Below are 57,087 nucleotides of genomic sequence, written 5' to 3' on the forward strand. Positions count from 1 at the left end.
CAAATACGCTGTACAAAGAATTAATTCTAAACCCTACCGTTTTAGGCGCTCCAATCCCCCTTTTCTTTACTGCCTGCCACTCACCCTCACACAGCATCTTTGGCTTATCTTTGTCCAAAATTTCGCACCCGCATTCCGGGCAGATATACACCGCTGTCCTGGCCCGTTCATAAGGGGACATTGTTTTTCCCGGATCTTCGCAAAATTTTATCTGTCCAAATTCCAGTCTTATTTTTTCTCCACAATGCGGACACGGCACAAAGTATTCCCGTACCTCATCCGAACTATCATGGAGATACCATATATAATTTGTCTTTAATGTAGGTGTGGAGCAAGCATATACCTTACTCTGTGACTTAAATGTTTTTATTCGCTCCATCGCAAGGTTATAGGGGGACGCTTCCTTTTTTGAGGCTCCTCCCATCTTGTCAATTTCATCAAAGAACAGATATTTGATTGCTTTTGAAGCAAGCTTTGACGGAGAACCTGCGCCGCGAAGATAAATTGTCATGTCCTTAAATTTTAAACGTAATTCTTTTGAATTGTTCTCATAGAATTTTTTCTTGATTTTGGGTATCAGGCGAAAAGCTGGCTTTAGCTTGTCGTTGGATATGTCCTTTGCCAAATCATCAGATGGATATACAATCATTGTCGGCCCTGGTTCCTCGGAAATAATATACCCTAACATGTTAATCAGAACTTCCGTTCCTCCTAGCTGTGATCCCTTACAAAGATAAATTTCCCTAATATGTGGATCATTGAACGCGTCCATAATTCCCACCAGATATGGGGTAACTGAATTAGACCATTTCCCGGAAATATTGCTGCTTTCGTCTAAAACCCTGTACATCTCTGCCCACTGGCTTATTTTAATCTCATCCTGAACAATCAAGGTCTTTTGTAAAACACGTTTAAACAGTGCGCTTGTTTTTCTCCGATTCCGTTCTCTCTGTGTCACCCGCTGTCCCCTTCTTCCCCATCTTCATGTTCCTCAAGCTCGTCCATAGGCTCTGCCTTTTGGCCGTCAATCTCGTCAGGATCATACTTGGATAATTCTTCAAGCACTGCGATTAGCTCTTTTTTGATAATTTGAATAACTGTGTTTATATCTTCCTCTCCAGCAGTCTGCATTGCTAATTTATTCGGGACTGCCAATAGCCGATTTTTGAAACGAATCAGCATATCAGACAAAAACGCTTCTACATCCGCTGCCTCATGAAGCTCTCTTCTCAGTTTCCTAAGCTTAAGTAAAGATATCTGTTTCTTGACTTCCTCGTGTTCGGCTTGCACTTCCTCTTTTGAGATAGACGCCCGCCTTCCCGTTTCCGCATTTATCTTATACTCTATATATTCCTGAATACTCTTTTCGAGATTATATCCTCGCCCTTCTTGGCTTATTTTAAAAAGCCCATCTTCCCTTAACTGCCGGACTCTTCTGGAACTTATCCCCAGACATTGAGATAATTCTTTTTGATTCACTATCACAGCCGCTTTACCTCCTGCTCCAATACCCCCAAAAAAGGAAGGAAATACCCTATTTTTTCAGCCTGGAAAGTGAAAAATACCGCGCTCATTTTTGACCCGCACATAGCCCCCCTCACCCGGTAGTACCTTATGAAAAACCATCCCATCACTCCCCCGCATACTTGCATAATGAAAGGCACCCGCAATGTACGAATGCCTTTGTTTTACTGCTTATTCTGTTCTTCAATGAACTTCTTCATCATCTCTGTAATCTGACTGGCTTGGCTTACTCCGGTCTTCCTACAGGCATCTTCAAATTGTTCAACAACCTCTCGTTTCAATTTAAATCCCTTAGTCATGTAACCTGCTTTTTTCTGATACTTATTAGTCGCAACGGTTTGCGGATTAGGATTACCTTTTGTCATCTCTTTTCCTCCATATGCGATATACAACAACGGCAAATTTTCCTAAAGCTAATGCAATAAAAATAATACCTAATAATCTCAAATTTTCCGCCATATTGATTTTATACAGATGAGTGTGTTATAATAGGTTCAAGAGAAGGGCTTTTGCCCCTCTCTGCTACTCAAGTAGCTTTGATAACAGTAGCAGGATGATTCCTATGATTAAGTCCGTTAGTGCTCCGACTGCCCAAGTCTTTAAGTTGCTATCGGGCTTTTTCTTTCTACTCTGTCCTCTCATCTGTATCTCACCTCCTTATGTATATATTATATCATAGGGTTAACCCTATGTCAATGTTTTATAATATTTTTTTACAGCAAAGGAGGACCCGGTCGCCCTAAGTTTCAGACGCCGGGAAATCAGTAAGGAAAAAGGCCACCGCCTCCGGTAAGCCCAATTCTTATGTTATTAATATACCATATTGACTTGTCCCGTGAGTACGGTTTTTTTTTAAAAATTTTTTCTTTGGCTCAGAAGCCAATAAAACTTGCGGCGTCTATCATAGTACACATCTTTACAACATGGAATACGCATAATCATCTTTAAATACCGATATGTAACATCCTCGCTCGTCACAGCTTTAAGCAGGTACTGATAAAGATCCTGGTCTGCATCTAATGCTGTCCGCTCAATCAATTCACAGTTCTTAGCTAACTGCACCCGCCTGATTGCCAGCTGTTGTGTGGCATCACCCCCATTATGTGCCACAGGCATGTCTGTGATTTCTATGGATTTAACCGTATCTGTCTTGTATTTAAGCTCATCCTTCCACTCATCATACTGAAGACACCAATAATACAGCTCCTTAAAACGGTTCTTTCCGATTCCGTACTTACTATGATTCAGGGGTCTTATTTTCCCCACCGACCTCACCTCCCATTACCTCATATCAATCTCGATACCGCACTCATCCTTCAGCACTGCCCGGATATCCTCCAGCGTATACAGGCCCTTATCAAACTGACGGTAAAACTCCAGGCAGTAATCCACAAAACGCTGCTCACGGCTCTTCCCTTTCACCTCCCGGCGCATCAGCTGCCCAAAATGATCCTTAAACGTTAATACCGGTATCCCCAGCATCAAAAGGAAAGCGGTCTGCGCCGCCTCGCGTGCGGCTTCCTGCTTCATCCCCTTAAGCTGCTCCCCCGACAGATTGTATGTAGGCTTTTTTTACGCTCCTCCTCTCCAGGCGGCGTCTCTCTGCACGGGTCATAGTATCTTCTCACCCCCTTTGGCGCTTCCCTCAATGCTAAATCCGGGCACAGGCTCGTGTACATATAGGCCGGTTCCGTCCGAATGCGCTTTTGGCATTAGCTTTTTTAACAGGGTAATTTTCTGCCACCTGCTGGCTAAAAGCGTCCGCATCAAACAGTTTCATAAGCCATCTTCCTTTCCAATCGTTCAGTTTTGTGGATTATGTAGCACCAGTTCTGTATCCTTGTAATGTCTCTGCTGACCATTGCTATGCTCCACCCAATATGTCCCGTCTCCACATACCTCAACTACTAAGCCTGTGATGTACTCATGCGGATTCAGATACCATCTAACGACATCTCCATCCTTGAATTTCTCCATTTTCATACCTCCTCTAAATGTCAGTTTTAGTGATTATCCATGTCTGTAGTCTGTTATCATATTCCGCGTCAGTCCGTCTGTTCCGCGGCTTAAGTTCCTATGCACAATATACTTTTTTCCTCCGACCAATAGACAACAATGTGGATGTGTGCTCCCCTTGAATATGGGTACTTCTTTACAGTCTGGGTGCTCACAGGTATACGCCTTAAAATACTCTAACCACTTGCTATGCTCACATTCGGAACATTTTATCTTTTTCTTATTTACTATTGCCCATTTCTCCTACATTCTAATTTTCTGTTTCGAGCCACTCCCGGATAATATCCCTACCTGCATCACGTGTACATGATCTGAGACATCCAGAAGCAAAATCCGGGCACCTTTCTGCGCAATCAAATGATGCTTCGTGAAGAAATTCAACCAATTCATTTATGTCCATATTTCGTATGCGTTCTATATTTTTCATCTTATCCTCCAAAATCTTAACCTAACTTAGCACCACAGTATGGACAATAGGCGATCCCATCTGCTGTATTTCCCTGTTTATTGCTCCACCTTACCCAGTACCAGTGTAAATCGCTGAGCCGCTGGACAGCAATTTGCTGCTTTTTCAAACCATTATTATACTTATCCAGTACATCGCATTCATGGCTCTCTATGACTTCCATATGCTTACTCATATTCATCCTTCCTCCGGTTCTCCCGGAAACCTTAGCTTTATTATAACAACTTATCCACATAACTCAGGATGCATCCATACTTTTCCACCAGCTTTCGGGATACGTTACTTCCTCTCGCGGCCTCGCTTTTTTCCCTCTGGATTTGTTCCTCAAGCCATTTACGCATTTCCCACACCCGGACTTCATCCGGCCAGGAAGCCCTCGCCCACTTAAGCATTTTACGTATCTGGCTCTTTCTCGCTCCCCGGAAGAATGTCTCTGCATTTATCTCCATCCTTCCGTTTGGGATGTTGAATTTAATTACCATCCTTGATCCTCCTGATTCTCGCTTTCAGCGATTCCATTACCCAGTTCTGCACATCATCCTTACGCCGCAGGGCCTGCATCACATCCTCATCGCGGGTTCCGGCACAGACCAGATGGTGGATGATGACCTTCTCCTGCTGGCCCTGGCGGTGCAGCCTCTTGTTGGCTTGGGTGTATAATTCATAGTTCCATGTAAGGCCGAACCAGATGACGTGATTCCCGCCCTGCTGGAGGTTCAGGCCGTAGGCGCTGCTGGCCGGATGGGTCAGGAGAACGTCTATCTCTCTGGCGTTCCAGTCATCCTCATCCTGTGGTGTCTTAAGCTCCCTCACCCTTAATCCTGTTTTCTCCAGGGCCTTAAGGATTCTTGTCCGGTCGTGCTGGTAATTGTAGAACACCAGCGCCGGTTTCCCCTGAAGGGATTCTATCAGCTCCATAAACGCCTCCAGTTTGCAGCCGTGAACCTCATGAACTTGACGATCCTCGCCGTAAATGGCCCCGTTGGCCAGCTGCAGCAGCTTGTTACTCAGGGCCGCCGCACTGGTTACACTAATGTCCTCCCCGTCCTCAGGCAGCTGCAGCACCATCTCACGTTCCAGCTCACAGTAGGATTTAAGGGCCTTTGCGTCCAGTTCCACCGGTATCTCATGGTACGTGATATCCGGAAGCTGCAGGTAATCATCGGCCTTCATGCTGATGCAGATGTCAGATATCTTCTCCAGGATACCTTCCTCACTCCCAGGCTTGGCCTCGTAACTGTACACCATGCCATCCGCCCCGCGCTTGTCTGGCTGGAAATACCGTTCCCTGAAATGGGTGTACCGTTTCCCCAGGCGTTCTCCACCGTCCAGCAGGAATACCTGGGCCCACAGGTCATCCAGACCGTTGGGGGACGGGGTACCTGTCAGCTCCACCATCCTTTCGATGCGCTCTCCTACGCTGGCCAAAGCCTTGAAGCGTTTCGCGCTGTGGCTCTTAAAACTGCTGCTCTCATCCACCACCACCATGTCAAAGGGCCATGCGTTCCGGTAATAATCCACCAGCCACACCACGTTCTCGCGGTTGGTGATGTAGATGTCAGCCGGCGTGTTTAATGCCTTTATCCGCTTGGCCTGGCTTCCCAGTACAGGTGATACCCGCAGCATTTTTGTGTGATCCCATTTGGCTGCCTCTTTCGTCCAGGTTCCTTCCGCCACCTTCTTAGGGGCTATCACTAGTACCCGGCGTACCTGGAACCGGTTATACTTAAGCTCCTTAATGGCCGTCAGCGTGGTGACCGTCTTGCCAAGGCCCATATCTTGCCAGATGCCTACCTTTTTCATTTCTAAAATCTTCTGGATACAAAACTTTTGATACCCATGGGGTACGAACCTCATTTTTCAATCACCTCCTTTATGTTCCTTTTGTGCTTATTTTCCATCGGACTGGACCTCTTTCTCGAACTGCCGTAATTTCAGTCCACATCCGCAATCCTCCAGGAACTGCTCCGCTTCCCGGATTCCTTTCAGTACCCTTACGTCCTGCCCCATGTCCAGGAGGCGTTTTATCTGCACCTTCTGCAAAGCGCTCAGCTTCCCGCTTTCGGCCTTAAGCTCCACGAACACCGGGCGTATACCGGGCAGTATCACGATCCGGTCCGGCACCCCATCGTTGCCAGGGCTTACCCACTTATAGGCCCGGCCCCCCAGTTTCCTTACCTCTGTCACCAGAACCTTTTCGATATCCTTTTCCCTCATGTGTTTCCCCCAAACATGGCTCTGCTTTTCTCCGCCCACACTATTTCCGGGCTTCTTTCGTCTGCCCATCTCCGACAATAGCCGCCCTCAAAAGACTGAGACTCAACGCCTAACCGTTTTCTTGCTTCTTTGATTTCGGCCTTGCGGGTTTGTGGGCTGTATATCTTGGCAAAGCACATGACTTCTTTGACAGGGCGCCACTGCCTTTTCCCAATCTCCGTAAAATACCTTGCCAACACCATCTCTGCACAACGCACTCCATTTTCATCTAGCGTCACGATATGCCTCCTGTCTACAAAACCCTCTTATCACGTGATGTGTTATTATAAATAGGCGTATTAGGCGGTATATATATATACCTATCCTATCTATTTTTATACTTATATAGATAATTGGTAGTCATAGTAGTTAGATACTGGAAAACCTTGTGTTTTCAATGCTTTTCTTGTCTACGTTATCAGGCTACTACGTTGACTACTGACTACTTACAGCGTGACTACCAGCTACTCTCTGGCTATTTTCAAACTACTGTGCTAAGTAGTTACGCGCTCGAATCCTTTTTGGTTTCCATAGGGTCCAAATCTTCTAGGGGTTTTTATCCTCTTCCACCCTTTCGTACTTAGTAAAATATTGTTGATTTCAGTGCTATCACTTCGCTTCATGTACCGCTTTTCACCTCCGTAGCATTCCTCCCAAATCTCTACTGCACACACTTTATTTCTCTTAACGAGCTCCACGCTCTCGTCATGCTGAAGGAATCCATTTAAAAACTGTCTCCGCTGACCGATAGCCAGCTGATCCCAATTTGACGGTATCGGCTTTTCCAGGAAATCCTGTATGATTCCCTCCTTCCCTGACAGCTCCCTGTGGCTCTCCTGCTGTTCCACGGCCATAGCCTCTATCTCTTTAGGCAGATACAGCGGCTCTCCCAATGCCCAGTACGTGTACGCCTCAGCCCATATCTGATCCACCTCACCCGGCATATCGGTCCAGATGGATTTCTGCGCCGGATGCAGTCCTGCATCGATCGGCCAGAACCGGCGGTTGCCCGTCGCATCCTTTAGGAACTCATTGTCGTTGCTGGTCCCAAAAAACACGCAGCGCCTTGGGTGCTTCTCTGTCTGCCTGCCGTAGGCCGCCCTATAGATGTCATGGCACTTGCTTAAAAACTGTTTGATGGCGGATGTCTCCTGTTTCGTAAAGGCCGTAAGTTCCCCAACTTCATTAATCCAGGTTCCCTGTATCAGCTCCGCAGCATCCTTGCCCTCAAATGATGTAAGGCTGTCTGAAAACCATGCTTTTCCCAGATTCGAGAGGAAGGTACTCTTACCAATTCCCTGCGGCCCTGTAATGATGGGCATATTATCATATTTCACACCGCCCACAACAGCCCTTGCCACGGCCGCGCACAGAGACTTACGCATGACCGCCCTTGTATAAGGCGTGTCATCGGCTCCCAGGTAGACGCTTAACAGGGTATCCGCCCGTTTTACACCGTCCCATGCAAGGCTCTGAAGGTACTGCTTGACCTCGTTAATCTTGTTCTGCTCCCCTACGATTGCCAGGGCGTCCGTCATGTTGTTCCGGGCCGTGATGCCATAGTAGGTCTCCATGTACCAGTAGAAACCCGAAATGTCCGTATCTGTCCACAGTCGTTTCTCAGTCTCCTTGTTCCACGGCACCGCGCCTAAGACCAGCCCCCTTCCTGCAAATTCATCCGTGACAATCCTGCCTTTTAGCAGGGGGTCATTTTGGAGCACCAGGATGATGTTGTTCACAGTCTTTTTGTAATTCCCGTTTCCATCCACCGCCAGCTGTCCCAGCCAGTCCAGGCTTTCAGGGGCCGTCACCGTGGTTTCTCCCGCGGAGGCGAACGCCGCCGCAGCCTCGTCGTGTTTCTCCCGCGCCATCCGGTCGGCCACAGCCTTGTCAGACACTGCAAGCCTGCTCATGGCCACGAAGGACGGAAGCTTATTGGCTGGCGTCCCTTCTTTGGCCGCGGCGTCCTTATCGCCGTACATATGCAGCCGGACCAGGTCGAACGCGTTGACCAGCTGGCCGCAGCAGGGGTCATGGGAATGGTGGGAGTACAGGAACAGGCCGCCGTCATATACGATGGCGCCGCCGGTTGTCTCTCCTCCGGTGTATGTGTAGCGCCCCGTTGTGGCCGTCTCCTCATACATCCCCGGGATAAACCGCTCCATCGCCTCAACGATGCCGTACGTACGGCAGAAAGCGCCTATGACGCCCCGTTTTGTTGTGGGATCCTCCTGCTTGGCCAGCCGGCGCCGTTCAATGGCATCCGCTCCCGGCACCTGGGGCCATTGGGTGACGTCCTTCCAGTCCCCGTACATCCCCAGCAGCCCGTCCAAGCTGCAGAATGGGCTGTCGTATACCTGATATACATACTGGCTGTCGCTGCAGCAGCTTGGCCAGTACATGAGCCTGTGCGGCTCAAACGTAGTCGGGTCGCAAAATTCAATCCCCAAAAGGGACGCCAGTTTCCTAGCCGCCGGCTCATACTCATCTGCTGTTGCCGTCCTGTCCACCGGTACGATGACGCGCAGCCTCGGGGCGTACCCGCTGTGTTTCCGGGTGCTGTACACGGCCGCGGCGCACCCCAGCCCTCCCACGCGCCTCAGGATGCCGTCCGTCTGCCCCGCAGGGATATTGTCCAGATCCAGTGTGAGCAGATCCCTGCCCTCCACATGGTCCTGCTTCCTGCGGTTCCCCTTAAAGGTGCCGCCCACGAATCCGCCTATGTCCTTAAGTTCATCCTGCTGCGCTTTCGGGAAAGCAAGGTACTGATCCAGTGTCTCGCCGCCCCTTACCGGGATGCTGAGCTTTTCTGTAAACTCAGACCACATGATGGCGCTTCCCGGCCACTGTATTGCCTTCCGGCTTCCTGCTGTGCTTATATGCAGCATCCTGTTATTCTGCACTCTGCCCCCTCCTAGTCCTTCATGTAGTAGCCGCTCTCAAACCCGGCGCCCTTAAGTACCAGCCCCGGCGCCCAGGGTATCGGTTCGGCCATCAGGCCGCATATTTCGTCCACTGTCGTTTCCATGGGCGCGTCGATGATAACCTCGTCATGCACATGGAACACCACCTGCAGGCCTCTGGCCGCGATCCGTTCCAGCGTAACTGCCAGACAGTCTCTGGCGATGGCCTGGACAATGTTTTCGGTCATCTTACCCCCATAGGTCGATGTTACCTCCCACTTTCGGGTCTGCTGCCCCATCGTGTGGTAATGAACGGCTGTTTTCTCGAATTGGTTCTCCTTTAGGAATGGCCTGCAGTAGTACAGCTTACGTCCACTCGGCAGACGTACCGTGAGAAAGGACTGGCCATAGATGAGATCCCCTTCCAGCGCGAATATGAGCCCGTTGATACCCTGCGGCTGTGCTGTCTCCATGACGGTAATCGCTGCGTTCTCTACGGCGTACCACAGGCCGCATATCTGCCGGTTCGCCTGACGCCACCGCTGTACAATGTCCGGAAGTTCCTCTTCGGTCAGGCCCATCCTTAGTGCACCCATACTGACCAGGGAATGGGTGCCTCCCTGGTAACCCAGGGCCAATGTGGCCACCTTTCCCTTCTGCCTTAGGGCGTACTCAGGGTTTCCCTTTGAAATCCGCTCCACCGGCACCCCGAACATCTGGGAAGCCGTGGCCTCGTAAATCTTCCCGTGGGTGGCAAACACCTCGTTCACCCACTGTTCCCCTGCCAGCCAGGCAATCACGCGGGCCTCAATGGCGGAAAAGTCCGCCACTACGAACTTATGCCCTTCCGACGGGATAAACGCTGTCCGGATCAGCTGTGAGAGCGTGTCAGGCACATTTCCGTAGACCAGCTTAATCCCGTCATAGTTCTTAGCCTTCACCAGCTTCCGGGCATAGTCCAAAGTCTTGATATAATTTCTGGGAAGGTTCTGCAACTGTACCAGCCGTCCGGCATACCTCCCGGTACGGTTGGCTCCGTAGTACTGTGTTAATCCGCGTACCCTGTCGCCCTCTCCGCGAGCCGTGTCCATGGCCACGTATTTCTTGATGGAGGTCTTACCCAGCTGTTGCCGGATTTCAAGCATCCGGCAGACATCCTCCGGAAGATTCTCCTTATCCTTCAGTAGGTCCGCCACCGTGGTTTTCTGTAGGTCACCCAGCAGGTCAGGGTCATCCGGATGCTTTTTTGAGTGGTTGTTGATCCATGGTACCAGCTGCGGCTGGCTGTTCGGGTTTGGCAGTCCCGTAAGCTTCATGGCCTCGTCCGTCAGCTTCTGGGCGCTAATTCCATCTATGTACAGAGCCCCTTCAATCAGTCCTGTGTCCACCCGGACGCCATAAGCATTCATCAGGACGTCCATCTGCCAGAGTTTTTCTTCTTCCTCCGGCATCGGGAACAGGTTCAGGCGCTTCAGTATCTCATGTTCCGTGACCACATCCTGTCTGCAGTATCCCTTAAAAAGGTTCCACTTGTCCGTATCATGCCAGGGCTGGTTCCACATACGCCCGCCATTGGTTTTTGTCGGCTTGCAGGGTACACAGAAGTACCGGATCAGCGCCTTGCCGACCGCGAGCTTCTGCTTGTCCTGCGGCAGCCCGATGGCCCTTCCTGTGGCATCCAAACCGGCAGTATAACCACAGTACAGGCCATGGGCCATAGTACACCGCCACTGATCAATCGGAGTCTCATAACCGGCACGGTTTAAGCAGTACCATTCAAATGCCGCACCATAGGCGTGTTTGATAACAACCGGATCGTCAAGGGCCTGCGTAAGCCAGCAGGAAAGCTCCTCCCCATTTTTAAGATCGATTATCTTAACCGGGTCATCGTCCCACTGGTACGCGAACAGGAGGATCTCAAAATCCGGAGACTGTGCGTATTTGTAAGCGCCAGCCTTCCCTATATCCTCGCTGCTGCGCGTCTCTATATCAACGCTGAGATGATGGTTTTCCATCTGTGTTCCTCCCTGTCAGACTGAAGGGCTTTCCGTCCCCTCCTAAAATCAATACGGCATCCCAGTGATTGGATTGATGGCTGCCTGCTGCGGGGCGGCGTATCCTGCCTGCTGACCGTACTGCGCCTGCTGCGGCACCGGTGTCCCGAAAGCCTGTGCTGCACTTGGCGCGCTGCCTCCCAGGGAATCTCCGTCTCTCAGCTTCTGTACCGGCCCCAGGCCGCAGCCAATCCCCTTCTTGCTGCCAAAGGCATAAGGGTAGAACGATACATTCACACGCCCATACATGCCGCTGTATACCTCGGACTGGTTGATAATGGGGTTCCCCGTCTTGTCCACGATCTCGGGTGGGTAATCCGCCTTAGCGCTGGCCGTGAACACCCAATGCCCCTTGCACTCAGGCCCGAAGGCCATGCCATCAGACGGCCTCACGCCATCCCCGTCATAGACCGGCACCGGGACGATTGGCGGGCACTGTCCGTTCCACTTCTCGCTGATGCCCCGCTGCTTCGCGGCCTCAATGGCCGCGTTAATCCTCCCCATGGTGTCCGTGTCCGTTTTCGGCACCAGCACAGTTACCTGGTACTTCTCCTCCTGTCCTGGCTGATAAGCGTAGGGTTTAAACAGGTGCACATAGGACAGCCTTACTTCTCCAGTTGTTACATTCGTTAATTCATTCATGTTATTCTTCCTCCTTGAACGCCTCCGCGGCGCTTACTTTATTTGTGATTGCTGGCCGGTTATCCGTTTCTTCTGCTAATGCCGGCTTCCCCGGCTTCTTGATGATCAATCCGCCTACAAGTTCCTGAAAATTCTTCTTTCCGACCACCTTCTCGACCTGAGCCAGCGAGAGCGGCTTACGCTCCCATAGGATGGCGTCTGATATTCCGTTCGATGTAAGGACACCGAACGCCTTATCCATGTCAGTCCAGTCCCTGGAGCCGCGTCCCTCCACGGCCTTCCACCCTGGTACCTCCTTACCGGCCAAGCACTCCGACAAGGCCGCGTCCTGGGCGTCGCTGAGCCACCTGGCCGCGTCCCTGCCCTTAAGCAGATACCGGCCCAGTTCCTCATTTGTGAGGAGGTTCGGATCCGTCCCCGCCAGGAAGGCCAGTTCTACGTTCTTCTCCGCCCGGGCTTTGCATCTTCCCCTGGCCCTGCAGTACCTGCATGTCTTAGGGGCCGGCGCAAACTCACCTTCCCCCTTAATGGCCAGGGCCGCCCGTTCTTTTACGAACTCACCAAACTGCAGAAGCTCATTCAGGGAACACTCCCACTCTGAGATCCCGTCCGGGAGCCGTGGCTGCACGATGGACAGCCTCACCGTCTTAAACGTATAAAGAATCCTATACGCCTCATAGGCCCCCAGGGCATACAGCAGCATCTGTGGGTTCCATTCGGCATTCACGCGGCCGTCCGGGCTCTTGCCATACTTGAAGTCAATGACATGTAGGATGCCGCCCCCTATCAGGATGCAGTCCGCCGTCCCTCCGGCCTCATCCTCATCAGGGAGATGCGGTATGTAGGCATCCAGATTTAAATATGATTCCAGCTTTACCGTGGGGCTGGACTTGAACTTCATGGCAACGGACTTAACATAGTCCAGGTAATCATCCGTATAGCCCATCATCTCGTCATCCCACAGTTCCTCTTTCTTTAGCTTGTTGATGGCCGCCGTCAGCTTCCGTTTCCCAAAATCCACCGTGTAGAAGTAATTCCTTGCTTTAAGCTCCGCCAGTTCATGGGCCAGCGTCCCTTCTGCGGCGGATGTGCCGGCCTTATCCGGGAACTGCCTCCCCAGCAGGGCGCTGGGGGTGCAGGCCATCCACTGATGGGCATTGGACGGGCTTAACAGCGAATGCTTCCTTCCGGCATGTCCCCCCGTCATATCTGTGCCCCCAACCCCCGGAGCGCGGTCGCGAACGCGCCATACTGCTCCGGCCGCAGAGATGGCAGCGCCTCCACCCCGAAGCTCTGGATAAGCTGCAGCAATTCCGGCTGCTTGCCAGAGTCCATCAGCGGAATGGCTGCCTTCGTCAAATCATCCAGAGTATAGCTGGGTGCGGTCGTGGGTACCGGCGCCGGAGCCGTGTGAATTATCTGGGGGACAGAGTCAGCTGGTTCTATGGGCGCCTGCTGTACCTGCGCGTTCCGGGATTGTACCGGGACTGTCATTTGCATCGCGTCCCCTGCCAGCTTCTTTGCGAAACCCATCATTTCCTCGTAGTCATTAAATGTAACTGTAATCATCCTTCGATTCCTCCTAATCCTTCTTTTGATGTGGCTAATTTTTCAATCAGCCGTGTAATACCCTTAGCCATTTCCAGCCGCGATTCCATCCGCAAAGATCCTGCTTTGCCTTATGGCCGCCCCTCTCATCCACTTCTGGGTCATACGTCAACGCCTGCAATACCGCGTACTGCTCTGATAACTCATACAAGCCTTCTTTGATCCTTGATTTTCCTCCGCTTTCTGTGTTATATTATTGATAGTGGTATTTTTCATCTGGCCGATTGGAGTTTGTGCCTCCCTCGGCCTTTTTCTTGCCTTTCCGTTTCCTCATCCGTATACATTAAGCCCCAGGGCTGCCGCCGCCCGGTTCGTCCCGTTCCTTCGCCTGCTCATCCCGCGCCTCCTTCATAGGTTGATATATCCGCCCCAGGTCAATGCCAGAAGCGTTGTGCTGACCGCTGAGGTAAGCAGCAGGGCCGTTCTCCATTTCAGGGCCTCCCGGCAGTCCCTTCTGGCCTCCTTAAGCCTCCCCTTAAGCCAGGCACAGGTTTCCTTAAGCTCTTCGTAGGTTGGTTCCTTTGCTGTGGGGATAATCTGTATCATTGTCTGGCCCCCCCTGTCTGTTCATTTTTATGGGCGGTTAATTCAAACCGGCAGCTTCCTACATCCGGCACCAGCAGCTTGATTCGGGGGTAGTCTTTAAAATCCCTTGCGGCAGAGCCGTCATACATCTCTCCTACCTGGGAGTTGCCATGCATCCTTCCTACCTGGGCGCTGTCATGCATCTTTCCTACCTGGGAGTTGCCATGCATCCTTCCTACCTGGGCGCTGTCATGCATCTTTTCTACCCGGGAGCTGCCACACATCACTCCTACCTGGGAGTTGTCCCACATCTCTCTTACCTGGGTGCTGTTATACATCTCTCTTACCCGGGAGCTGTCATGCATCTCTCTTACCCGGGAGCTGTCATGCATCTCTCTTACCTGGGTGCTGTTATACATCTCTCCTACCTGAGAGCTGTCCCACATCTCTCCTACCTGAGAGCTGTCCCACATCTCTCCTACCTGAGAGTTGTCCCACATCTCTCCTACCTGGGCGCTGTTATACATCTTTCCTACCTGGGCGCTGCCATACATCACTCCTACCTGGGCGCAGTTATACATCTTTCCTACCTGGGAGTTGTTCAACAGAACCACAGCATCACCGCACAGTTTCTCCACTTCGCAGTCCTTTAGCATATAGTACCCAGTACGCAGCGTATCAATCTTTTTACCAGCCAGCACATGGCCGCTCCACCATTCCTTCACCGCTGCCCGGAACCTGGATATGTGGCCCTCCCTGTCCTCCTCAAACCAGTCCGGCACAATATCCTGGTCAATCACAAACTCCCACCCATCCGGGTTTGTCCACCACTCATCTTTCTCAGGTATCAGCTCCGCCCGTACAAACACCCTGGCGGCGTTTTCGTATGTATCGCTTATGTTAAGCTCCTCCAGCATGTCTTGGTGGCTGTCATTGTCCTTCCGGGCGATTACCACCCTGTCTTTTAATAGAATTCCGCTTCGGAATCTGCACATGTCTTTTTCCTCCTTTTCTTCCCCTCATCCTATACTGCTGGCCGCAGACACACAGGATGGCTTCAATGATAACATTGGATTACCCCGCACACCTGAACCATTGAACTGGTCAATTCCGGCAGGTCAACATCTGCTGCGCTTTTTGATTTTTCCGCTAACAGTTCCAGCTGCTGGCGGAGAATCTCCTTTTCTGTCATCTCGCAAATTTTCTTTTCCACCTCGCTCACCCTCCTTTCTCCCCTATGGGGGCTGCTTGTCCAACAGGGCCGCCATTAGGCGGTTTTGCTTTTCTTTTGAAATCCAGATCGATTCATTATGCTATCTTGAATCGCATACGCAATTCGTTTTAGTTCCTCTATATCAAGAGAATCCATGCAAACATCCTGTCCAGATATTTCTATTTTGTTTATTACCTCATACTTTACCAATTATCACCCCCCCCCCCTCTCTGATGGAATATATGCTGCTATGGTTGTACCTCTTACGTTGTCCGACTTGTCTTTTCCTTCCCCTCATCCTATACTGTACTTGCAGGTGTTGCAGCGCCGAGTATAAAAGAAAGGAGACGAACATATATGGATGATAACTATATTTCAGGTGGAACATTGCAAGTATGCCCTCATTCTCATGAGCTTGTAATTGTCACTTTTTTTGACCATCCAGAAGTTTTTGACCTATCGCAATGTCCTTATCATTCAGAATGCTCCGAAAGTACCTGTCCTCTCTGTAATTATTTAAGAGAATAATACAGGCTTTTTTACTGGGTTTCCTTGGAGGCTCCGTATTCCATTTGCGAACGCTTCACAATGAAATACCCGTACCCTTTATCGTACTCAATAGTAACCCTCTGGCTTTTTTCCGCTCCAAACCCTGCCATGTTTCGTGTCAGTTTGACTATGTCTTCTTCCTTCCCAATGAGAAAGTCAACACCCTTGAGATTTCCAGATTCCACATCTTTTTTATCCTGCTCCATCCCATAATGTTGATATACTTCAAGAGTTGTTTTTTCCATTGCTATTCTCCTCCCTGTTCATGTTGCACACACTCTTGTTCAAAGATAATCCAGAAGAAATTACAAAAATCGAAAAGGCTTTAGACATTTTCAAGTCTTTACGCCCTGAATTTCAGGATTATGCTTTAGAGCAAATTAAAAAGTTAGCCGAACTTCAAAATAAAGCCTAATCACAACAAAGTTTTTTCTAAATAATTTCAAAATCCCCTTGACTATTATGCGCATAATGCGTATAATATAATTGTAAGGAGGTTACTGAATGAGATTCCGGGAAATAGAGAAAATTATCTTAGCAGACGGATGGCAATTTAAGAAAGCTAAAGGTTCTCACTATTCTTACATCCATCCGACAAAACCTGGCAAGGTTTCCATTCCAAATCATCCCGGAGACCTTGACCCCCGTACAATCAAATCTATTTTGAAGCAGGCCGGGCTATAAAGCCCGGTACTGCAACACCATAAAGGAGGATTCTTCTATGAAATTAACTTATCCCGCTTGCTTCTATCCTTGTGAAGAAAAAAAAGGAGGGTTCACTGTCGAAGTTCCAGACCTTCCCGGCTGTGTCAGTGAAGGGGCTTCTCTGGCGGAAGCTATCCTTATGGGTACAGACGCCGCTTCCGGCTGGGTTCTTGATGAATTAGAAGACGGAAAAACCGCCCCCAAAGCAAGTCCCATCGAAAGCATTACCCCAGAACCCGGCGGATTTGTAAGTATGCTGGTTCTGGATATGGATGCTTATGCCGAAAAGTACGGCGAAAAGGCAGTAAGAAAAAATCTTACCATTCCTGCATGGCTCAACACATTTGCTGAAAATAATCACATCAACTTTTCACAAGTCCTTCAGGATTCCTTAACTGCACTCTACCAGCAAAAACAGCACGCCTAAACAATTTGCCCCGGTTCACTGGCGAATCGGGCAATATTCTTTTCTTTGCAGGAGACACCGGGCTGGAACAGTGCCAGCAACTCCATTTCTCATTTATGCGTCCTCCTTTTCTTCTTTACTTGTCTTTTCCTCTCCCTCGTCTTATACTGTATTTAGGCCCCGGCAGGGCTGAGTATGTATGAAGGAGGAAATGCATGGCATTATTACGTTATTATATTGATTTACGTTCCTATTCTGATAATGACAGGGAAGCACTTGCCAACAAATTAGAATCCCATGCCTTTTTATTTACATCTTTTCTTGATAAATTTGGAGTGTATGAAGTATATTGGGATTCTCCAGAGTCTATATCGCAATCGTTAGGCATTCCGAAACGGTTTATATTTACAACTATCCCTCAATCTTAATATCTACCACTGGGCGTTCAGGATTATAGTCAATTGTAATTCTGAACGCCTTTCCAATTTGTACGGGTTTCAATGTTTGTTGTCCTGCGATAATAAGCTTTTCAACATCTGACTTTCTTACGCGTATATGTTTTTTCAGTTCCATTTCACTCACCACCTCATTCATTTTATGCACCCTCCTTTTCTTCTCTACTTGTATTTTCCTCTCCCTCGTCTTATACTGTATTTAGGCCCCCGCCAGGGCTGAAATACGAAAAGGAGGTAACTTAATGGTACTCTACTCTCTCTTTTTTGATGAAGATGTCCCTCAGCAGAAACGACATGAAATTGCTACTCTTTTTGAGGCGATAGGCTGGGAAGTGAACAAGCAATGGAAAGCACCTAATCCTTTTCTGGGGAATCTCGATATCACATCACTTGATATCACATGCTGGGATCCCTCCCCACCCCGGCTTCCCGAACTTCCGCTATGCTGTCATCTGAAAAACTCGGAGAATCATAACTGGAAGGTTCGCGTCATAATCAATGATGATGCGGACTTTCTTCTCTTTCCGTCCCATCATAATCCGCTCAATACCAAACACTTTCCTGTTATTCTTATTATTTTTTATTTCTGTGAATGAACGTCCTCCCAAATCCAATATCCTGATTCCGAAGTGCTCCAGGATTTTCTTAATCTTTCTTTGTTCTTCATGCATCCTCTCACCTCGCTTCCATTAGAAAATATTCAACTTTACTTACTGGTATCTACCTCATCCAGCTTCCGTCCTATATGCCTCTCCAGTTTGTACCGATAGATGTTATACTCACACTTTTCCTTATTGCCAAGCTTGCCCTTAGGAATTACTTCTCCCAAATCCCAAAGGCCACGCTTCATGCGCTCCCGGACTTTCTGAGCGCCACATCCTATATAATGAGCTGCTTCCTTGGCATTAAAAATCTCTTTCATGTGTTCCCCTCTTTCTCGTCCTCTGCGAACAGATAATCAATTGATAAATCTGTTCTCAAAATCCGTTTGATTCTGACGCATTCTTTCAATGACAAATTACTTTTTCCATTCAACTTAAGCGATAATGTTGTTGGAGTGATACCAAGCTCTCTTGCCAAATGTGCCTGTGTAATTTTAACCCTTGCCATCTCAGCATCAAGATTTCTATACAAGTTTTATCACCACCTTTATCGATTTTTCGTGATTGTAAGTTTAGTATATACGATTTTTCGAGATTGTCAATGCTTTTTTTCGAATTTTCGTGATTTATTTTATTTTTTTTTATATGTTATATTGATTTTTCGAGATTTTAATGATATGATGAAATTACTTAATAAAAGGAGATGAGCTTAATGAATGAGGTAGAGGCAACGCTTAAAGACATCATAATAGAACGATATGGAAGTTTAAAAAAATTTTGTGTTATTATTAATATGCCTTGGACAACACTGGATAGCATCTTAAAGCGAGGTGTGTCCAATTCTAACATTAGTAATGTACTTAAAATCACAAAAGCACTTGGAATCAGTGCAGAAAAATTAGCTGATGGAGAAATTGTCACAAATACTGAATTTATTTCAGATGGTGGCTCGGCTCACACCATGGCCGCTCACTTTGATGGAGATGAATTTACCGAAGATGAACTTGATGATATCCGCGCATATGCAGAATTCGTGAAAAACAGACGCAATAGGAGTTGATTAATTGACACCAAAAGAAGAACTTGAACAGGAAGCTTATGATTGTGGTGTTCCTGTAGATTATATAAATTTCAAAAGTGACCAATTATGTGGCTTGTATATAGATGGCTCAATCGCACTAAAAAGTGGAATGTCAACTGCACAGGCGACTGACACTCTTGCCGAAGAACTGGAGCATCATTACACCACAGTCGGAAATATTCTCAACCAGAATTCCGTTGTAAACCGTAAGCAAGAACGTATTGCTCGGCTTCGAGCTTATGATCGGCGGATTGGCCTATCAGGTATTATTCAGGGTTATCGGCGACATTGTCTTAATCGCTATGAGCTTGCTGAATACCTCGGAGTGACTGAAGGATTTTTACAAGAAGCTATTGATTGTTATAAAGAAAAATACGGAACATTCGCTGAATTAGATGGATATATTATATTTTTTGATCCATCGTTTGGTGTAATGGAAAAGTTTTAAGATTAAAATAGCCTGTGGCTTTTTAATAAATGTGGATATAAAGACCAGATGCGGAATAGACTAAAAATATACTCATTGACAAAGCTGTAAAAAGCTGATACACTTAGGATACAATTAGGAAATGACTGCTGTGCGGTCACGATAAGGGTCTTAAGGCATCCGCTTTAAGGCCCTTATCGTTTATGGAGATAATCTACAATGGCAAATTCTCAAGCATTTACTACCATAGATGAACAAATCGAACTATTAAAACGCCGCCATTTAGAATTTAATGATGTTTGCACTGCCAAGCCATTATTAGATAACTATGGGTACTATAATATCATCAATGGCTATAAAGACCCTTACGTCTATACAAAAGACGGGCAGGAATTCTATAAAGACGGAATTACTTTTGAGCAAATATATTCTTTGTTTCATTTGGATCATGCAATTAGTCATCAAATCATGACTACCCTACTGGATCTGGAGGATCATTTAAAAGCTGTAACCGCCTATGTCATCAGCGAAGCTTTTGGCTCAGAACAAAAAGACTATCTGAGATTTAATAATTACCAAAACAGGCGCTCATCAGCCAAACAGTTTACGCTCTCAGCTATTTTGGAATCACTGAATAAAACATCAATGTCAAACAAAAATCCAATCAAGCACCATAGAGAAGTATATGGAAACGTTCCACCGTGGGTACTATTTAAAGGTGTTTATCTTAGCACAATTATTAACTTTATAAAGTTGCAAAAGCCAAAGCAGAAAGAAGCTATTATCCGACATTTTTATTCGATCAGTGAAGAACAGATGAATCCGTACATACGAGATATTTTTATGGATACTTTATTTATCAGTTTGGAGTATCGCAATCTTGCAGCACACGGTGGAAGAATTTATAATTATGTTCCAGACTCAACAGTAAGAATAACTGATAAATCAAAAGAAGCGCTTGGAGATATAATTACAAACTATTCTTCTATAGAATCCGCACACTCGCTAGGAACATTAGTGCTTCTATATGATTTGTTTAAGAAAAAATCATATAGAGATGATTTAAGAAAAATCATCCACAGCAATGTTACTGCCCATTGCCGTAAATATCCGGATGATATGGAATATTTAATGAAAAGTATTGGCATCGACCACATAGCACATCCCGTTCACAAATGAAAAACCGCCCAGTATTGGCGTACCGAACGGCTTTACATAGATTTATTGCCGAAAATTCTGATTTAAACATCAAAGTTAGATAATACTATTATTTTGCCCCTGTCCCTCCAGCAGGCCGCGGGGGCCACCACCTTGACAACATAATATCCTTACCCAGGGAACCGATGGGGCGCTATTCTAGCCACCTACTCTTAAGAGAAAGGGGCTGGTGCTTATGTACGTTACTTTTAATGACTTATTTACATTTGTTATCATGCTCGTAGCAGTCATAACTCTTGTTAAGCATAAAAAATAACGCCCTCACCCGGAAAGTGTAGCGTTATTTTTTAATACATATTACCGAGGTGGCTAGATACCAGCTAGTCATCGGTTCTCTTGTTAAGTATATTATACATCAGGCTTAGAAATTTTTCAACAATAAATTTAACCGTCCCTGCGCTAACAGGAACGGATTTTATAAATACTATTGCCGGAATACTCCTGGCTATAATATTGGTCTGAGCACCTATATTATACCATCAAAAAGCACCCCCGGTCAATAGGTGCTCTTTTTATGTTCAAAAATAAGGATGGTGATTAATTATGGCAAAGAGAAAGAGAAGGAAATACCCCAAACTTCCTAATGGATACGGTTCCATACGCTATCTTGGTGCAAACCGTAACAATCCGTTTGGCGTATATCCTCCAACTCAAGAATTTGACAAAGATGGGATTCCAGTACCTGTGCAAGCGTTGGCATATGTAGATAACTGGTACTATGGTTTTTCCATTCTAACAGCATACAAAGCAGGTACGTTTGTACCGGGTGTATATCCTCCAAAGCCGGATGTAGGCAAAGACGAGAAGGATATGAGCGTATTGGTCAAAAAACTTCTGGCGGATTACAACCAGGTATGCAATATTGTATCCGGCAAGGAGACAAACCATCCCGGCGATAACCCAACATTTAAGGATGTATATGAACAATTTTATGATTGGAAATATACTGATAAGGACGGGAATGTAAAGAAAAAGAAATACTCTAAGAGTACCATGTATGCCTCTCAAGCAGCTTTTAAGAACTGCTCAACACTTCATGATAAAGTATTCAAGGATTTGCGCCACAAGGATTTGCAGGCTGTTGTGGATGCCTGCGAACTAAAATATGCCAGTTTGGAGCATGTTATAAATCTATATCACCAGATGTATGATTTTGCTGATATGCAGGGTCTGTGTGAAAAAGATTACTCTGATAAAGTAAAAATCAATATTGAAGATGATGATGAACAGGGAATTCCTTTTGATGAGGGCGACTTAAAAATACTCTGGCAGCACAAGAATGACCCAACGGTAGAGTTTATATTAATTATGTGCTATAGTGGATATAGGATTGTCGCCTACGAATCAATCACTGTAAATTTGGAAGAAAATTACTTTCAGGGAGGAGTTAAAACTAAGTCCAGTAAAAATCGTATTGTCCCAATCCATCCCGGCATCCAGCCTTTGGTAAGGAACCGACTAGATAGGGATGGGAGGTTACTGGTTAGCGCAAATAAATTCCGAGCTGACATGTATGCTAAATTGCAAGATTTGGGAATTAATAGACATACTCCGCATGATTGCAGGCATACATTCTCAAAATTGTGCGAACACTATGAAGTTAATGAAAATGACCGGAAAAGAATGCTTGGTCATTCATTTGGACAAGATATAACAAATAAAAAATATAGTCACAGAGACCTTAAAGATTTGATGAATGAAATTTGCAAGATAAAAATCTGTTATTAATTTGTTACTAACCTGCAAGAAATTTCTCGAAACAATACATTATTTAAAATAACTACTCAATCTTGAATATTCCCTTATTTTACGTGGGTTCTAAGATAAATGTCGTAATATCGATGATTTTGATTTTCGGCGCAACTTTAATAAATGCTTAATAAAATGTCCCTAATCCCCTCTCTCCCTATTTCCCTAGGGGTAGTAGCCAGACAGTGATCCATAAGCGTGTTATGGATCATATTCGGAAGCTGATTAACGTATTTTTCAAGTCCTATGTTAAGCTCTCTAATGGAAGAGGGCATATTCATACTGCGCATTAGCATTTCTATCATTTCTTTCAGTGCAGCTACAGCCTTCTCTGGAGCCTCCTCCTTTCCCGCCACATGGACATTATAAGCTAATGCTGCATACCTGCGCATAATAGAATGGTTTGCGCAGTTATAATCAATCACCTTATTCAAAAGCATAGCATTGGCCAGTCCGTGGGGAACATGAAAGGTGCCTCCCAGCTGATGCGCAATGCTGTGGTTGACGCCCAGCCCTGCTGTGTTAAAGGCCATCCCTGCCAAGGTCGAGGCCTCGTGCATCGCGGTTCTGGCCTCCAGGTTCTTTCCGTCCTTATAGCAATTTAAAAGCTCTTTAAAAAGAAGCTCTACTGACTTTTCAGATAAAGCATCTGAAAACACATTGGCTTTTGTGGCTACATATGCTTCCAGGGCATGGGTCAGCACATCCATTCCTGTATTTGCCGTGACGGAGGGGGAGACTGTCAGCGTCAGTCTTGAATCTAAAATTGCCACATCCGCCAGAATATCCTCTGATGAAACCAAATGTTTGCACTTGCTCTCTGAATCGGTGATTACCGCAACAGACGTCACCTCCGAGCCAGTTCCGCTGGTGGTTGGAATGGTAATAAAAAGAGGACTTGGAATCAGCTTCTTCACGCCTGCAAAATACAGGATTCCCTTTGCAGTGTCAATGGCGGAGCCACCGCCAAAGCCTATTACCACATTCGGCGGCTCTTTGCAGATTACCCTTAAGCCTTTGCCCACCACTTCAATAGTAGGATCTGGAATCGCCTCATCAAATAGCTTAATTCGATTGCTGGAATCCAGAAGATCCATTATGTAATTTATGGCTCCGCCTTCTGAAAGAAATTTATCGCAGACAATCATAATCTGTTTGTTTCGTATTGTCCTCAGATATTCCATCCCATAATGCCCGCTGAGGATTTTTGTTTTTATGTATACATTTGACATGTTCTTTCCCCTTCACAATAGGACCTATTCAGGCTCCATACAGAATCATCGGATGCTAAAAACGTCTGCCATGACGCATCTGCGCTTTCTGCAAAAGCTTCTGGCTGATGTAAGCCCCTCGCCTGTTGGTCCGGCGATTGTAAAAGTAGTAAAGCCTTCTCCCCCAACTCCGATACCTGCATAGGAGGGAGCATTCTTAACAAAGATCGTGGTTTCCATGACCTTTGCCATTTTACTTAGCTTTTCTATATTTTTGGAATGCATCATGGCAGTATGCCTGTTTCCATGCTCTGCTTCATGGGCATACTCAATGGCCGTGTCTACATCAGACACACGCACAATCGGAAGAATCGGCATCATCAGCTCCTCCTGAACCAGAAGGTGATCCTTCGGCACTTCCATAATAATTACCTTCACACTGTTATCAACAGTGATTCCCAGCCGCTTCAGAATATACTCCGCGCTCTTCCCTACAAAGGAGGTTTCAGGCCCTCCCTTTTCCGTTGTCACCAGAGCAATCAGCTTCTGGATAAGAGCCTCATCCCTCATCTCATAAGCGCCGTTTCTCTTCATATAATGAATCAGATGATCGCAGATAGAATCTACCGCAAACACTTCCTTCTCGGCAATACAGGGGACATTATTGTCAAAGCTGCAGCCTGCTACAATATCCATCGCCGCTTTCTCAATATCCGCAGTCTCATCCACAACCACCGGAGGATTTCCCGCCCCTGCTCCAACTGCCTTTTTGCCGCAGGACAGCACCTTCTTAACGATCGATGGCCCACCCGTTGCTACCAAAAGCCGTATCTTAGGATTTTCAATCAGCTTATTGGTATTCTCAATGGAAGGCTCTTCCACCATGGTAATCAGATTGGCCGGCGCTCCTGCATCCATTAATTCTTTATTTAATAGTTTAACCAGAGTCTGGGATACCCGTTTTGCCCTTGGATGAGGACTGAAAACAACCGTATTTCCACCTGCAATCATAGAAATGGAATTATTGATAATGGTTTCTGTGGGATTGGTGGTTGGAGTGATCGCTCCGATTACGCCAAATGGGCAATATTCCACCAGAGTCAGCCCTCTATCCCCCGTGACAGCCTCCGTAGCCAGATCCTCGGTTCCAGGAGTTCTTTCAGCCGCCAGGCGGTTTTTAATTAATTTATGCTCATAGCAGCCCATCTCTGTCTCATCCACTGAAAGCCGGGATATTAACTCCAAATTTTCCCTTTTAAGGACAGCAGATCGAATGGCCTCCACATACCTCTGACGGTGATCCAGCTTTGAATGCAGAAGCTTTTTTTGCGCCTCCTCAGATGCATCAATGGCCTCATCCATAGTTTCAAATATACCGTAATTCTCTGGCCTGGACAGGGAGAACCTCTGCGTCTGTTCTGTTTTCAGCTCCTTTAATGCCTGCTCCACCATCTGCTCTATCACTTTTATATCCATATCCAAGCGTATCACACCTTCTTTCATTGTTATGTGGGATTTTAGCCGGCATTCCAGGCAATGCCAAGGGGAGTAACAAACAGCGCATGATTGGTTTTCACTGTTTTTATTCCTAATTCCTTCTCAAAGGTGCCCTCAAACGCTTGAAAGCAGGAGGCTCCGCCTACCACATAGACGCAATCTACCTCAAACCCAGTAAGGAATCCCTTCACAATAGCTGCCATTTTCTGTACTACCGGCTTTATAATAGGGAACACCTCCGCCTCCCTGGAGCTGTCTTTTTTAATCGTCTCCGCCTCCTGAACCGAAATACCATAATATCCAGCCAGAGCCAATGTCATATGTATACCTCCCGTAGGCTCATCCGCAGTAAAAATGACCTTTCCGTCTTTCAATATACTGCTCCCTGTCGTACCGCCTCCTACATCCACCACAGCTCCGTCTGTAATATTCAGGACAGAAGCCGCTGCTGTCGGTTCGTCAATCACGTTGATCACCTCAAATCCGGCCCCTTCCACTACATTGGCAATGCAGCGCGCATTCCCCTCCATAATCCCAGGAGGAATTGCCGTAGCCGCCGTTTCCAGTGTTACTCCCAGCCTATCCTCCAACTGGGCCTTTAGACGTCCAAGCTCCTGCATCGCTCCTACAAAATCCACCACAATTCCATCCCTTACTACCTTGGAGGCTGCGGTGGCTCCTGCAACCGGGCGGTTTTCTTCATCTGCAACAGCGATTACAAGATTGGCAGTTCCCAAATCCACCCCCGTCTTCAAAGAGCCGGAAAATGGGTTACACCTTTCTTCCTCGATCAGACGGGCAAATTCAGACAACACTTCTTTGGTTATAAGCATGCAATCCCTCTTTTCTGTTTCTATCAAAAGCCAGCTCAGCGGCGGATCATCACATAATCCTGATTGCTGAGGGCGCAGGCATTCGCCTCGTCTACATCTACATGCATTTCCAGGGAAAACTGCGGTGACACTCTCACCAAAACATCCCCCAATATCCCATGCCTTTCCCCGAAGGTTTCCACCTCTACTACCGCCTTATCCCATACTCCCATGACCTTTGCCTGCCGGGGCGTCATATGAATATGGCGCAGGGCAATGATTGCTCCCTCAGAAAGCAGAATCACTCCCTTGGGTCCGATTATCTCCAGGCCCGGCGTTCCTGACAGGCATCCTGATTCCCTGATAGGAGGCGTAATTCCCAAACGAAAGCTGTCGGTTTTGGAAATCTCCACCTGGCTCTGCATTCTTACTGGCCCCAGTATTCTCACCCGTTCAAGCTCTCCCTTTGGCCCACGTATGGTTACGGTTTCCTCGCAGGCATATTGCCCCGGCTGTTTCAAATCACTTTTCTTTGTCAGATTATATCCCTTTCCGAACAAGGCTTCCAAATCCTTCTGTGATACATGAATATGCCTGTTTGAAACGCCTATGGGAATTTTATAGGTATGATAGGCTTTCACCTTTTCTATTACCCGCTGGGTTACCAGTTTGATTAGCTCCTCATCCACCACCAGTTCCACCTCCTTTCACCAATAACGTGCGCCTGCCTGCATCCGGTACACGTTCTACTTAAACAGTCTTTTTGGGCTGGTTATATGCCAGATTCTATTCTGTGGTCTTTGGCAGAATTTTCTCCACATCTGTGTGAGGTCTTGGAATTACATGCTGGGATACCACCTGGCCTACATTGGCCGCTGCGGCCGCTCCCGCGTCCACAGAAGCCTTAACAGCTCCTACGTCCCCTCTGACCATAACAGTTACCAAACCAGAACCGATTTTTTCATATCCTACTAACGCCACATTAGCAGCCTTTGTCATTGCGTCCGCTGCCTCAATTGCACCTACCAGCCCTTTGGTCTCAACCATTCCTAAAGCTTCATTTGACATATTGTTTTCCTCCTGATTTTAATAAATTTTATTCTCTTTAATATGCTAGCTGCTTCAATATCCACGCCTTGTCTGTCTCTTCCCATCGAAAGCCCTGATTGATTCTTCCGAAATGTCCGTAAGCCGCGGTCTTCAGATACTGTGGTCTTCTCAGATCCAATTCCGATATGATGTCTGCCACACCAAAGGAAAATACGTTTTTAATGATTTCCTCTATGTGGCTGTCCGGTATCGTTCCGGTACCGAAGGTGTTGATGGCAATAGCCTCCGGCTCTATCCGGCCTATAACAAAGGCAAGGGACAGTTCACATCGCTTCGCCAGCCCTGATGCCACCACATTTTTTGCCACGTAACGGGCCATATAGGCAGCCGATCGATCCACCTTGGTAGGATCTTTTCCTGAAAACGCTCCGCCTCCATGCTTTCCGACGGTGCCATAGGTATCCACCATAATCTTTCTTCCGGTCACCCCGGTATCTGCTGCCGGCCCTCCGATTACAAAGCGTCCTGTGGGATTCACATAAATTCTTGTTTCCGGGGTGAGCCATTTGGAACTCACAATCGGGTCTATAACCGTACATCGGATGAATGCTTCCAGAATTTTATGGGAAATCTCTTCACTGTGCTGAGCAGACACTACAATGCTGTGTATGGAAACAGGCTCTCCAGCCTCATTGTATTTCATTGTAACCTGAGTTTTCCCGTCAGGGTACAGAAAATCCACCTTCTGCGCCTTTCTCACATAAGCCAGCTGTTCCGAAAGCCGGTTAGCCAAATAGCAGGGAAGGGGCATCAGGCATTCCGTTTCGTCTACCGCATAGCCGTACATAATTCCCTGATCTCCGCCTCCTAAGGCCTCCCTCCCTCCCTGTTCCCCTCTGGTCACTCCTATGGAAATGTCAGGGGATTGATCGTGTATATTCGTAAATATCATGCAGCTCTCAGCATCAAAGCCTTTTCCCCTCTCCACATATCCTATCCTCCTGATAATTTCTCTGGCTTTCTTAGCAGGATCTACCTGTGCCTTAGAGGTTATTTCTCCTGCAATCATCACGGTGTCTTGGGAAGCCATAACCTCCACTGCAACACGGGATGAGGAATCCGCTTCAAGATAAGCGTCCAGAATACCGTCTGCAATCTGGTCGCACAGCTTATCAGGATGGCCTTCTGTTACAGATTCTGAAGTAACGTAATAAGCGCCTTTCTTTTGACCTTCCATTATTCCATCCACCTGCTTTCCTGAATCAACGAATGGAAAAGCCGCTTGTAAGCGTACATCTTCTTCGCCGCGCAAAATGCCTGGCTGTCGTCGTCCCCTCTCCTGTGGCCGTAGCGATGGTAAAGCTTGTATGGCCTTCCTTATCAAAACCAATTCCCAAAAGAGAGGCCCCATTTTTTACAAATACGGAGGTCTGCATTTTTTTTGCCGCCCTGTTCAGCCGTTCTATGGATTCAGAATGAATGGTTGCTGTATGCTTATAGCCCTGCTCCAATTCCAAAGCGATTTCTAGTGCCTCATCAAAATTCTCTGCTTTGATCAGAGGAACAAGGGGCATCAAAAGCTCCAAGGCCGCAAAGGGGTGAATCCGCTCTGTTTCCGCTACAATCAGCCGGACGGAGCTGGAGCAGGCAATTCCGGCAGCCTTCAGAATCTCATCGGCGCTTTTTCCCTCCAGCTTTTTATTTATTACAAAATCCTCCGTAACTGCTACACTTAGAAGACTCTGTAGCTCCCCTTCATCCTTGACATAATACACTCCATTTTTCAGAAGCTCATAGATAAAGGGAGCCGCTGCCGCCTCCACCACTACAATGCCTTTCTCCGACGTACACATTAGATTATTGTCAAAGGAGGCTCCCTGAACAATATCCCTTGCTGACTTAGCCAGATCTGCCGTCTCATCCACTATGGCAACCGGATTGGCAGGCCCGGCTCCGATTACCTTTTTACCGGATAGCATAGCCTGGCGCAGGGAACTGCTGCCGCCGGTGCAGACCACCAGATCCACATCTGGATGGCTCATAACCTCTGCGGTCAATCCCATAAGGCTTTCGTGCAGTGTAACCACCAGATTATCGATACCGCACACAGTTCGGATTGCGTTGCTTATAATTGCTGTTAAAAACTGTGAAACCTTAACTGCTCTCGGATGCGGACAATGAATGATCGCATTTCCAGCAGCCAGCATGCCAATGGTGTTGCTAATTAAGGTAGCGCAGGGATTGGTACAGGGCTGCACTGCACAGACAATTCCAAAGGAAGACAGCTCGTATAGCGTCATACCGTGATCTCCGGTATTGACTTCCGTAATCAAATCCTCTACTCCCGGCGTCATTTCAATGGAAAGCCTTATCTTCTGAGCCTTATCCTTTACATTTCCCATCCCTGTTTCTTCCACTGCCATAGCGGCCAGTTTATTTGCCATAGGCCGCAGAGCGTTTTTTATATGCTCCAGTATTTCCTTCCTCTCATTCAGGGTAAGCTCAGTATATCTGCCGTAGGCTCCCTTCGCGGCAGCTACAGCATCTGTTACGCTGGAATAAACACTGCTTTCCATATCAAACATTACCTCCTTCCCTGCCTTTTTACATATCCATTGTATCAACGATTCCTATAATTGCCATATCAATGGCGGCCTCTCGCCTCCTATTATCTACCCGGACCGCAGAACCCTGGCCTATCAGAACCGTTTCTCCCACTCCGGCTCCTACGTAATCCACAGCCACTTCCTCCGAATCAATGTAATCTCCCAAGCTGTTAATCCGTCTGATAATCATCAGCTTGTAGCCTACCAGAGATTCGTCCTTCCTCGTAGCTACAACCGTTCCTATGATTTTAGCCAATTTCATACTGCTCACTTTCCTTTCCTGGAGAGCTGGCTGCCTGAACCCTACGGGGAGGTTGAGACTCCCTTATGTTTACGTCCTGTGCCTGCGTCTTTCTTTGAAGCAGCGGTGCCTTTAGCAGACGTTCCTTTCTTCGGCGTTTTTTGCTCTGCCGCCTCTGTCTCTGGCTCCCGCTTTGCCGAACCTGTCTCTGATGCCTCTGGCTTCTGGCCTGTCAGCTCTGTTTCTTCCGTCTCCGGCTTCTTAACAGCTTCTGCTGTTTTAGGCGCCTTCATTCCATCACACTCAGCATTTATCTTATTTTCCTGCTCCAGCTTTGCAGCTCCAGCCTCCGGCGGAGTTGGATCACAAAAGGTATGTTCCACAAAACCGGTCGGTCTCGGAATAACCTTCCAGGAAACCAGCTTTTGATTTGCAGCTCCAAGTTGCCTTCCAGAGCTTACAGCAGCATTCACAGCGCCTACATCTCCGGCTATTTTTATAGTCATATATCCCAAACCTTTTGTATTTTCAATCTCTAGAAGCTGGATGTTGGCTGCTTTTACCATGGTATCTGCCACTACAACCGCAGTGGACAGTCCCTGGATTTCAACCAACCCCAATGCCTGTTTCATCCGATCACCTCACAATCCTGCTTATTTAAAGATAATATTCAGGTACTTTGCCCTTTCCTTTGCCATATCTGTGACAATATCCTCTGGCTGCAGCTGCAAAACACCTTCAAAAGCCAGGGATTCAACATTGGAGGCTGTTATGACCCGCTTCCTTCCCCTGTTAGACGCTGCCGGCTTAAGAGGAAGAAAACCCGTCTTTACAGCTTGCCTGGCAGGCACCTTCTCCTTCTCCGCTTCCCGCTCAGCCAATTCATCCTTTCCGCAGATTTCAATTCCGTATTCCAGCACCTGCCTGTAATAGCCCATAATACGATTCACATAGGCAGGCTTTTCCTTTCCTGAAAATCTCGCCAGCCCTGAACGCAAAAGCAGAATTCTGCTTCCTCTTTCGATACAGTCTGCAATCCATGAGGTTTCAAATGTATCACTGATGCACAACGCCGTCTTTACAAGCATATCTCTGGATACAACAGGAAACAGGCTGATGGCATCACCCAGATCCTCCGGCCTCTGGCGGCAGCGGTATACAATGCCTGCACAGGCTTTACAGCCCTTCAATCTTCCCTCATACCCCAGCTTTTTCCATGAAGCAGGTATGACCGGATATATTTCATATGAATTAGACGTTTCCATCTCATTTAGAAATTCTTCATATTTTTCATTCCAGGCACAAGCGCATATCATATAAAGCTTTCTCCGGCTTCTTAAACCGGTCATTATTTTTCTTTCAGCCTCCAGCGCGTACAGCGCACGCAGCACCAGTTCCTTTAGCCGTTCTTCACTGATCTCCAATAGCTCTCACCTCGTTTCAAAGGAATCCCCTTCCCAAGGGATAAGGGTATTCCCTGACTGCGCCCTGCCTGCTGGCATTGCTCTTATTCAAGATGCAAAAGGAGCTTTTCAACATCTGTATGAGGACGCGGAATCACATGGGTGGAAACCACCTCTCCCACCGCTGACGCAGAAGCTGCGCCTGCGTCTGTAGCTGCCTTAACGGCGCCTACGTCTCCTCTTACCATAACAGTAACAAGACCTGAGCCTATTTTCTCATACCCTACCAGGGAAACATTGGCTGCCTTCACCATGGCGTCTGCTGCCTCGATAGCGCCAACTAATCCTCTCGTCTCAACCATACCTAATGCGTCTGCGTTCATATAGAGCCTCCTTAACTGATTTACTTATCTCTACGTATACCTTACAATTAAATATACGGAGTTGTTGTAGACTTAGGTTCATCTCCCAGTGCCCCTAACATCTTCTTGCCTGCGTCAATCGCTGCTCTTACCGCCTGCCTGACTGCTCCGGAATCACCGGTAAAGGTAAGAAGCACCTCATTGGAATAGCTGGTGCCTCCAGCAGGCGAGCAATAGCCTACTACCTCTACATTGGCTGCCTTTACTGCAATATCTGCCAAAACAGTTCCGATTGCAGCAGGTCCAGCGCAGGTCATTCCAAAGGCTCTGCCTATGGGAGCTCCCAATGCCTTCTCCAGGCAGTAGCTGGCTCTTGCAGTGTACTGAAACTCCAGATGGCCCGCATCATTTACATACACATCTCCAAAGTATTTTGGCAACGCCTGAAGGGCAATCTCCACAGCTCTCCTTGCATCAGACACATCCTCTGCTCCAATATAGATTAAGCTTCCATGTCCTGCGCCGCCCTTTGTATCTCTTGGCAGCTCCACAGAAATAATCTCTGTATTTGTCGCCTTTACAGCCTCATCAACCGCCCAAATCTGAGGGCCTGCCCCGACTCTTCCGCCTATAATTCCAATGGAACGATATTTACCCAGCTTCATCACATCCACCAGCAGCGGATCTACGCTTGCGATTACAAGGCCAATGGTATCTCCTATCGCCGTTCCCACAAATTCCGTAAGGCCAATACCTCCGCATCGTTCAGACCTGCTGTCCGTCTGCTGTATTCCCAACTCATCAGAAACCTGCTGCATTACTTTCTCAATTAACTGTTGATCCATTCTTCTTCCTCCATTCTCAAATCCTGTCTACCCGCCGATTACACAGCAAAAGCCATAGCTTTCAACCGCGGCCTTACATTCCTCCAATTCCTCCGGCTGCAGCGGCTTTGCATGCTTCATAAGATAAGCCCTGCCCATTAATTCGTACTTATTTGCTCCGAAGGAATGATAGGGGAGCAAATGTATGGTTCTTATATTTGTCAGTGTCCTTGCGTATTCCGCTATTTTCTTAATTGCCTCTATAGAAAAATTAAAACCTGGAATTACCGGAACACGGATTACCGTATTGGAAATCCGGCTTATCCTGGGAGCGTTTTTTAAAACCAGCTTATTGTCAGCTCCTGTGTGCTTTTTATGCTGGGCTTCGTCCATATGCTTTATATCCAGAAGCACTGTATCTGTATAGGGAATTACCTTCTCAATCGCCTGACTGCTTCCTATACCCGTCGTCTCGATTGCAGTATTCCAGCCCTGTCCTTTACATGCCTGCAAAAGTCCAGCCGCAAATTCATACTGCATAAGAGGCTCACCGCCGGATAAGGTGATACCGCCGCCAGAACGCCGGTAGGTGGTGGCGTCCTTCTTAAGCTCCTGAACCACCTGCTGAACGGACATCCTCCTTCCCTTAAGCGTCAGAGCTCCCGAAGGACAGGAGTTAACACATTCACCGCAGCCCACGCACCTGTCCCGGTTAATCCAGCTCCTGTTATCCGGGCCAATGGCTCCCTGTTTGCAGGCCGCTATACAACGGCCGCAATGAAAGCAATTCTCCCTTTTATACATAACAACAGGCTCCATATTCTGAGATTCAGGATTGCTGCACCACTGGCAGGAAAGAGGGCAGCCTTTCAAAAATACAATGGTTCGGATTCCCGGTCCATCATGCAGGGAAAACCTCTGGATATCAAAGACGATTCCCGTTAAATTATAATTAATTGAATCCATACCGTTCCCCCTTATTCTTTTCCTTTAAAACGTGACTAAAAGGCTTGCTCTGTACGGCTGATAATATCGTCCTGAACCTCTTTTGCCAGCACAGTAAACTGGGCGCTGTAGCCTGCAACACGCACCACAAGATCCTTATATTGCTCTGGATTTGCCTGGGCAGCAAGAAGGGTATCCTTGTCTATAACATTAAACTGTACATGCATGCCCTTATGGTCAAAATAGGAGCGGACTACAGAAGCAAAACGCATCAGGCCCTGGTCTCCCGCAAGCGCGGAGGGAATGAACTTCTGATTATACAGCGTACCATTGGAATAGTTTGCATGATCCAGCTTCGCTACGGACATAGCCGCTGCTGTAGGCCCATTGGTATCCTTGCCCTGTCTTGGGGATACCCCGTCTGCCAGAGGCTCCTTTGCAAGCCTTCCGTCCGGAAGAGCTGAAACATCCTTTCCGAACAATACGTTAGCAGATACAGGATAGCATCCGGCCTGAAACTGACCTCCCCTCGGATTCCTGTATTTTTCTACTTCATAAGAATAAATCTGTCCACAGCGTCTTGCTATCATATCTACTTCATCATCATCATTTCCAAACCAGGGGGTATTTTCCATAATCCTTCTGATATTGGCATAATCAGCGTTAACGCAGGCTGCCTCTGCCTTTACAGGCTCTGATGCAGAAGGCCAGCGGCAGGCCTGAGCCGGGGCGGAGCATGCCAGCTGCGCCTGAAGATCAGCCAGATTAATCGAGCCATTATTGCTGAGAATACGCTTAACCGCCTCATAAATCCGGGCTTCATCGGAGCAGTTGCCTTCAGAACTTGCTTCTGCACAGGAATACCCGAAATTATTGTCCATAGCCTCCTTCAGCTGGGCCATGGTAACCTCCTTGCTTTCAAATACGTGCTTCTTAATGGCATACAAAGAATCGCCTGAATCGGCTACACCAAAGGCCTGAGGGCCTGTAAAGTTATAAATGGCACCGCCCTCCTGGACACTTTTCCCTCTTCCAATGCAATCATCAACTAGAGCAGACAGGAAGGGAAGAGGCGCTCTCTGAGCATGCGCAAAATCAACACAGTTGTCAGCCTCAGCCAGATGATATACAAAATATTCCATCTGCTTCTTATAAGCGGCAAAAATATCTTCCATACAAGTAAAGGAGGTCATATCACCGGTTGCAGGGCCTAACTGCTTATCTCCCACCTTGCCGTTGTTAAGCGTAATTTCCAGAACCTTAGCAATGTTAAAAAATGCCGCATCATGCCAGCCCTCTGTCTTGTGTGGGCACTGCGGTTCCACACATCCGATAATGCAGTAGTTTCTCGCGTCAGCCAGGGATACGCCTCTATTGCACAAGGAAGGAATAATAACCTCGTCATTGTACATAGCAGGAACCCCAAGCCCCAGCCGGGTTACTTCGCAAGCTCTGTACAAAAATTCATCTGGCGTATTCTGATGCACACGGACAGAGAAGGAAGGCGCCGGAAGCTTCACATGGGCAACCGCCTCCATACACATATAAGACACATCATTTGTCGCGTCCAGCCCATCCTCAGTCTGCCCTCCTACAATCAGATTCTGGAATACGGCATATCCTGCGAATGCCTGCGCAGAAATCTCATCACGGGTCTTATTCACATCATTGAGCTTAACCCAGATACAGTCAATCAATTCCTGCGCAAATTCCCTTGAAATGTTTGTATCCGCCTTAAGGAAGGGATACATATACTGATCGAAACGTCCCGGGGAAATCGAATGTCCGTTGGCTTCTATCTGAATCAATATCTGTACAAACCAAAACGCCTGGCAGGCCTCGTAAAAATTAGAAGCCCCCCGTTCAGGAACCCTGTCACAGTTAGCCGCAATTTGAAGCAGCTCCGCCTTTCTGACAGGATTCGGGCAGTCTGCCGCCAGTTCTCTGGCCTTAGACGCATAGCGGTGTGCAAAATTAATTGCCGCCGTATATGTAATAACAAGAGCCTCATAAAAGTTTTTCTTCTTAATGTACTCTGGATCGCTGGTATCCAGCTTATCCATAGCGTCAATCACCTGTTTGATGATTCCTGTAAAGCCGATTGTGAGAACCTTACCATAATCCACACATACATGACCTACGCCTCCGTAGAAATAGTTGCCTACTGTAAACACGCCGTTTGCGATACAGTCCTTTGTCTCCTGAGACATATAGGAATCAGCCAGCGCACTGGTAGTCCTTCCCTCCCAGTACTTGAAGGCCTCGTGCAGCTCTGACGCTGTCTCTTTAGGTATCTGAAAGGGATCTGCGATTCTGGTTCCCATTGTTTCAAATTCTTTTTCAACCCAGTCAAAAGAAAACTCCGGGCAAATCTCGGTAGAGCGAAGGTTCTTTGTAATGGCTCCTACTATCAGCTCATCCTCATGAATGGTAACTGGAAGATTGTTGAAAATTTTCTCCGCGGCCTTGGCGCGTCTCATAATGGGAGACAGGCCCTCCGTCTCTTTATAAGCTTCCGTTACCAGAACCGCTCTCTCAGACTCAACACATGGGACAGCGTCCACGATTGCCCTTTTAAGCCGCTTCACTCTCTCGGTTGGTTCCGTAAACCCTTTTGCTAACATAAACATCCTCCTTTTATAATTTTATAGTTCCTCTTGCCTTCCATCATACCCCACTCACTGCTGAAACCAAGCATATTATCAAAACGTAAAAAATGAAACATACAGACTTTTACACAGATGCTTCAGATGCAGGTTATATTGCAGTAATTTCTAAAAGCTTTATAAAGCCCTTCAGCAGTTCCACATTCCCCGGCCAGGCAGGAGCAGTGACCAAATTTTCATGTATCACCGCCTCCCAGGGCTCCTTTTCCACAAAGATACCTCCCACCGCCAATACCTCCGGCTTAACAGCAGGATACGCTGTTACCCTTTTCTCTCTCAGCACATGAGCCGCTGTCAAGATCTGCACTCCGTGGCAGATAGCCGCTACCGGTTTTTTAAGATCCATAAAAAAATGTACAATATCCAAAACCCTGTAATCCAGCCGCAGATATTCCGGGGCTCTTCCCCCTGTAAGGAACAGCCCGTCATACCCCTCCAGCTTCAAATAATCAAAGGAAGCATTAAGCGCAAAATTATGTCCCTGTTTTTCAGAATAGGTCTGATCCCCTTCAAAATCATGAACGGCTGTTTTAATTTTGTCACCCGCCTTCTTGTCAGGACATACCACATCCACCTCCGCACCAATTACCTTAAGAGCCTGGTACGGAACCATAACCTCATAATCCTCCGTATAGTCGCCTGCCAGCATCAGCACTCGCTTCATCCAACTCCTCCTCTTCTCACTTCAACAACAGCCCATCACCCTCAGCCTTGCATCTGACCTTTTTTTACTATTGTAGCATGAAGCTAACCGTTTATTTAGGCATTAGGCAAACCTATTTTGTGTACTTTACAAACCTTTTCTTTCAAATCCTTTGCATAAGCCCAGTAAAACCAGAATAAACGCATACGAGCAATGTCCCAAGAACGCCTAAAACAGAAGCCTTCACAAAAAGAAAAAACGGCATAGCCACGAATGACTATGCCGTGATTTATTAAAGAGCGGCTCTGATCCACTCCGCTTCCTTATCTGCTCGTTTATTGGATAACCTCAACTGGTAAAGCAGCCAAAACTTCCCTTGTCTGTCCTTCATTTGCCGGATTTATAAAAGCAGCATTATATACGGCTGTTTTTGTATCTAACGATTTCTGCGGATTCTTCCATGACCATCCTTCCGGCAATGAAACCGTAGATAACTTCTCTCCTTCCTTACCTGTTAAGGCGTTAGGCAATACCACTAATTTTAAAGATTTTCTTACAAGCTTTTGCCCTGGTGTAACTTTGCCCGTAATATCATCCGTTGTCGATTCTGGAACAGCCGTATAATGAATCTGATACACACCCTCTTTCAGGTCAGGTAAATTTTGAAGCTTTCCTCTATCACTGGAGCTGGAATAAATTAAGCTTACCTTTGTTTGTCCAGTTCCGTTTTCGCCAATACCATTATTCACAAACATATACTCATCTTCAATGGAAAAACGCACCTCATATTGAGACGTTGAATCCTTCAGCTGAACATATTTTAACAAATCGGCATCCTTTAATGCCTGCCCCTTCACAACCGTAATCGTCTGATTCCCTTCATCCAGCTTAGGCTCTAGTTTAGGAATCCCTGCGTAATAAGCCTGCGCTGCTGCCGCCTGTTGACTATCCTGAGACCATTTTACCCAATCAATTATGAATCGTGTATTATCTTCCGCCAAATATGTGCCGGCATCTCCGGCCCAATTTCCACCGGTTGCCAAATTTAATTGAATGTATTGGGGCCTGCATAAGCTTTCTTTTGCAGCCCGCATCTGAGCATCTGTTAAATCCTTAAAGTAAATCACATTATAGATTTCATTGTCAAGATACCATTCTATTTTTGTATCCGTCCAGTTAATTCCATAAATATGATATTCCTTTGAAAGATTTTCTTTTAATGTTGCATTTCCACTGGTAGCATTATCGTAGTTTTGGCCATAGCTTCCATCCTTATCAAGATCTGCGGTATCACTCCAATAAAAATGCGGTGTTCCGTAAACGGTTTTATTGCTTTGCCCACCCATGGGAGCTTCCCCCGCAGCCAAGCGTGCGTCTGTTGGCCCTCCAATTATTTCCATAATATCAATTTCGCCGCAGGAGGGCCAGCCATAGGCCTGTCCCTTATCTGCTAATCCATCCATTGAAAAATCAGCTCCAAGCGTCCAAAACGCCGGGAAAGCCCCTTTCCCTTCTGGAAGCTTTGCACGCATTTCAAGACGTCCATATAAGAACTCCTTTTGTCCCACTGTTCTCACACTGCCAGAATTGTAAATAATTCTTCTTGCTTTATTTCCACCAGATGGATTCATATAATGGTAAGCTTCCGGGCGTTTTGTCGCTTTTAAAATCAGGTTGCCATCCTGCACAGAAACATTCTCTTTATTATTGACATAATGCTGCTGTTCATTCCCCCTGATACGGCCTAGTTCATAGCCCCAAACCTCTTGATCCAGAGCGTTTCCATTAAAATCATCCACCCATTTTTCAACCACTTCTGACAGCTGTTCCTCTGCCACAAATACATCGTCGATACTTACAGCCGCATTTGTACAAGCAGGCGTTGTACTCTCTGCCCATTTTACCAATCCAACTATGACTGACTTTTTACCATGCGCCGGTGTAAACTCCATTTCAACCTCTTGCCAGCCCTTTGTTTTGGAAAGCTCAAGTTGTTTAAAGCTGCCGTCAAGTCCATACTTCACGACTAAGAACACACCCGATACAGCTTCCTCAAGCGTATCTACCTTAACCTTCGCAGTTAATTTATAATTTTTCCCACCTTCCACATCTATCCTTTGAATCAAATAATCATCAAAGGTTCCTTGAGAAATACTACCATAATAATTATTTCCGGCCCGTTTATTTACAGAGCCATTCCCGCCTTCCTTCACTGCCCAATTCGAATCCTTGCTGAAATCTCCATTAAATACATGATTCAAATCTCCATATTTTATCCCTTTGCCAAAGTTTCCTGAATGATTTTCTGTACGAACCGTTCCATCATTAGCCATTGTTGTATAAACACCCTTACTTATCACAATAGCCGCGCTTAATAAAGAAACCAACAGCCTGCTCCATTTTGTTCTGCTCATGCGCTCTCCTTTCCCATTTCTGTTCCCATAAAAAGCATCCTGCTCTCCAATTCCTCTCCATTCTCCAAAAGCAGAGGCCATCTCTTCCGTATTTCAATATATCAAGCTCGCAGCAACCAGCTCTCCATTCATAAAGTAATTCATTATCCTTTCACCCCACCGCTGGTAATTCCGCCAATGATTGTCCGGGACAGAATCAAAAACAGCAGAAGGGTAGGCAGGAATACGATAACCACGGCGGCAAACAGGCCGCCCCAATCACCAGTATACTGCATCGCGGTAAGCACGCTTTTCAAACCAGGACCAACCGGCATATTTTTTTCAGAGGAAGCAAAAATCAAAGAAAGAAAATACTCATTCCAGACATTCATAAAGTTAAAAATACACACCGTTACAATGCCTGGCTGAGCCAAGGGCAGCATAATCTTCCAGAAGGTTTTCATCGGAGGGCAGCCGTCAATCGCTGCAGCCTCTTCATATACTCTGGACAAGCTAGCAAAAAAGGTAATTAAAAATGTAGTGGTATAAGGAACCTGCATCCCGATATACAACAGAATAAGCACGATTTTGGAGCCGGTCAGGTGGGCTCTGGTTGCCAGAGAAAACAGCGGAAGCACGACCATAATCTGAGGAATACTCATCGCTGTTACAAAGCCGCTTCGGATCACTGTATTGCCCTTAAAGAAGCATCGAGCCAGCACATACGCGGCAGGTGCGCTTACCAGCACAGAACCGGCCATGGCACATATCCCATACAACAGGGAGTTCTTGAAAAAGGTAGAAATGCTGTTGGTCGACCATGCCCGAATATAATTTTCAAAATGCAGCCCTGTGGCAAATTTCAGCGTCTCTCCCCGCATAATTTCCGGTGCGGTAGACAGGCTGGCCGCCACGATCCAAAACAGCATAACTAAGGTAAGCAGGCACCACAAGCCTACGATCAGATGGCCGGGTAACAAGCTCAGCTGCTTTTTAAAACCGCTGGAAGACACTCGTATCCGGCTCCTCTTACTCTTTGCTTTCATCCTCTTTTCCTCCTTTACAGCTCCAGATCATCCTTCTTTATCAGGCGGTTCATTACAGTAAATACAAGAAGCACCACCGCTGCCATTATCACGCCTACAGCCGCGCCGCGGCCGCCATCTCTGGAAGCGCTTCCAGTATCTCCAAAGGTTACATTGTACATATAAACAAAGGGAGTGATGGTGGAAGACTCGCTGCTTTGGGGCGCGCTCCACATCTGGCTCCATACAAAAAACCCTACCACGCTTACTGTCCAAAAGGTAACGCAGGTTTTAAACACCCCTTTTAGCAATGGCATTGTAATACCGAAAAACTGCTGAAGCCGGTTTGCGCCGTCAATGGTAGCCGCCTCAAAAATGTCTCCTGGCAGCTGCTCAATCCCACTCATAAAAATAAGCATGAAATATCCTACAGAGCCAAAGCAAAAAGCTATCAGCAGGGAATAAAACTTAATCGAGCCATTCATATAATCAGTCATAGCCAGCCGCTCTGCTCCTATTACCTCAAAGAAGCTGTGGAGCAAACCGAATCTCTTGTTATACACATAATTGATCCACATGGTAGACATAGCGACTGCATTGATAATATTGGGTATATAGATGACGGTTCGATAAAAGCCCTTACCTGCTACACCACTGGTCAGAATCACTGCAAACAAAAGCGCGATTCCCAGTACAATCACTCCGCCCAGCAGCCATATCTTCAGCATGTTTATCATTGCAACCTGAAAGATGGAGGTCTTTGCCAGATCGAGATAATTAGAAAGTCCCACAAATTTCCACAGTCCCACCGAATCGCTGACCGACTCCACAGCAAAAAAGCTCATGGAAATGGTTCTGACGATTGGATACAAAAAAGCACCTATAAAAAAGAGAAGGGCAGGCGTCAGAAAGCAGACAATCATTTTCTTGCTTTGTTTCACTTAAATCTCTCCTTTCACTCCGGCCTCTGACTGGCTTTGAACAGGCCGGCTTTTCCTGGCGTCATCCTCAGGGGCCAGCCGCCCGAAAAACCGGGCGGCCGTTTTATGCCCATTCGTTTATTTTTTCTCTGACATAGCGTCCACAAAGCCTTGGCCGTCAAGCTCCAGCTTCATCAGCTTCATGAGATTTTCCTTTATAAACTCCTTGTAATCAGTATTCGTTTCCAGGCCAACTCCCCAAAGGTAGTTTTTAGTCATCTGCTTAAAATATGGCTCTGCGCCGCTTACCACCTTAGGCCACTCTGCATTTTCCGTATCGGCAGGGATAGAGGAGACAGATTCCGCCATCTTTTTATCATATTCGCCCGTCACAACAGTCAACAAAAAATCGAATGCCTCCTGCTTATGCTCGCTCTTATCCACAATACCAAATCCCTGGCCTCCTACCATAGAGGCCTCCGCTCCATCTATACCACCCTTAACCGTTGGCCAAGGGAAGAAGCCCCAATCTACATCCGCTCCTGTATTCTGGTTGATCTCGTTGGGAATCCATGATGCGTTTAAAATCATACAGCTTTCACCAAAGCCGATTTCATTCTGTCCGTCCGGGTAGTTGGCCGGCGCATAGGGTGACATATAGCCCTTTTCAAACAGGGAGCGGATGTCATCTGCCGCCTGCTTTGCCTCCGGCACATTTGCCCAATCTGCATGATTCAGCGTTTCAAGCACCTTGTCCTGACCGATATACCGGGCCAGCTGATACCCATAAAGGAGAGTAACAGTGTCTGAATTGCAGGTCATAGGGTTAACGCCTGAATCCTTAAGCTTCTGGCAAACCTCTAACAGCTCGTCAAAGGTCTCAGGAGTTTTAGTGATGCCTGCCTCATCAAACATAGCCTTATCATACCATACGCCGGTGGTATAAGGCTGGTAAGGCATCGCCTTTAATACTCCACCGCCCCACTCCTTGGAGTTCTCCAAAAGGATAGGCATAACGTGCTTTTCATAATCGGCTTCCTTAGCCATATCTGTCAGATCTGCCAGATATTTTCCGTTTTGCTGCAGCAGGAGCATGTAATCCGTATCAAAGAAATCCACCTTCTCGCCTGAATCCAGAGCAGGTCCAATCAGGTTTTTCATGTCGCGCCCCTTCCACTCAATATTGATATGGATACCAGTGGCTTTCTCATAAGCATCCGCAGCTTCCTGCAGTACCTTCGCCTGGCCCTCAGTAGAATTCCACATAGACCAGTAGGTCAGCTCCCCAGCCCCTTCTTTGCCTGAAGCCGCTGTTGTGTCTGAAGCTGCCGTTGTGTCCGAAACCGCAGGCGCACTTGCGCTGCCGCAGCCGGTCAAAGCCGCAGACAATACACAAGCGCCAGCCAGAATAGTTGCTAATGCTTTCTTTTTCATGTCGATTCCTCTCTTTCCTTTTGAGCGGGCCATAAAGGCTCCGCCAGTTTATCATTGACACTCTCCCGATGTACATTCATCTGGAAAATATGATCAACTTCCTTCTCACTCTTTGCTGGAAGAAAGCCTGAAAAGCGATCTCTGGAATGTACCTGGCCGCTTGTCTGCCTTGGGCCTCCAAGGGGCTCTTGCAGCACTGCCTCTCCCTTTTCCCTGACAATAGCCTCCGTATCCTCTGGTGGGAAATCCAGAAAATTGTAATACAGATTGTGATGATACCTGGCCAGCTCTGTCTGATGATGCCAGTCTCCTAACACGGCTTTCTCTCCGCTGTTGTAAATTATATTATGCTCCACCAGCATATGCCCTCCGGACATATTATCTCTGATGAAGGGAACTCCGGGAGCCATGACAAACACATTGCCATAAATATGGGCATCCGAATTGTGCGCCGGATTGATCACACCCCCCTGATCCAGCATACTGATGTTATAACGAAATGTATTATGTACGCTTTCCGGCTCGCAGAACATAACGCAGCCGCCTCCGTTATTGTAGCTGTAGTTGTACTGATAAACAGTTCCGTCGCCAGAATCCGCATCCCAGGCCTGACCGTCCTGATTTTCAAAGGTATGGTATGCTTCATTATACTGAAACAGAGCGCCCTTGCACTTCCAGGGCCATATGGCGGCAGCTGTCTTTCCCTGACGTTCTCCGGCCAGCTTATATACCGTATCGTTCATTTCCATTGCCACATCCTCCGCCACATTATACTGTATCAGGGGACGCAGGCAGTACATGGGCGTAATTCCATCACCGCCTATGCCTTTCACATAGTTATGCTCCAAAACAACATTCGCATGGCCATATCGTTCCACGATGCTCTCATCCAAACACTTAGTGGCAAAAAAAGGATGGGTATAGCTGTAGCCGGCCGCAATCCCCCACCGGCTGCAGTTTTCCACCACACAGTGATGAATGTACAGCCCATCATAGCGGGCAATGGGATTATCCGCTTTTTCCGGCTTTAAGGCTGTACAGTAAATACCTCCGTTGTTCAGATGCTTATCATATATATTTCCTTTTACGTCATGTATGTACAGCTTCGAAAGTTCAATCTGATGGAGCGTTCCTCCATTCTGGGCCACTACCGCCACGCCGGTCCGGGACATCTTGTCCGCCTGACTGTACCGCTCCCCCGGCACCTGCGGCTCATTGGTAATTTCTATGCCAGTCAAATGAATATATTCGCAGTCATACAAAAGCACTGCGGAGGAAACATAGCCCCGCCACACATGATAAGGTGAATCCAGACCCGTCTGGTAATCCTGATACCACAAGCCCGTACCATTTGCGGCAATCACTGGCCTGGGGCCTGTACCGTAGCTGCCGATTCGCACAGGCTTTGCTCTGCTTCCACGGCAGTTAAGAAGCTGAAGGCTCTGTCCCTCAAAAATCGAACCACATTCCAGGAGAAGCTCATCTCCCGGCTTTAAATCCAGCCTTCCCGCCGCAGCCAGGGACCGGAGGGGCTTTTCTATGCTTCCCTCATTCTCGTCACTGCCACTCCGTTCGCTCACATAATATGCTCTTTCTTTTATCACCTGTTTCCATCCTTCCCTGCCCGCTGTGCCAGCTCATTTGTTTGTAATTTTCACCTCATTTCATTCTTTTTCAGCCAGGCTTTTATTATGTTTTCAGTATATCCTCTTGCCCCAAGAATAAAAATATGTTATATTTACATATAAGTTAGATAAATTGCTTTCTATGATTAACTTTGAGACTTTTTTTCATTTAATCTATCGATTTATACTTTATATTAAATATTTATTTTTTAAATTATGGCAATAGTCTATGGTTATCAAGCTAACTGCCTCCACACAATGACGGAACTAACCTGGCACAAATTCAGGAAGCAGAGGATTTTGCCAGTAAAGAAACACGAAAGGAACCACTATGTATGAGCTATTTGATTTGAACGAAGCAATTTTATTCGGTGAATCCGGCAGACTGCTCTATGTCTCTCCCTTTAAGTTTGAACGGGACTGGAATGGGATGCGCCATTCTCATGACTTTACAGAACTTTTTTTCTGCGTTGGCGGAAAGGGAAGCTTCTCTGTCCGTGATCAGTCCATTTCTGTGGAAGCCGGGGATTTTATGATTGTCAATCCCACCATAGAACATGGGGAATCCAGCACTGCTTCCGCGCCTTTGGAATATGTGGTGCTTGGTTTTTCCCACATTAATGTCCTTTTTCATGATGCCGCTTCAGGCTATTACAAGGGAAGCTTCCGCTCCCAATCCAGCCTGATCCGCCCCCTTCTCACTGCTCTCATCCAGGAGGTGTCTGGTAAGCCTGATAGCTATCAAGCCGCCAGCAACAGTATATTGACTCTGCTTTTCATTCTTCTGATCCAGCAGTCCCACTTCCAACTGGAGCCATCTGCTCCTGCTTTACAACCCGATCAGCCTTCCGATCACAAAATTTCCTGGATTCGGCAGTATATTGATGATAATTTTACCAAGACAGTCAATCTGGATCTTCTGGCCTCTAAAATTGGTCTGACTAAATACAGTATCATACGCAGCTTTAACCGTGCCTACGGAATCAGCCCTATCAACTATCTACTGGAACGACGCTTTGCCGAAGCTAGATTTCTGCTCCGGACTACGGACAATACGGTGCGTCAGATCGCGGAATCTCTGGGCTTTGGCTCCGCCAATTACTTTTCCCAGTGCTTTCAGAAAAAGGAGGGCATAACTCCTACCCAATACCGGGAACAGGCCCGCCGGCATCCTTCGGATTCTGTCTGAGCCAAAGCTGCCGGGTTACCTTTAGAAAAGAAAAAGAGTCTGCTTTAAAACAGCTCTTTTCAATAACGCCGCACCTAGGAGGCGCCGCAAAATAGAGCTTTGCAGTAATACCGCACAAAAAACACGGTTCCAGCAGCCATAAAGCCAATTAGAACCGTGTTTTTTGCTCCCCTTTTTTTGAGAAGCTGAGCTTTATTCTATTTATGTCGTCGTTCCTAGCATGTAGCATTACCATTCTGAGCCGCCTGCCAAGCCGGTGACTGCTCTAAACTATTATACTAAAGCAAGGGTTTCTCTGGCAATAGCCAGCTCTTCGTTAGTTGGAATAACCAGTACGGCAATCTTGGAATCAGGCGTAGAAATTCTGACTTCCTGTCCCCTCTTTGCATTGGCTTCATCATCAACCTGAATACCCAAAAATGCCAAATGCTCGCATACTATCTTTCTGGTAACCTTGTCATTTTCTCCTACGCCTGCCGTGAAGGTGATGGCATCCACACCGCCCATGGCTGCCGCGTAAGCTCCTACATATTTGGCTACCCGGTATGCAAAAGATTCCAGAGCAATCTTTGCCCTTTTATGGCCTGCATTGGCCGCATTCTCCACATCACGGCAATCGCTGGATACTCCTGACATGCCGTAAATACCTGACTTTTTATTCAGAATATCCATCATCTGATCAATATCCAGATGCTCCTTATGCATCAAAAACTGCATAACTCCAGGATCCACATCACCGCTTCTGGTGCCCATAACCAGGCCCTCCAAAGGTGTAAAGCCCATGCTTGTATCGATGGATTTGCCATTGAGGACAGCTGAGACACTGGAGCCGTTGCCAAGATGGCACACGATGGTCTTTAGAGAGTCGTAAGGCTTGCCAAGAAACTCTGCTGTTCTCTTGGAAACATAGCTGTGGCTTGTTCCATGGAACCCGTATCTTCTCACCTTATACGTTTCATAGTACTCATATGGAAGTCCGTACAGGTATGCCTTCTCCGGCATGGTCTGATGGAACGCAGTGTCAAACACGGCTACCATGGGCGTATTTGGCATTAACTCCTGGCAGGCACGGATACCGATTAAATTAGCAGGATTATGGAGAGGCGCCAGATCGTTACACTCTTCAATGGCCTTCATAGCCTCTTCTGTAATTAATGTGGAGGAGGTAAATGACTCACCGCCATGAACCACCCTGTGACCTACAGCCCCAACCTCCCCAAGGCTCTTAATAACTCCTGTGGCCTCGTCAGTCAACTCATCCAGCACCAGCTTAATCGCCTGGGTATGCGTAGGCATAGGAGAGACTGTTATCTTCTTTTCTCCGCCTGACGGCTGATAGGTAATCTGGCTTCCTTCAATGCCGATTCTCTCACAGATCCCTTTTGCTAGAACCTTTTCTGAATCCGAATTAATCAACTGGTACTTTAACGATGAGCTTCCGCAGTTAATCACCAATATATTCATTTAAACGCATCCTCCTGTTCGCTTTTTTACTCTGCCTGGGCCTGTACGGCTGTGATTGCCACTACACCCACGATATCATCTGCACAGCAGCCTCTGGACAGATCGTTAACAGGTCTTGCAATGCCCTGTGTAACAGGTCCGTAGGCTTCCGCCTTTGCCAGCCTCTGAACCAGCTTATAGCCAATATTGCCTGCATCCAGATCCGGGAACATCAGAACATTGGCCTTACCTGCCACTTCACTGCCCGGAGCCTTAGAAGATCCAACGCTTGGAACAATAGCCGCATCCAGCTGAAGCTCTCCGTCTACCTTCAGATCCGGGTAAGCCTCCTTTGCAATCCTGGTAGCCTCAACCACCTTATCCACATCCGGGTGCTTGGCAGAGCCCTTTGTAGAGTGAGACAGCATGGCCACCACCGGCTCCTCCTGAACCAGCAGGCGGAAGGACTCGGCAGATGACTTCGCAATAGCTGCCAACTCCTCAGAAGACGGATTCTGGTTTAAACCGGAGTCCGCAAAAACAAAGGTTCCTCTGGCACCCAATTCGCAGTTTGGAACAACCATCAGGAAAAATGCGGATACCAGCTTCGTGCCTGGCTTAGTCTTAATAATCTGAAGACATGGCCTTAACGTATCAGCAGTAGAGTGGCACGCGCCGGAAACCATACCGTCTGCATCGCCGTTTTTAATCATCAGACAGCCGTAGTAAGCATAGTCTGACATCATAATTTCTTTTGCCTTCTCCGGCGTCATACCCTTCGCTTTTCTGAGTTCAACAAATAAATCGATATATTCCTGAGTTTTCTCATAGGTTTGGGGATTGATAACAGTCGCTTTGGACACATCCAGTCCTGCGCTGTGATCCGCAATATCCTCAGGAGTTCCGATAATAACCAGATTTGCAATGTCCTCCTTCAGAATTTTCTCCGCCGCCTCCCAGGTTCTTCTGTCCATCGATTCGGGAAGCACGATCGTCTTTTTATCAGCTTTGGCGCGTGCCTTAATCGTATCAATAAATCCCATGGTAAATTTTACCCCTTTCCTTAGTCTTTTAAACATATGATATTATTATATACTGACCGAAAAGGGGATACAAGTCGATTTTATTCAAATATTGCATTTTTTTACATACCTTAGTAATTCTTATAGTTACTTTTCGCAAAAAATCCAGGGCTTCATCTCACACAGCCCTGGATCTTTCTTATCCTGAAATTCAAATCTTAGCAGCAATCCACTTTCTCAAATTTTCTCGTAGCGATCCACATTCATCACGAATATGGTTGCTCCTCCCACCTCTACGCTCATAGGCACCGTAGCATAGTTTACCATCGTGGTTCCTGAAACATAGGGCATATTCACAGTTAGCCTCTGGTGCTGGCCGCACTCCTGCTTGATTAGCTCTATCACTTCGTCCACCTTGCTATCCTCCGCGCCGATCATCAGTGTAGTATTTCCCTTTTTCAGAAATCCTCCTGTAGTGGATAATCTGGTAACACTGTAATGGTGCTGGGTTAATTGACTTACTACATCATCTTCATTGTCGTTCCTTACGATTGCATATACTAGTTTCATAAGCTGAACCTCCTTTAAGATGTCTGTTAGGTTCAGTATAACACACTTTCCATGAAATAGATATAAAAATCTTTTGTGAATCGGTTAAGACTGGGCGGCCGACTTCGTTGACAGGGTAATCTGCACATCACGCTCCACATAGCTTCCGTTCTCTAAAGATTGTACCGTCAGAGTCACTGCAGAGCCTCCCTCATAGTAGGTAAGCATCTGTTTTAATTCCTCCATATTGGTAACAGATTGTCCGTCAAACTTTGTAATAATATCTTTTTCCCGAAGCTCGGATCTGGACGCCGCTCCGCCTTCTACAATCTTGTATACATATATTCCTACGGGCATACCGAAGCTCTGGGATGAGGCTGCGTCCACATTAATTCCCTGAATTCCCAGATAGCCCTGGGCATCCTCTGCCACAGTGATACGGGTTTTTTTGGTCATAAGATCGTTTAATATATCCTGAGCGCTGGAAATTGGAATGGCAAAGCCAATTCCCTCCACCTCCGTGGAAGCCGTCTTGGCAGCGTTGATGCCGATTACATTGCCATTTAAGTCCAGAAGGGCTCCGCCGCTGTTGCCAGGGTTGATCGCTGCATCCGTCTGTATATATGTGTGCTTGATTCCGCTTTTATCTGTAATCTCCCGGTTAAGCGCACTGACATAGCCTACGGTTAGAGACTGACCATATCCAAGCGCATTGCCGATGGCCAGTACCTGCTGTCCTACCTTAATCTGATCGGAATCCCCCATCTGGGCTACCTTGATCTGGCTCATGGTATCTGAGGGAATATCGGATAGCTGAACCGCAATAATAGCCAGATCCGTAGCAGAATCTGTACCCTTCACTGCCGCCTTCACTTCCTCATTGTTTACAAATGTGACCTTTAAATCCTGGGCGCCTGATACTACGTGATTATTCGTAGCAATAAGCAGCTCTGTGTCGTTCTGGCTTACAATAATACCTGAGCCGTTGCTCTGGGCCTGATAGGTCTGAGGCATTCCGAAAAAGTCTCTTTCCTCAATGGTCATGGTGTCATTAATAGCAACGATGGAGGGCATAGCTGCTTCTGTAATGCCGGATACATCTGTTAAGGCAGATACCGTTGTAGCTCCCTGGCTTCCTCCGTTCTGTGTGCCGGCGGTTGGAGCTGCCTGCTGAAGCTGAGCTGGGGCTTTAGCGCCATCTGCTGTGGTTTTATAGGTACCTGCAAGACGGTTCCCAATATAATTCACACCTGTCATAACTGCACCGGAAATGGTTCCGAACAGAACGGCTGCTGCCGTTATGCCTGCCGCCTTCTTCGCCAGAGAGCTTCTGTTCCTTCTTTGCTCCGATCCCTTTGCGCTGCTCTGAATTATATTTCCCTGAAAGGTTGGCTGATGACAGTAGCCTGTACCAGCAGTTTGGTGATTGGCATTTCCCATCTGTCCGTACTGCTGCCCATTGTGAACATTCCCTTCCGGGCCGCCGGCCTGGCTGTACCGGTTCCCGGCTCTTTCATAAGGATTCCCTGCCTCCGGTATTGTCCAGTTCACCTCAGGCTCCTGCTGTCTTGAAGGTCTGTCTATGTTATCCTGCTGCTGGTTATTTAAGGTCTGATCATTTTGATTCTCATTTTCGTACATAGTAGCATCTCCTTTCATACCTCTCTCTCTATTTACATACAACCTTTGTTGTTCCTTGTATGAATAAATATAATCCGGATCTATGATGGAATTGTGAAGTGATTGTGGAAAAATTGTGTTCAAATTATAATAGATTTATAAACAGCCCGAAATTCACCTGACACGCCATACACCATACACATGAATGAATTTAAATAAACAGTTGGACTTCAAGCTAAAATGCCGCTATAATGTACATACTATGTAGCAGATAAATGAGGTAATATCTATGAAGGTAACAGGAATTATTGCAGAATATAATCCTTTTCACAAGGGACATCAGTATCATATAGAGCAGGCTCGCCAGATAACTGGCTCTGACTTTTGTGTGGTAGTCATGAGCGGTGACTTTGTTCAGAGAGGGGAGCCTGCCATTTTCAGCAAATACGTAAGAACCCGCATGGCGCTTACCTGCGGCGCTGATCTGGTAGTGGAGCTGCCCTCTGTTTTTGCTGTCAGCAGCGCGGAGGACTTTGGAGCCTGCGCCATAGCGCTGCTTTCAGCTTTGGGCGGGATAGATACGGTCTGCTTTGGCAGTGAGGACGGATGCATCCAAAATCTGAAGGCTGCAGCCGGCCTTTTGGTCAGAGAGACAGAACCCTTTCAATCCTTGCTGGGCCAGGGCTTAAGAGACGGCTTAAGCTGGCCTCAGGCCAGAACCCAGGCCCTGCTTGCCATATCCCCATCGGAATCCGGATTTCCCCTGGATAGTGATAGCCTGAACCGTCTGTTTGGCTCCCCCAATAATCTTCTGGGCATCGAATACTGTAAGGCCATACTCCGTCAGAACAGCCCTCTCATCCCTGTGACCATTAAACGGCAGGGGCAGGGGTATCATGATACTTCCCTGAAAGAAGGACAGGCCTCGGCCTCAGCTTTGAGGCAAAGCTTAAGTCAGGAATCACAAGACAGAGTCAGGCTTAAGGTGCTGCCCAGCCCAATCCTGCCGCATATCCCCTCCTCCCTCATACCCATGTACAGTCAAGAGCCTGTGATCACCTCCCAGGATCTGTCCGGTCTTTTAAATTATGTGTTGCTGACTGCGGCTCAAGAGGACAGGGATCTTACCCGGTATGCCGACCTTTCTTCTGATATGGCCTTCCGTCTGAAGGGCCGCCTCCTCCAGTATGAAGACTGGGAGGGCCGTATCCAGCAGCTAAAAACTAGGCAGTACACCTATACTCGTATCAGCCGCGCCCTGCTTCATTTGATCCTTGGCGTCACCAGAGAGCAGATCCAGACCGGCCGTTTGGCCGGATATGCTCCCTATGCACGAATCCTGGGCTTTAAAAAAGAGAGCGCAGAACTGCTTTCCTATCTAAAGCAAAAAGCCTCTGTCCCGCTCCTTACAAAAACAGCCGGCGCCCACCAGCTTCTTTCAGGTGCCGCCCTATCCATGTTCAGGCAGGATATGTATGCCTCCCACCTGCGCCAGAGCATACAGGCAAGAAAACAGGCCCATCCTATTAGCAACGAGTTTACCCAGCCCGTATGTATCCTGTAGCTACATTTGGTAACAGTCTTTGTCCCCAAGGTTGATTTATTCTGGGGTTCTACTAATGGAGGTATACTGCACAAAGTGTTCATCCATGATCCTTCCAACATATGTGGTTGCCTCTGCTGAAACCTGCAGCCTACCCTTCCAATTCCGCCCCCAGCAGCTTCACAATCGTGGGATGAACTCCCAGAAATTCCGTTAATTCCCGGATCGCTGCTTTGTTATCTTTTTTCTTTCCCTGGCGTATGGCCCGGATTAATATATTTTTTGGCGTATGCTCCATATCTATAAACTCCAGAATCTGAGTTCTGTAGCCTGCTGCTTCCAGCATCTGGGCCCTGATCCCATCTGTACAGAGGGCAGCCAGCCTCTCCTTAATCAAGCCATATTGTAACACAGGCTTCAAAAGCTGGTTTTCTATCTGGCCATTCAGCTCATGCTGGCAGCAGGGCACAGACAGAATTACCCTTGCTCCCCAGCCTACAGCCTTTGCCAGTGCAAAGTCCGTAGCTGTATCACATGCATGGAGCGTAACCACCATATCCACCTGCTCCACTCCCTCATAGGAGGCAATATCTCCATGGTAAAATCGGAGCGTATCATATCCGTACCTGCGGCTGATAGAGTTACATTGGTCAATTACATCCTGCTTCAAATCCAATCCGATAATACGAACCGGATACTCCTTGAGCACCTTTAGGTAATAATATATAGCAAAGGTAAGGTAGGATTTTCCACATCCAAAATCAATAATCGTAGTCTCCCTCTCCTGATTCAGATTCGGTAGGATATCCTCAATAAACTCTAAAAACCGGTTAATCTGGCGGTACTTGTCATAACGGCTGTTTACAATTTTTCCCTCCTGTGTCATAACTCCCAGATCCACCAGAAAAGGAACGGCCCTGCCTTCCTCCAGAATATACCGCTTCTTACGATTGTGCTCCAGCAAAGGGGAACCTGACTGAATCCGCGCCTGACTGCTTATTTGCCCGGATCTTGTCCCATGAGCTTTATCTGAGCCGCTTCCTGTCAGGATTCCCTTATCTGCCGGGTTCCTCTTGATCTTCATGGTTATTTTCCCCTTTTTACTCACCAGAATCACAGCCCTACCCAGAGAAGACACAATCTCTCCCTGCTTAAAGGAGCCATCCAATAAAGCCATTACATAGGCTACCGCCTCCTCCCGGCTCATATTCCGGTGAAATGCCTGCTTTCCTTTCTGCTCCTCCGCCTGAAAAGCTAAGGCCCCCTTAATCAGCAAGGGACGAAGTCTGGATTTGGACATCGCCCCTCTGTCTACAGGATGACTAAGCAGAATCCGCTCCAGAGATTCATTCAAAAACCACTCCAGCATTCTTTTCAGTTCTTCCCGATCCTGGTGATTCATACACTCACTCCTTATAATTGATTCCTGCCAGGCGCTGCCTTAGCCGCTTTTCTTCTGCCCTCTGCTCAAACGCTTTCCCAGCCTTCAGTCTCCGCCCAGGCATTCCGCAAAAGCTCAGGATGAGACTCCAGATGAGCATAATCGTTAAACCGCTCCAGTATAAAGCTTTTTTTCTTTTCATTCCATAAAAGCTCCGTGATGCCGCAGTTCTCCAAATCCTTTCCCAAAATACGCCACTTATTTAAAGGTATTTCCAAATAGTGAGCCGCCATAGATCGTATGACGCCGCCGTGAGTCACTACGGCAATCCGCTCATAGCCGCTCTCCGCCATCTCCTGAAACACGGGTTCTGCCCTGCGTATCACATCTGCCGCACATTCTCCCTCCGGGTATGGCAAATCCTCCTCCATTCTGTCCTGACGGATTTTAAAGTCCTTATATCGGAAGGAAATCTCAGCCTCAGACAGCCCTTCCATCGCTCCGAAGGATATCTCCCGAAGCTCAGTCCTTATAAAATGCTCCACCTTCCAGTAGCGATTGGCAGCCTGGGCCGTCTCCAACGCCCGAAGCAGATCGCTGGAATAAACCGCCTGTATCTTTGCAGGAATCAGCCGTTTTCCAACCAGAGCCGCCTGTGTATAGCCTTTCTCACATAAAGCAACATTGACATTACACAGTCTGCTGCACTGCCTGCCATGCCGGATCAAATAAATTCTCATAAGGACGTCCGCCTTAATTCTTAAAGCTGTGAATAGGAGCCGGAATTCTTCCGCCCCTGGTTACAAATCGCTCACAGGAAAAGGTATTCACCGGGATAATAGGGGCATATCCCAAAAGCCCTCCAAATTCAGCCGTCTCTCCCACCTTCTTGCCGATAACAGGAATCAGACGGACAGCCGTAGTTTTCTGGTTAACCATGCCGATGGCAGCCTCGTCTGCAATGATACCTGCAATGGTAGCTGCCGAAGTGTCTCCCGGAATTGCTATCATATCCAGGCCTACAGAGCAGACACAGGTCATAGCCTCCAGCTTCTCCATCGTCAGAGCGCCCAGGCTCACTGCATCAATCATCCCCTGATCCTCACTGACAGGTATGAATGCGCCGCTTAAGCCCCCCACATAGGAGGAAGCCATTACGCCGCCCTTCTTGACCTGATCATTCAGCATCGCAAGGGCTGCGGTAGTTCCGGGAGCCCCCACCCGTTCCAGGCCAATCTCCTCCAGAATCTCCGCCACACTGTCGCCTACAAAAGGAGTGGGCGCCAGAGACAAATCTATAATCCCGAAAGGAATTCCCATGCGTCTGGACGCTTCCTGCGCCACCAGCTGACCAACACGAGTAATCTTAAATGCAGTTTTCTTGATAGTCTCACAGAGCACCTCAAAGTTAGCCCCTCTGGCTTTCTCCAAAGCTACCTTTACAACTCCCGGACCGCTTACGCCTACGTTGATGACAGCCTCTGCCTCTGTGACGCCGTGAAATGCTCCTGCCATAAACGGATTATCGTCCGGCGCATTGCAGAATACCACCAGCTTAGCACAGCCCAGCGAATCCTTCTCCTTTGTAGCCTCTGCCGTCTCCTTTACAATCCGTCCCATCAGCTCCACAGCATCCATATTAAGCCCTGTCTTTGTAGAGCCCACATTAACAGAGCTGCAAATGCGCTCTGTCTGAGCCAAGGCTTGGGGAATCGAGAGGATAAGATGTTTGTCGGCTGTCGTCATCCCCTTGCTTACAAGAGCCGAGTACCCGCCAATAAAGTTTACTCCCACCGCTTTGGCAGCCCTGTCCAGAGTTTTGGCAATGGACACAAAATCCTCAGGGCTCTTACAGGCGGCTCCTCCGACCAGAGCAATGGGAGTTACGGATATACGCTTATTTACAATCGGTATGCCGAAATCCTGCTCAATATCCCGGCCAGTTGCAACCAGCTCCTTTGCCAGAGCCGTTATTTTATTATATATTTTCTGGTTTAAAGCTTCCAGATTGCTGTCTGCGCAGTCCAAGAGGCTGATTCCCAAAGTGATTGTACGCACGTCCAGCTTTTCGTGCTCAATCATGTTGTTGGTTTCATTTACTTCATATATATTAATCATGGTTTTTCGCGTCCCTTTCTTACTGTTTATCAGGATTTCCCCTTAGCCGGCAGGCGTCAGATTCTATGCATTTTAGTGAAAATATCCTCTCTCTGGATCTTTACCTTAACTCCGATTCCCTCTCCTGTCTTCTCCAGCTCATCTGCTACGCTCCCAAAGGACTTGACCATATTACTCACATCCACAATCATCATCATGTTAAAATACCCCTGAACAATCGTTTGGGAAATGTCTAGGATATTAATCTGATTCTCTGCCAGATACGTGCATACCCTTGCTATGATTCCTACTGTATCTTTCCCTACTACTGTAATAATTGCCTTACTCATCTTCATTCTCCTCATGCCGTTTTTTCCCTCAGCTCTCCAGCGGGGATGTTCGTAAACAGTTTAACACATCTTCCCTAAAAAGTCTCCCTGGGTTTTATTATTTTTTCTTATAGTTCCATGCAGTAAAACTCTGCGGTTTCTGTCACAATTTTATTATTTTCTATAACCATACCGCCCAGCCGCCGTAATCAAAAGTGCCGCTGCCATGACGCAATTTCCCTGTATCTTTAATTGTCTAAAGGCGTTTTCCATTTTACTTATAATTTCCGGCTTTATATCCAGTGAGTGATGTGCAGGAAGTACCTTTTTTGCAGGTAATGTCGCAATTTTTTCAAGTGAAGCAAAATAGGCATAAAAAATTGCCTTTTGTCATACATAAATAATTTCACTCATACTATCGCGGCCCGCCACAGAGATCGAAAAGTCTGAAGATCCATAGGGGCAGTCTCCCACATCAATCTCCATTTTAACAGTCTCATATGCCAGCTCTGCGTAATTGTTCTCCCTGCTCAGGTGGCCTAACAGAATCTTCTTCAGCTTATCGTGAAGCAAATGGTTCAAAAGCCGTCCTGCATTTTCATTGGACAGATGGCCTCGATCTCCCAGTATTCTACGCTTTAAGTAGTAGGGATAGGGGCCTGTTTCCAGCATACGCACATCATGGTTGGACTCCAGCAGAAGGGCGTCCAGTCCCTGAAGGCAGTCGATTATGTACTGATTATAGTGCCCCATGTCTGTAGCAACCGCCACTGATTTATCTCCCTCCTGCACCCTGTACGCCACTGGATTGACAGCATCATGGTCAATCTTAAAGGGCTTTACCGTCAAATCTCCCAGCTGGAATTCCTTATCCGGGCAGATAGGAGTTAAAAGCTCTCTGTCAAATACTCCCAGGCTACCGGCAAAGGCAACTTTCTCCAAGGTTTCTGCTGTTCCGTAGATGGGTATTTCATATTTTCTTGCCAATACCCCAAGTCCCTTAATATGATCCGAGTGCTCATGAGTAATGAGGATGCCCTTCACATCCTTCCCTGTCAAACCAATTTCATTCAAGCCCAGTTGAATCCGCTTATTGCTGATTCCCGCATCTACCAGAATATGCGTATTGTCTGATCCTATGTAAATACAATTACCACTGCTTCCGCTTGCAATGCTTACCATTCTCATGTTTATAGTCCTTTTTATAAATTTGATTCCTAAAGGCCCAGGCCAGGCATGCCTTCCTATCCAACCGGCAGGTCCAGACTGGCTCAGACATCCTCCTGCCGGCCAAAGGAAGCCTGACCCAGCAGTTTTAGCCGTCTTTGAATCTGACCCATGGTTTCTTCCACTGTTCCATTGTTATCAATCACGACATCACAGAAGGAACGGAAGGTTTCCTCCAGCGCCTGATTTTTCATGATGCTCAGGCTTTTCTCTTCCCCATATCCCCGTCCCTCCTTCAGGCGGGCCATGCGGTTTTCCCATGATGCATAAACATACCAAATTTCATGGCAGTTGTCACGGAATTCTTTTGAGGGAATGGCAGACTCTATCACCGACCTCCCCTCCCTGGCCTCCTTAAAGCAGGCCTTCCAAACCAACGGGTGAATGATCCTGTCAACACCAGCCCGCTTGACAGGGTCAGAAAAAATCAGCTCTGCCATTACCACACGATTAATCGATCCATCCTGATTTAAAATGGAAGAACCAAGGTATTCTACTACCGCCTGATAGCTCTCCCTTCCAGGTTGAAGCATTGCTCTTGCTACTTGATCAGCCTGGATTACATGAAAGCCGTAGTCTGCCGCCAGGATCTTTAAAACCCGGCTTTTCCCTGCCCCCACCCCTCCCGTAA

General features: G+C 47.3%; 67 protein-coding genes (2 of these 67 cut by a window edge). 10 read left to right on the top strand and 57 right to left on the bottom strand.

The window, feature by feature from the left end:
• The 21 genes from FYJ39_RS08610 to FYJ39_RS08705 all read right to left on the bottom strand — a co-directional run.
• Positions 1-958, bottom strand: partial view of a terminase gpA endonuclease subunit gene (locus tag FYJ39_RS08610; RefSeq protein ID WP_328597533.1) — the 5' portion only. The gene continues 884 nt to the left of window position 1, outside the view; the window shows 958 of its 1,842 coding nt (coding positions 1-958); its start codon is at positions 956-958; its stop codon lies beyond the left edge, outside the window.
• Positions 955-1,485 carry a DNA-packaging protein gene (locus FYJ39_RS08615; RefSeq protein ID WP_328597534.1) on the bottom strand — a complete coding sequence of 177 codons (531 nt, stop codon included), beginning with the start codon at positions 1,483-1,485 and terminating at the stop codon, positions 955-957. Before FYJ39_RS08615 ends, FYJ39_RS08610 begins: the two co-directional genes overlap by 4 nt.
• 203 nt (positions 1,486-1,688) lie before the next feature.
• Positions 1,689-1,889 (bottom strand): chemotaxis protein, encoded by a 201-nt coding sequence (locus tag FYJ39_RS08620; protein ID WP_154472067.1) that lies wholly within the window; start codon positions 1,887-1,889, stop codon positions 1,689-1,691.
• Between the two features lie 487 nt (positions 1,890-2,376).
• The gene (locus FYJ39_RS08625; RefSeq protein ID WP_328597535.1) at positions 2,377-2,790 is read right to left on the bottom strand and encodes a hypothetical protein; all 414 of its coding nucleotides are present in this window, start codon (positions 2,788-2,790) and stop codon (positions 2,377-2,379) included.
• A 15-nt stretch (positions 2,791-2,805) separates the two neighbouring features.
• Entirely contained in the window at positions 2,806-3,054 is a 249-nt protein-coding gene (locus FYJ39_RS08630) for a hypothetical protein (RefSeq protein WP_235919781.1), read from the bottom strand.
• A gap of 121 nt (positions 3,055-3,175) precedes the next feature.
• Entirely contained in the window at positions 3,176-3,304 is a 129-nt protein-coding gene (locus FYJ39_RS21200) for a hypothetical protein (protein ID WP_268890660.1), read from the bottom strand.
• 23 nt (positions 3,305-3,327) lie between these two features.
• Positions 3,328-3,501, bottom strand: coding sequence for a hypothetical protein (locus FYJ39_RS08635; protein ID WP_154472068.1), 174 nt, complete (start codon positions 3,499-3,501; stop codon positions 3,328-3,330).
• 289 nt (positions 3,502-3,790) lie between these two features.
• On the bottom strand, positions 3,791-3,967 hold the full coding sequence (locus tag FYJ39_RS08640; RefSeq protein ID WP_154472069.1) for a hypothetical protein: 177 nt from the start codon (positions 3,965-3,967) through the stop codon (positions 3,791-3,793).
• Positions 3,968-3,983: 16 nt separating this feature from the next.
• Positions 3,984-4,181 (bottom strand): hypothetical protein, encoded by a 198-nt coding sequence (locus FYJ39_RS08645; protein WP_154472070.1) that lies wholly within the window; start codon positions 4,179-4,181, stop codon positions 3,984-3,986.
• A gap of 40 nt (positions 4,182-4,221) precedes the next feature.
• A complete protein-coding gene (locus tag FYJ39_RS08650; protein ID WP_154472071.1) occupies positions 4,222-4,488 on the bottom strand; it encodes a hypothetical protein in 267 nt (88 codons plus the stop codon).
• The gene (locus FYJ39_RS08655; RefSeq protein ID WP_154472072.1) at positions 4,478-5,863 is read right to left on the bottom strand and encodes a DEAD/DEAH box helicase; all 1,386 of its coding nucleotides are present in this window, start codon (positions 5,861-5,863) and stop codon (positions 4,478-4,480) included. The genes FYJ39_RS08650 and FYJ39_RS08655 overlap by 11 nt, the downstream gene beginning before the upstream one ends.
• A gap of 33 nt (positions 5,864-5,896) precedes the next feature.
• Positions 5,897-6,223 carry a VRR-NUC domain-containing protein gene (locus tag FYJ39_RS08660; protein WP_154472073.1) on the bottom strand — a complete coding sequence of 109 codons (327 nt, stop codon included), beginning with the start codon at positions 6,221-6,223 and terminating at the stop codon, positions 5,897-5,899.
• Positions 6,220-6,501, bottom strand: coding sequence for a hypothetical protein (locus tag FYJ39_RS08665; RefSeq protein WP_154472074.1), 282 nt, complete (start codon positions 6,499-6,501; stop codon positions 6,220-6,222). The genes FYJ39_RS08660 and FYJ39_RS08665 overlap by 4 nt, the downstream gene beginning before the upstream one ends.
• Before the next feature lie 255 nt (positions 6,502-6,756).
• Entirely contained in the window at positions 6,757-9,165 is a 2,409-nt protein-coding gene (locus FYJ39_RS08670; protein ID WP_328597536.1) for a virulence-associated E family protein, read from the bottom strand.
• An 11-nt stretch (positions 9,166-9,176) separates the two neighbouring features.
• Positions 9,177-11,180: a DNA polymerase gene (locus FYJ39_RS08675; RefSeq protein ID WP_154472075.1), complete on the bottom strand. Its 2,004-nt coding sequence runs from the start codon at positions 11,178-11,180 to the stop codon at positions 9,177-9,179.
• A gap of 48 nt (positions 11,181-11,228) precedes the next feature.
• Positions 11,229-11,861 (bottom strand): DUF2815 family protein, encoded by a 633-nt coding sequence (locus tag FYJ39_RS08680; RefSeq protein WP_154472076.1) that lies wholly within the window; start codon positions 11,859-11,861, stop codon positions 11,229-11,231.
• A 1-nt stretch (position 11,862) separates the two neighbouring features.
• Positions 11,863-13,068: a DUF2800 domain-containing protein gene (locus tag FYJ39_RS08685; protein WP_154472077.1), complete on the bottom strand. Its 1,206-nt coding sequence runs from the start codon at positions 13,066-13,068 to the stop codon at positions 11,863-11,865.
• Positions 13,065-13,430 (bottom strand): hypothetical protein, encoded by a 366-nt coding sequence (locus FYJ39_RS08690; RefSeq protein ID WP_154472078.1) that lies wholly within the window; start codon positions 13,428-13,430, stop codon positions 13,065-13,067. The genes FYJ39_RS08685 and FYJ39_RS08690 overlap by 4 nt, the downstream gene beginning before the upstream one ends.
• 387 nt (positions 13,431-13,817) lie before the next feature.
• Positions 13,818-14,015: a hypothetical protein gene (locus FYJ39_RS08695; RefSeq protein WP_154472079.1), complete on the bottom strand. Its 198-nt coding sequence runs from the start codon at positions 14,013-14,015 to the stop codon at positions 13,818-13,820.
• Positions 14,012-14,989: a DUF4573 domain-containing protein gene (locus FYJ39_RS08700; protein ID WP_154472080.1), complete on the bottom strand. Its 978-nt coding sequence runs from the start codon at positions 14,987-14,989 to the stop codon at positions 14,012-14,014. The genes FYJ39_RS08695 and FYJ39_RS08700 overlap by 4 nt, the downstream gene beginning before the upstream one ends.
• A 62-nt stretch (positions 14,990-15,051) precedes the next feature.
• Positions 15,052-15,207, bottom strand: a complete 156-nt coding sequence (locus FYJ39_RS08705) for a hypothetical protein (protein ID WP_154472081.1) — start codon at positions 15,205-15,207, stop codon at positions 15,052-15,054.
• Between the two features lie 357 nt (positions 15,208-15,564).
• Between FYJ39_RS08705 and FYJ39_RS08710 the strand changes: the two genes are divergently transcribed.
• Positions 15,565-15,735, top strand: coding sequence for a hypothetical protein (locus FYJ39_RS08710; protein ID WP_154472082.1), 171 nt, complete (start codon positions 15,565-15,567; stop codon positions 15,733-15,735).
• Positions 15,736-15,746: 11 nt separating this feature from the next.
• Here FYJ39_RS08710 and FYJ39_RS08715 read toward each other — a convergent pair whose 3' ends face one another.
• On the bottom strand, positions 15,747-16,001 hold the full coding sequence (locus FYJ39_RS08715) for a hypothetical protein (RefSeq protein WP_154472083.1): 255 nt from the start codon (positions 15,999-16,001) through the stop codon (positions 15,747-15,749).
• Positions 16,002-16,260: 259 nt separating this feature from the next.
• Between FYJ39_RS08715 and FYJ39_RS08720 the strand changes: the two genes are divergently transcribed.
• The 3 genes from FYJ39_RS08720 (at position 16,261) to FYJ39_RS08730 (ending at position 17,295) form a co-directional block, all read left to right on the top strand.
• On the top strand, positions 16,261-16,440 hold the full coding sequence (locus FYJ39_RS08720) for a type II toxin-antitoxin system HicA family toxin (RefSeq protein ID WP_154472084.1): 180 nt from the start codon (positions 16,261-16,263) through the stop codon (positions 16,438-16,440).
• 37 nt (positions 16,441-16,477) lie between these two features.
• Complete coding sequence (locus tag FYJ39_RS08725) at positions 16,478-16,888, top strand: type II toxin-antitoxin system HicB family antitoxin (protein WP_154472085.1); 411 nt, start codon at positions 16,478-16,480, stop codon at positions 16,886-16,888.
• 194 nt (positions 16,889-17,082) lie between these two features.
• Positions 17,083-17,295, top strand: coding sequence for a hypothetical protein (locus tag FYJ39_RS08730; RefSeq protein WP_154472086.1), 213 nt, complete (start codon positions 17,083-17,085; stop codon positions 17,293-17,295).
• On the opposite strand, the gene FYJ39_RS08735 is transcribed toward FYJ39_RS08730, so the two are convergent.
• The 4 genes from FYJ39_RS08735 to FYJ39_RS08750 form a co-directional block, all read right to left on the bottom strand.
• On the bottom strand, positions 17,279-17,461 hold the full coding sequence (locus FYJ39_RS08735; protein WP_154472087.1) for a hypothetical protein: 183 nt from the start codon (positions 17,459-17,461) through the stop codon (positions 17,279-17,281). The genes FYJ39_RS08730 and FYJ39_RS08735 overlap by 17 nt on opposite strands.
• Before the next feature lie 301 nt (positions 17,462-17,762).
• Positions 17,763-17,993, bottom strand: coding sequence for a hypothetical protein (locus FYJ39_RS08740; RefSeq protein ID WP_154472088.1), 231 nt, complete (start codon positions 17,991-17,993; stop codon positions 17,763-17,765).
• 35 nt (positions 17,994-18,028) lie between these two features.
• The gene (locus tag FYJ39_RS08745; protein WP_154472089.1) at positions 18,029-18,244 is read right to left on the bottom strand and encodes a hypothetical protein; all 216 of its coding nucleotides are present in this window, start codon (positions 18,242-18,244) and stop codon (positions 18,029-18,031) included.
• The gene (locus FYJ39_RS08750; protein ID WP_154472090.1) at positions 18,241-18,456 is read right to left on the bottom strand and encodes a helix-turn-helix transcriptional regulator; all 216 of its coding nucleotides are present in this window, start codon (positions 18,454-18,456) and stop codon (positions 18,241-18,243) included. Before FYJ39_RS08750 ends, FYJ39_RS08745 begins: the two co-directional genes overlap by 4 nt.
• Before the next feature lie 180 nt (positions 18,457-18,636).
• Between FYJ39_RS08750 and FYJ39_RS08755 the strand changes: the two genes are divergently transcribed.
• The 4 genes from FYJ39_RS08755 to FYJ39_RS08770 all read left to right on the top strand — a co-directional run bounded on the left by FYJ39_RS08755 (position 18,637) and on the right by FYJ39_RS08770 (position 22,378).
• The gene (locus tag FYJ39_RS08755) at positions 18,637-18,984 is read left to right on the top strand and encodes an XRE family transcriptional regulator (protein WP_154472091.1); all 348 of its coding nucleotides are present in this window, start codon (positions 18,637-18,639) and stop codon (positions 18,982-18,984) included.
• A gap of 4 nt (positions 18,985-18,988) precedes the next feature.
• On the top strand, positions 18,989-19,453 hold the full coding sequence (locus FYJ39_RS08760) for a hypothetical protein (protein WP_154472092.1): 465 nt from the start codon (positions 18,989-18,991) through the stop codon (positions 19,451-19,453).
• A gap of 198 nt (positions 19,454-19,651) precedes the next feature.
• Positions 19,652-20,611, top strand: coding sequence for an Abi family protein (locus FYJ39_RS08765; protein WP_154472093.1), 960 nt, complete (start codon positions 19,652-19,654; stop codon positions 20,609-20,611).
• A gap of 582 nt (positions 20,612-21,193) precedes the next feature.
• Positions 21,194-22,378, top strand: coding sequence for a tyrosine-type recombinase/integrase (locus FYJ39_RS08770; protein ID WP_154472094.1), 1,185 nt, complete (start codon positions 21,194-21,196; stop codon positions 22,376-22,378).
• Positions 22,379-22,515: 137 nt separating this feature from the next.
• Here FYJ39_RS08770 and FYJ39_RS08775 read toward each other — a convergent pair whose 3' ends face one another.
• The 21 genes from FYJ39_RS08775 to FYJ39_RS08875 form a co-directional block, all read right to left on the bottom strand.
• Positions 22,516-23,631 (bottom strand): 1-propanol dehydrogenase PduQ, encoded by a 1,116-nt coding sequence (locus FYJ39_RS08775; RefSeq protein WP_154472095.1) that lies wholly within the window; start codon positions 23,629-23,631, stop codon positions 22,516-22,518.
• Positions 23,632-23,676: 45 nt separating this feature from the next.
• Positions 23,677-25,092 (bottom strand): aldehyde dehydrogenase family protein, encoded by a 1,416-nt coding sequence (locus tag FYJ39_RS08780; protein WP_195840404.1) that lies wholly within the window; start codon positions 25,090-25,092, stop codon positions 23,677-23,679.
• A gap of 35 nt (positions 25,093-25,127) precedes the next feature.
• Entirely contained in the window at positions 25,128-25,940 is an 813-nt protein-coding gene (eutJ, locus tag FYJ39_RS08785; RefSeq protein WP_154472097.1) for an ethanolamine utilization protein EutJ, read from the bottom strand.
• 35 nt (positions 25,941-25,975) lie between these two features.
• A complete protein-coding gene (locus FYJ39_RS08790; protein WP_178258360.1) occupies positions 25,976-26,611 on the bottom strand; it encodes a phosphate propanoyltransferase in 636 nt (211 codons plus the stop codon).
• A gap of 94 nt (positions 26,612-26,705) precedes the next feature.
• Entirely contained in the window at positions 26,706-26,987 is a 282-nt protein-coding gene (gene pduA / locus FYJ39_RS08795) for a propanediol utilization microcompartment protein PduA (RefSeq protein ID WP_154472098.1), read from the bottom strand.
• Between the two features lie 37 nt (positions 26,988-27,024).
• Positions 27,025-28,206, bottom strand: a complete 1,182-nt coding sequence (gene metK / locus FYJ39_RS08800) for a methionine adenosyltransferase (protein WP_154472099.1) — start codon at positions 28,204-28,206, stop codon at positions 27,025-27,027.
• Positions 28,207-28,231: 25 nt separating this feature from the next.
• Positions 28,232-29,593: an aldehyde dehydrogenase gene (locus FYJ39_RS08805; protein WP_268890661.1), complete on the bottom strand. Its 1,362-nt coding sequence runs from the start codon at positions 29,591-29,593 to the stop codon at positions 28,232-28,234.
• On the bottom strand, positions 29,574-29,837 hold the full coding sequence (locus FYJ39_RS08810) for a EutN/CcmL family microcompartment protein (RefSeq protein WP_154472101.1): 264 nt from the start codon (positions 29,835-29,837) through the stop codon (positions 29,574-29,576). Before FYJ39_RS08810 ends, FYJ39_RS08805 begins: the two co-directional genes overlap by 20 nt.
• Before the next feature lie 41 nt (positions 29,838-29,878).
• Complete coding sequence (locus tag FYJ39_RS08815) at positions 29,879-30,448, bottom strand: BMC domain-containing protein (protein ID WP_154472102.1); 570 nt, start codon at positions 30,446-30,448, stop codon at positions 29,879-29,881.
• Between the two features lie 21 nt (positions 30,449-30,469).
• On the bottom strand, positions 30,470-31,240 hold the full coding sequence (locus tag FYJ39_RS08820; protein WP_154472103.1) for a hypothetical protein: 771 nt from the start codon (positions 31,238-31,240) through the stop codon (positions 30,470-30,472).
• 83 nt (positions 31,241-31,323) lie between these two features.
• Positions 31,324-31,602, bottom strand: a complete 279-nt coding sequence (gene pduA, locus FYJ39_RS08825; RefSeq protein ID WP_154472104.1) for a propanediol utilization microcompartment protein PduA — start codon at positions 31,600-31,602, stop codon at positions 31,324-31,326.
• Positions 31,603-31,649: 47 nt separating this feature from the next.
• Positions 31,650-32,426, bottom strand: a complete 777-nt coding sequence (pduB, locus tag FYJ39_RS08830; RefSeq protein WP_154472105.1) for a propanediol utilization microcompartment protein PduB — start codon at positions 32,424-32,426, stop codon at positions 31,650-31,652.
• A gap of 27 nt (positions 32,427-32,453) precedes the next feature.
• Entirely contained in the window at positions 32,454-33,371 is a 918-nt protein-coding gene (locus tag FYJ39_RS08835) for a glycyl-radical enzyme activating protein (RefSeq protein ID WP_154472106.1), read from the bottom strand.
• Between the two features lie 35 nt (positions 33,372-33,406).
• Positions 33,407-35,974: a glycyl radical protein gene (locus FYJ39_RS08840; protein WP_154472107.1), complete on the bottom strand. Its 2,568-nt coding sequence runs from the start codon at positions 35,972-35,974 to the stop codon at positions 33,407-33,409.
• A gap of 133 nt (positions 35,975-36,107) precedes the next feature.
• Positions 36,108-36,680: a DJ-1/PfpI family protein gene (locus tag FYJ39_RS08845; protein WP_154472108.1), complete on the bottom strand. Its 573-nt coding sequence runs from the start codon at positions 36,678-36,680 to the stop codon at positions 36,108-36,110.
• Positions 36,681-36,775: 95 nt separating this feature from the next.
• Positions 36,776-36,973, bottom strand: a complete 198-nt coding sequence (locus FYJ39_RS08850) for a hypothetical protein (RefSeq protein WP_154472109.1) — start codon at positions 36,971-36,973, stop codon at positions 36,776-36,778.
• 21 nt (positions 36,974-36,994) lie between these two features.
• Positions 36,995-39,073, bottom strand: coding sequence for a family 16 glycosylhydrolase (locus FYJ39_RS08855; protein ID WP_195840405.1), 2,079 nt, complete (start codon positions 39,071-39,073; stop codon positions 36,995-36,997).
• A gap of 143 nt (positions 39,074-39,216) precedes the next feature.
• On the bottom strand, positions 39,217-40,098 hold the full coding sequence (locus tag FYJ39_RS08860; protein WP_154472111.1) for a carbohydrate ABC transporter permease: 882 nt from the start codon (positions 40,096-40,098) through the stop codon (positions 39,217-39,219).
• Positions 40,099-40,112: 14 nt separating this feature from the next.
• Complete coding sequence (locus FYJ39_RS08865; protein WP_178258352.1) at positions 40,113-41,018, bottom strand: carbohydrate ABC transporter permease; 906 nt, start codon at positions 41,016-41,018, stop codon at positions 40,113-40,115.
• A 117-nt stretch (positions 41,019-41,135) separates the two neighbouring features.
• Entirely contained in the window at positions 41,136-42,431 is a 1,296-nt protein-coding gene (locus FYJ39_RS08870; protein WP_178258351.1) for an ABC transporter substrate-binding protein, read from the bottom strand.
• The gene (locus tag FYJ39_RS08875) at positions 42,428-44,035 is read right to left on the bottom strand and encodes a right-handed parallel beta-helix repeat-containing protein (protein ID WP_195840406.1); all 1,608 of its coding nucleotides are present in this window, start codon (positions 44,033-44,035) and stop codon (positions 42,428-42,430) included. Before FYJ39_RS08875 ends, FYJ39_RS08870 begins: the two co-directional genes overlap by 4 nt.
• Before the next feature lie 352 nt (positions 44,036-44,387).
• On the opposite strand from FYJ39_RS08875, the gene FYJ39_RS08880 reads away from it, so the two are divergent.
• The gene (locus tag FYJ39_RS08880; RefSeq protein ID WP_154472113.1) at positions 44,388-45,245 is read left to right on the top strand and encodes an AraC family transcriptional regulator; all 858 of its coding nucleotides are present in this window, start codon (positions 44,388-44,390) and stop codon (positions 45,243-45,245) included.
• A gap of 273 nt (positions 45,246-45,518) precedes the next feature.
• Here the strand turns inward: FYJ39_RS08880 and FYJ39_RS08885 are convergent, their stop codons facing one another.
• The 4 genes from FYJ39_RS08885 to FYJ39_RS08900 form a co-directional block, all read right to left on the bottom strand.
• Positions 45,519-46,709: an acetate/propionate family kinase gene (locus FYJ39_RS08885; RefSeq protein ID WP_154472114.1), complete on the bottom strand. Its 1,191-nt coding sequence runs from the start codon at positions 46,707-46,709 to the stop codon at positions 45,519-45,521.
• A 26-nt stretch (positions 46,710-46,735) separates the two neighbouring features.
• Complete coding sequence (gene pta / locus FYJ39_RS08890; RefSeq protein WP_154472115.1) at positions 46,736-47,731, bottom strand: phosphate acetyltransferase; 996 nt, start codon at positions 47,729-47,731, stop codon at positions 46,736-46,738.
• 216 nt (positions 47,732-47,947) lie between these two features.
• On the bottom strand, positions 47,948-48,280 hold the full coding sequence (locus FYJ39_RS08895) for a cyclic-di-AMP receptor (RefSeq protein ID WP_154472116.1): 333 nt from the start codon (positions 48,278-48,280) through the stop codon (positions 47,948-47,950).
• 84 nt (positions 48,281-48,364) lie between these two features.
• Positions 48,365-49,900, bottom strand: a complete 1,536-nt coding sequence (locus FYJ39_RS08900) for a S1C family serine protease (RefSeq protein ID WP_154472117.1) — start codon at positions 49,898-49,900, stop codon at positions 48,365-48,367.
• Between the two features lie 268 nt (positions 49,901-50,168).
• On the opposite strand from FYJ39_RS08900, the gene FYJ39_RS08905 reads away from it, so the two are divergent.
• Positions 50,169-51,443: a tRNA(Met) cytidine acetate ligase gene (locus tag FYJ39_RS08905; protein ID WP_154472118.1), complete on the top strand. Its 1,275-nt coding sequence runs from the start codon at positions 50,169-50,171 to the stop codon at positions 51,441-51,443.
• Positions 51,444-51,573: 130 nt separating this feature from the next.
• Here the strand turns inward: FYJ39_RS08905 and FYJ39_RS08910 are convergent, their stop codons facing one another.
• From FYJ39_RS08910 to coaE, 6 genes are all read right to left on the bottom strand, one after another.
• Positions 51,574-52,824 (bottom strand): methyltransferase, encoded by a 1,251-nt coding sequence (locus tag FYJ39_RS08910; RefSeq protein ID WP_154472119.1) that lies wholly within the window; start codon positions 52,822-52,824, stop codon positions 51,574-51,576.
• A gap of 65 nt (positions 52,825-52,889) precedes the next feature.
• Positions 52,890-53,543: a histidine phosphatase family protein gene (locus FYJ39_RS08915; protein WP_154472120.1), complete on the bottom strand. Its 654-nt coding sequence runs from the start codon at positions 53,541-53,543 to the stop codon at positions 52,890-52,892.
• Positions 53,544-53,556: 13 nt separating this feature from the next.
• A complete protein-coding gene (locus FYJ39_RS08920; RefSeq protein WP_154472121.1) occupies positions 53,557-54,921 on the bottom strand; it encodes a PFL family protein in 1,365 nt (454 codons plus the stop codon).
• A gap of 56 nt (positions 54,922-54,977) precedes the next feature.
• Entirely contained in the window at positions 54,978-55,250 is a 273-nt protein-coding gene (locus FYJ39_RS08925) for an ACT domain-containing protein (RefSeq protein ID WP_154472122.1), read from the bottom strand.
• A gap of 369 nt (positions 55,251-55,619) precedes the next feature.
• On the bottom strand, positions 55,620-56,417 hold the full coding sequence (locus tag FYJ39_RS08935) for an MBL fold metallo-hydrolase (protein WP_154472123.1): 798 nt from the start codon (positions 56,415-56,417) through the stop codon (positions 55,620-55,622).
• An 83-nt stretch (positions 56,418-56,500) separates the two neighbouring features.
• Positions 56,501-57,087, bottom strand: the 3' portion of a protein-coding gene (gene coaE / locus FYJ39_RS08940) for a dephospho-CoA kinase (protein WP_154472124.1). 82 nt of this gene lie beyond the right edge of the window; only the last 587 of its 669 coding nucleotides appear in the window; the start codon falls outside the window, past its right edge; its stop codon occupies positions 56,501-56,503.

Source organism: Clostridium porci (assembly GCF_009696375.1).
Lineage (GTDB): Bacteria > Bacillota > Clostridia > Lachnospirales > Lachnospiraceae > Enterocloster > Enterocloster porci.

Coding starts and splice junctions, on each gene's coding strand:
- FYJ39_RS08620 (WP_154472067.1), bottom strand. CDS start 1,889: ATGACAAAAGGTAATCCTAATCCGCAAACCGTTGCGACTAATAAGTAT.
- FYJ39_RS08630 (WP_235919781.1), bottom strand. CDS start 3,054: ATGAAGCAGGAAGCCGCACGCGAGGCGGCGCAGACCGCTTTCCTTTTG.
- FYJ39_RS21200 (WP_268890660.1), bottom strand. CDS start 3,304: ATGAAACTGTTTGATGCGGACGCTTTTAGCCAGCAGGTGGCAGAAAAT.
- FYJ39_RS08635 (WP_154472068.1), bottom strand. CDS start 3,501: ATGGAGAAATTCAAGGATGGAGATGTCGTTAGATGGTATCTGAATCCG.
- FYJ39_RS08640 (WP_154472069.1), bottom strand. CDS start 3,967: ATGAAAAATATAGAACGCATACGAAATATGGACATAAATGAATTGGTT.
- FYJ39_RS08645 (WP_154472070.1), bottom strand. CDS start 4,181: ATGAGTAAGCATATGGAAGTCATAGAGAGCCATGAATGCGATGTACTG.
- FYJ39_RS08650 (WP_154472071.1), bottom strand. CDS start 4,488: ATGGTAATTAAATTCAACATCCCAAACGGAAGGATGGAGATAAATGCA.
- FYJ39_RS08655 (WP_154472072.1), bottom strand. CDS start 5,863: ATGAGGTTCGTACCCCATGGGTATCAAAAGTTTTGTATCCAGAAGATT.
- FYJ39_RS08660 (WP_154472073.1), bottom strand. CDS start 6,223: ATGAGGGAAAAGGATATCGAAAAGGTTCTGGTGACAGAGGTAAGGAAA.
- FYJ39_RS08675 (WP_154472075.1), bottom strand. CDS start 11,180: ATGGAAAACCATCATCTCAGCGTTGATATAGAGACGCGCAGCAGCGAG.
- FYJ39_RS08680 (WP_154472076.1), bottom strand. CDS start 11,861: ATGAATGAATTAACGAATGTAACAACTGGAGAAGTAAGGCTGTCCTAT.
- FYJ39_RS08685 (WP_154472077.1), bottom strand. CDS start 13,068: ATGACGGGGGGACATGCCGGAAGGAAGCATTCGCTGTTAAGCCCGTCC.
- FYJ39_RS08690 (WP_154472078.1), bottom strand. CDS start 13,430: ATGATTACAGTTACATTTAATGACTACGAGGAAATGATGGGTTTCGCA.
- FYJ39_RS08695 (WP_154472079.1), bottom strand. CDS start 14,015: ATGATACAGATTATCCCCACAGCAAAGGAACCAACCTACGAAGAGCTT.
- FYJ39_RS08700 (WP_154472080.1), bottom strand. CDS start 14,989: ATGTGCAGATTCCGAAGCGGAATTCTATTAAAAGACAGGGTGGTAATC.
- FYJ39_RS08710 (WP_154472082.1), top strand. CDS start 15,565: ATGGATGATAACTATATTTCAGGTGGAACATTGCAAGTATGCCCTCAT.
- FYJ39_RS08715 (WP_154472083.1), bottom strand. CDS start 16,001: ATGGAAAAAACAACTCTTGAAGTATATCAACATTATGGGATGGAGCAG.
- FYJ39_RS08720 (WP_154472084.1), top strand. CDS start 16,261: ATGAGATTCCGGGAAATAGAGAAAATTATCTTAGCAGACGGATGGCAA.
- FYJ39_RS08725 (WP_154472085.1), top strand. CDS start 16,478: ATGAAATTAACTTATCCCGCTTGCTTCTATCCTTGTGAAGAAAAAAAA.
- FYJ39_RS08730 (WP_154472086.1), top strand. CDS start 17,083: ATGGCATTATTACGTTATTATATTGATTTACGTTCCTATTCTGATAAT.
- FYJ39_RS08735 (WP_154472087.1), bottom strand. CDS start 17,461: ATGAATGAGGTGGTGAGTGAAATGGAACTGAAAAAACATATACGCGTA.
- FYJ39_RS08740 (WP_154472088.1), bottom strand. CDS start 17,993: ATGCATGAAGAACAAAGAAAGATTAAGAAAATCCTGGAGCACTTCGGA.
- FYJ39_RS08745 (WP_154472089.1), bottom strand. CDS start 18,244: ATGAAAGAGATTTTTAATGCCAAGGAAGCAGCTCATTATATAGGATGT.
- FYJ39_RS08755 (WP_154472091.1), top strand. CDS start 18,637: ATGAATGAGGTAGAGGCAACGCTTAAAGACATCATAATAGAACGATAT.
- FYJ39_RS08765 (WP_154472093.1), top strand. CDS start 19,652: ATGGCAAATTCTCAAGCATTTACTACCATAGATGAACAAATCGAACTA.
- FYJ39_RS08770 (WP_154472094.1), top strand. CDS start 21,194: ATGGCAAAGAGAAAGAGAAGGAAATACCCCAAACTTCCTAATGGATAC.
- FYJ39_RS08775 (WP_154472095.1), bottom strand. CDS start 23,631: ATGTCAAATGTATACATAAAAACAAAAATCCTCAGCGGGCATTATGGG.
- eutJ (WP_154472097.1), bottom strand. CDS start 25,940: ATGCTTATAACCAAAGAAGTGTTGTCTGAATTTGCCCGTCTGATCGAG.
- pduA (WP_154472098.1), bottom strand. CDS start 26,987: ATGTCAAATGAAGCTTTAGGAATGGTTGAGACCAAAGGGCTGGTAGGT.
- metK (WP_154472099.1), bottom strand. CDS start 28,206: ATGGAAGGTCAAAAGAAAGGCGCTTATTACGTTACTTCAGAATCTGTA.
- FYJ39_RS08810 (WP_154472101.1), bottom strand. CDS start 29,837: ATGAAATTGGCTAAAATCATAGGAACGGTTGTAGCTACGAGGAAGGAC.
- FYJ39_RS08815 (WP_154472102.1), bottom strand. CDS start 30,448: ATGAAACAGGCATTGGGGTTGGTTGAAATCCAGGGACTGTCCACTGCG.
- pduA (WP_154472104.1), bottom strand. CDS start 31,602: ATGAACGCAGACGCATTAGGTATGGTTGAGACGAGAGGATTAGTTGGC.
- pduB (WP_154472105.1), bottom strand. CDS start 32,426: ATGGATCAACAGTTAATTGAGAAAGTAATGCAGCAGGTTTCTGATGAG.
- FYJ39_RS08835 (WP_154472106.1), bottom strand. CDS start 33,371: ATGGATTCAATTAATTATAATTTAACGGGAATCGTCTTTGATATCCAG.
- FYJ39_RS08840 (WP_154472107.1), bottom strand. CDS start 35,974: ATGTTAGCAAAAGGGTTTACGGAACCAACCGAGAGAGTGAAGCGGCTT.
- FYJ39_RS08845 (WP_154472108.1), bottom strand. CDS start 36,680: ATGAAGCGAGTGCTGATGCTGGCAGGCGACTATACGGAGGATTATGAG.
- FYJ39_RS08855 (WP_195840405.1), bottom strand. CDS start 39,073: ATGAGCAGAACAAAATGGAGCAGGCTGTTGGTTTCTTTATTAAGCGCG.
- FYJ39_RS08860 (WP_154472111.1), bottom strand. CDS start 40,098: ATGAAAGCAAAGAGTAAGAGGAGCCGGATACGAGTGTCTTCCAGCGGT.
- FYJ39_RS08870 (WP_178258351.1), bottom strand. CDS start 42,431: ATGAAAAAGAAAGCATTAGCAACTATTCTGGCTGGCGCTTGTGTATTG.
- FYJ39_RS08880 (WP_154472113.1), top strand. CDS start 44,388: ATGTATGAGCTATTTGATTTGAACGAAGCAATTTTATTCGGTGAATCC.
- FYJ39_RS08885 (WP_154472114.1), bottom strand. CDS start 46,709: ATGAATATATTGGTGATTAACTGCGGAAGCTCATCGTTAAAGTACCAG.
- pta (WP_154472115.1), bottom strand. CDS start 47,731: ATGGGATTTATTGATACGATTAAGGCACGCGCCAAAGCTGATAAAAAG.
- FYJ39_RS08895 (WP_154472116.1), bottom strand. CDS start 48,280: ATGAAACTAGTATATGCAATCGTAAGGAACGACAATGAAGATGATGTA.
- FYJ39_RS08900 (WP_154472117.1), bottom strand. CDS start 49,900: ATGTACGAAAATGAGAATCAAAATGATCAGACCTTAAATAACCAGCAG.
- FYJ39_RS08905 (WP_154472118.1), top strand. CDS start 50,169: ATGAAGGTAACAGGAATTATTGCAGAATATAATCCTTTTCACAAGGGA.
- FYJ39_RS08910 (WP_154472119.1), bottom strand. CDS start 52,824: ATGAATCACCAGGATCGGGAAGAACTGAAAAGAATGCTGGAGTGGTTT.
- FYJ39_RS08915 (WP_154472120.1), bottom strand. CDS start 53,543: ATGAGAATTTATTTGATCCGGCATGGCAGGCAGTGCAGCAGACTGTGT.
- FYJ39_RS08920 (WP_154472121.1), bottom strand. CDS start 54,921: ATGATTAATATATATGAAGTAAATGAAACCAACAACATGATTGAGCAC.
- FYJ39_RS08925 (WP_154472122.1), bottom strand. CDS start 55,250: ATGAGTAAGGCAATTATTACAGTAGTAGGGAAAGATACAGTAGGAATC.
- FYJ39_RS08935 (WP_154472123.1), bottom strand. CDS start 56,417: ATGAGAATGGTAAGCATTGCAAGCGGAAGCAGTGGTAATTGTATTTAC.